Below are 49013 nucleotides of genomic sequence, written 5' to 3'. Positions count from 1 at the left end.
GATGGAACTCGATCAACCCCGACGGTTCCTTCAACGACGTGGGGATGAACTCGTTCAACCACTACGCGTGCCCCTCCTCCGCTTCGCGGGTGTCAGTGCCGGCGGGCGGCCTGACGGCGACGGGTCGCGATGACCACACCGCCACCGGCGGCCAGCAGCACGGCCGCGGCGGCCGAGAGCATGCCGACGTTGCCGCTGCCGGTCTCGGCGAGGTCGCCGGAGCCGCCGTTGGGGGACTCGGAGGTCGCGGCCTCCACGGACTCGGACGCGGACGCCGACGCGGACGCCGAGGCCGGGGCGGTGGCCGAGGGGGTCTCGGCCGCGGCGGGGGTGGTCTCCTCGCCCGCCGGGGTGGTCTCGTCACCGGCCGGGGTGGTCTCGTCGCCCGAGGGGGTGGTCGGGGTCGAGGTGACGGGAGGGGTCGGGACGGTCTGCGTGGTGCAGTCCTTCGTGCCGCCGTTCCACCAGGCGATCTTCCTGTCGCCGATGACCGCGTGGTTCGGGCCCTCGGGCAGGTCGCCGTGCTCGTAGCCGTCCTTGGCGTCCAGGACGCCGTCGTACTTCTTGTTGCCGTAGTAGAGGTCGACCTGCGCGAAGCAGGTGACGTCCGGCACGGCCACGTCGAGCGTGTCCGTGCCGGAGGTGATCTTCACGGTGTCCCAGTCGTGGAAGACCTGCTTGCCGGAGGTCTCCCAAGTGGCGCCGTGGGTGCGGTAGGAGGCGAGGGAGACGGTGCAGGACTCCGAACCGTCCGCGACCCGGACGTTGAGGTGGACCTTGCCGTCGTCACCGGGCTTCAGGTTCACGTCGTCGACCTTGACCGACGCGTACCAGGCCGTGCCGTCGAGGGAGAACTCGCAGCGGTCGGTGCTGGTCTTGGTGCCGCCGCCCTGGCCGGGCTTGTATCCGTGGTGGCCGCCCCGGTCCCAGCCCTTGCCGCCCGGGCAGTCGCCGGCCCAGGCGGAGGTGGCCCCCACGGCGGAGAGGGCGACGGCCGCGGCGCTCACGCCCAGCAGCCGTCCGACGGTGACACGTCGCGATATGGACATGCAGAACCCAATCTTGGCGTTACGTAGCCCGGTCAGCGCGAATTACGGCAGCCCTCCCCGTGTGTGAGCAGGCCGAGGCGTCACCGGGCGAGTGGTCGAATGCACACGGGACTCATCGGCCCCAGTGGCACCACGCATCGTCGTGGCTCTGTCAATGGGCTGTCAACCTGGGGCGACGCAAAGACTGGTGAATCGGGGTTTCGATTCGGCACACGGCGGTCATGGCCCCGAAGGCGAGCACCCGGACCAGATCGGCGTCGTACGGGTCGGGGTCGGCGGTGCGCCACGCCCCGGCGTCCGCCTCCGTGATGCGGTACGGGGCGAGCGCGGCGAGCAACGCCAGGCGGGCGCCGGGGCGTTCGGCGGCGGGGACGACGGCCAGCGGCGCGGCGGTCCAGTCGCCGCCGAGCGGTGGATGCGCGCCGTCCCACGCGTCGACGGCGGTCACGACCGCCTCCCGGGCCGCCTCGCCGAGTCGCTGCCCGCCCGCGGCGGCCGCCCGGCGCAGTGCGGCGAAGGCGGTGCCCACCGGCGCGTCGGCGGCCCACTCCGGCGGCGGCCCGGCCGGTCCGCCGCGCAGCAGGGGCAGGCTCGCCCCGGCCGGCAGCGGCCGGCGGACGGTGCGGGCCAGGACCCGGCCGCCGAGGCTGCTCACCAGCCGCAGCCGCTGCAGCCCGCCGGGGAGCATGTCCTCGGTCAACAGGGCGGACACCATGCGGTTGATGAAGTGGAAGGCGAGCGCGGTGCCGACGAACTCCGGGGCGTCCACGGGGTCGAAGGGGTGTGCCGCGGCCTCCGGCGCACCGGGAATCCGCGTCGCCCTGCCCCAGGCGACCAGCGCGGCCTGCCCGGGGTCGGCGGGTGTGCCGCCGCGGGCGACCGTCTCGGCGAGGCGGTGGTCGCCGGTGGCGTGCAGCAGGACGGTGTGCGCGTCCACGCAGAAGGGACAGCGGTTCGCCGCGGACACCCCCAGCGCGACGAGTTCCTTGTCGGTGCGCGACGCGCGGCCGGCGAGCAGCGACTCGCGCAGCACCGCCCAGGTCGCCGCGAGCAGGTCGGGTGCGGCGGACAGCGCCACGAAGGTGGGGGCGCGGCCGATGCCGAAGTCGGCGGCCAGCTGGGCGTAGACCTCGGCGGTCCGGCCCGTGGCGTCGCCGGGCGGCGCGGGAGTGGTGAGACGGAAGGGCGTGGCCATGGCCGGGCCTCCTCGCTGACGGCTGTGGACGACGGCGTTCTCGACGGGTCGATCGTGACCGCCGCGGGGCGGCCGGGTCGTCGTCCGGGGGAAGTGGGATGCCCCTGCTCCGGGGGCCGGGGCCGCGGGCGGGACTACTCCGCCGGTAGTAGTCCCGGAGCCGTCTTCCGGGAGGACGTGCGGCCCGGCACCCCGGCGTAAGGTGCGGGCATGGGTGGCACGCTGATCGGGCGTCAGGGGTGGGCCGGGCTGCGGGGGTGGCGGGGCGTCGCCTTCGACGGGGTGCTGGGCGCCGCGCTGGTCGCCGACGTCCTGCTGCTGCCCGGGGTGCCGCGCCCCTCCGACGCCCTCGATCTCGCCCTCGCCCTGGTGGGGGCGCTGGCGGTGGCCGGGAGCCGCCGCCGGCCCGCGGCGGCCCTGCTGCTGTGCACCGGCTGCATGCTGGCGTACGCGCTGCGGGTGCACCCGGGTCCCTCGGCGGCGTTCCCCGTGCTGGTCGCGGTCCACGTGGCCGTCAGGGCCGGCGGGAAGCGGCTGCCGGTGCAGCTGTCGGCGCTGGCCTTCCTGACCGGCTATCTGGCCTCCGGGCAGCCCTCGCCGACGGCCGCGCAATCCACCGCCCTGCTGCTCGGCTGGTTCCTGGCCTCGGTCGCCATGGCAGTGGTGAGCAGGCACCGCCGGGCGTACCTGGAGCAGCTGGAACGTCGGGCGCTGGATGCCGAACGCACCCGCGAGGAGGCGGCGTTGCGCCGGGCCGGCGAGGAGCGGCTGCGGATCGCCCGGGAGCTGCACGACTCCCTCACCCACAGCATCTCGATCATCAAACTGCAGGCCGGGGTCGCCGTCCACCTGGCCCGCAAGCGCGGCGAGGACGTGCCCGAGGCGCTGCTGGCCATCCAGGAGGCGAGCGGCGAGGCCATGCGGGAACTGCGCGCGACCCTGGAGGTGCTGCGCGGCACCGGCGGCGGCCACGGCCTGGACCGGATCGAGGACCTGGTGGAGCGCTCGCGCACGGCCGGGCTGCCGACCAGCGTCACGGTCGGCGGGCGGGAACGGCCGCTGACCGACGGCGTCGACCGGGCCGCGTACCGCATCGTGCAGGAGGCGCTCACCAACGTCACCCGGCACGCCGGTCCGGAACCCCGCGCCACGGTCCGGATCGAGTACGGCGACCGGGAACTGGTCGTCCAGGTCGACGACGACGGCACCGCGGTCCCCGGGGACGGCGCCGTCCCGGGGGTCGGGCTGACCGGGATGCGGGAGCGGGTGACCGCGCTCGGCGGGCGGCTGCGGGCCGGGCCGCGGCCCGAGGGTGGCTTCACCGTACGGGCCGAACTCCCGCTGGACGCGCTGCCGGCGGACGGGCTGCCGGTGGACGGGCTGCCCGGGGCCGGAGCCCGGCCGGCCGCGCTGCCGGTGGAGGAGGCGTCGTGATCCGCGTGCTGATCGTCGACGACCAGGCGCTGATGCGGGCCGGCTTCCGCGCCCTCCTCGACGCCGAGGAGGGCATCGAAGTCGTCGCAGAGGCGGGCGACGGCCAGCAGGGCGTCGAGCTCGCCCGGCGGCACGTGCCCGATGTCGTACTCCTGGACGTCCAGATGCCGGTGCTCGACGGTATCGGGGCGACCCGGCTGATCGCCGCCGATCCGCGGCTGGCCGGGGTGCACGTGGTCATCCTCACCAACTACGGCCTGGACGAGTACGTCTTCGACGCGCTGCGCGCGGGCGCCAGCGGATTCCTGCTGAAGGACACCGAGCCCGCCGACCTCGTCCAGGCCATCCATGTCGCCGAACGCGGCGACGCCCTGCTCTCCCCCGCCATCACCCGCCGTCTGATCAGCGAGTTCGTCTCCCGCCCGCCCGACGCCACGCACGCGGCGGGCCTGGAGGCGCTGACCAACCGGGAGCGCGAGGTGCTCGCGCTCGTCGCCCGCGGGCTCAGCAACGACGAGGTCGCCGGGCGGATGGTCATCAGCCCGCTGACCGCCAAGACCCACGTCAGCCGGGCGATGACGAAGCTGGGCGCCCGGGACCGCGCCCAACTCGTCGTCTACGCCTACGAGTCCGGGCTGATCACACCGAAGGGTTCGCCGCCGCGTACGACGTGGCCAGCCCCAGCGCCTCACGTGCCCTGACCGCCTCTTCGTGGCCCATGCGGGACTCCGCGGCCGTGTAGTGCTCGTAGTAGGCGTCCGCGTCCTTCGCCGCGGCGGCCTTCGCCCACTGCGAGCGCGCCGCCTTGGTCTCCTTCACGAGCGCGGCGACCGGTTCCTCGGCGTCGGCCGGCCACTCGTGGGCGGCGAGCGCACGGGACTCCACGGCGAGGGCGACCGTCACCTCGCCGGCCCATTTCCGGTATCCCTTGAGGTCGTCCTCGACGTTCTTCGCCTCCGGTGCCGCGGACATGACCTCGTTGAGGCCGTTGGCGGCCTTCAGATAGGCGACCTGGTGCGCGTCGAGCGTGCTCGCGTCCTGCCGCAGCGAGCCCTTGAGCGTGCCGTGCTCCTTGCTGAACACACAGGTCACCTCGCGGTCGCCGAGCTTCCAGCTCTGCCGGTCCGGGGCGTAGTAGTAGACCTCGACGTCCTCCGGCACCGCCCAGGAGTCCATGGCGTAGGTGTCGGCGAGCCTGCGGCAGCGGTCCTCCACGAGGACCCCGAAAGCCGCGTCGCCCGGGAAGCCGTCGCGTCCGGCGAGCCGGAAGACTCCGAGCACCTCCCCGTCGTGCGCGCCCGCGCAGGGCACGGTGTCGGCGTCGTCGCTCGCGCGCTCCAGACCGCCGCCGGAGGTGTCGAAGCAGTCGCCCCGGTGGAGCGAGAAGGCGCCGCCGTCGCGCGCGCCGTCGCTGACGCCCTCCTTGAAGCCCTGAACGAAGGCGGCGGCTCCCCCGGCGAGCACGAGGGCGAAGATCAGCGTGCCGACGGCCGACAGCACCAGACCGGTCACGGCCATGCCCTTGCCGCGCGCGCCCGTCCGCTTGATCTGCACCAGTGCGATCGTCCCCAGGACGACGCCGACCACCGGCACCATGCACAGCAGGCCGAACACCAGGGCCGCGACGGCGGGCCCGTTCAGCGGCGGCCGCTGCGGCGCGGTCGGCAGCGCCGGGGCGTGGGGGTACGACGGATACGGCGGCGGCTGCTGCACGGGACGGCTCCTCGTGAACGGGTGGCGTGGCGAACGGCCGCGCGAATATATCCCGGCCCCGGCCGCGCGCCGTCAGCGGCTGCCGCGGTACGAGCCGCCGGGCGAACCGTGCCGCTGCTCACCCGCCCCCGCCGGGAACCGGCGACGGCCTCTGCGCCATGCCGGACAACCCCGCGACGGGTGGGGCGGTCGGGCGGGAGGACACGCACGTGATGTCACGACGGGCGGCGCCGGCCGCGGGCGCCGCGGCACTGGTGACCGCCTGCACATCCACCCGGCCGCAGGCCGGGCCGTCCAAGGTGGCCGAGGGTCCGGTGCGGACGGACACCGCTCCCCTGGAGCGGCGCTTCCCGGTGCTGGGACCGCTCCGGGACGCCCACTGGCTGGGCTGCGACCTCGTCGGCGGCGATGACGGGAGACCGGTCCCCCGCCCGTCGGACATCCGCGTGGTCGGCGTCGCGGGCCTCGCGGACGGCGCGCCTTCCGCCCGGCGTCCCTCACCGGGGTCCCGGACCGGCTCTCCGGCTTCCTCCCCGGGGGTGCGGGGTGGCTGCACGGCGACTCCTTCGACACCGAGGTCACCGCGGACGTCTACAGCGGCTCGTTCTTCCTGTCGAAGGCGCGGGGGCCGGTCCTCTTCGACGGCGTCGATCCGGTGGCCGCCACATCGTCCCCGTAGCCGGCCGCGGCCCCGGACCGCGAGGTCCGGGGCCGCATCACGGCGGGCTTCGGGGACGGCGCCGGCTCGGCGGATCAGGACGTGCAGAGCGTCTTCTTCAGCACCTCGTTGATGGCCTTGGCCTGCGCCTCGGTGATCCGGTGGTCACCGCTGCCGAAGCGCGACTGCGCGCCGGCCACGGCGTTGCCGCCGCCCTTGATGGTGGCGCACTGGTTGCGCGCGTTGCCGACCGCCTTGTCGGCATCGGCGGCCAGGGCCGGGTCGACGGCCTTGAGCGCCGCGAGAAGCGCGGCCCGCTCGGCCCCCGTCGGCTCCGCCGGAATGCCCTCGCTGATGTCCGGCACCTTCGAACCGGACGCCGCGACGGACGGCGTGGCGCCGCCGCCGGGCTTGCTGCTGGAGTCGTCGGTGCCGGAGCTGCAGGCGGTGACCACGAGGAGGGCGGCCACGAGGAGCACTCCGGCGCTGAGGCGTGTACGCATGCCCGCCATGGTGGCTCGCGGCATCCCCGGCGCCCGCCGATACGCGGTTTCCGTCGCCGTGCTGTGACCCAGGTGTTGTGTCCGGGGAGGTTGTGGACGGGTGATGCAGGTCTCGGTCGAGGGATCTCGAAATGGGTGAGGCCCTTCCGGCCTGGCGTGGATCGCGACATCTACGACCGGCGACCGGAAAGGCCCTCGTGCCACACCGCAATGCACCCCTGACCGAGACCGGACGGCTGCGCCTGGCCCGCTGCGTCGTCGAGGACGGCCGGCCCCTGCGCCGGGCCGCAGAACGCTTCCAGGTCTCGCCCACCACAGCCCAGCGCTGGGCCGACCGCTACCGCGCCCTGGGCGAGACCGGCATGACCGACCGTTCCTCACGCCCGCACCACAGCCCGCCCCGCACCCCGAGCCGCACACCGGGCGGCCGTCGCCCCCGCCATGCGGGCCGCCCGAGCCGTCGGCACGCGGGCAGCACAAAGGAAGCGGAAAACGCCGGAACCAGCCGGGCGAAACAGGAAGGGGCCGGATCCGAGATCCGGCCCCTGTCCCGGGGTTTCACGCCGTGACCCGCACATCGGCGCATCACGGGGCAACCGCTACACGTTGAAGCGGAACTCCACCACGTCGCCGTCCTGCATGACGTAGTCCTTGCCCTCCATGCGGGCCTTGCCCTTGGCGCGGGCCTCGGGGACGGAGCCGCACTCGACGAGGTCGCCGAAGGAGACGATCTCCGCCTTGATGAAGCCCTTCTGGAAGTCGGTGTGGATGACACCGGCGGCCTCGGGGGCGGTGGCGCCCTTCTTGATCGTCCAGGCGCGGGCCTCCTTGGGGCCCGCGGTCAGGTACGTCTGCAGGCCGAGGGTGTCGAAGCCGACCCGGGCGAGCGTGGCGAGGCCCGGCTCGTCCTGGCCCATGGACTGCAGCAGCTCCAGGGCCTCGTCGTCGTCGAGCTCGATCAGCTCGGACTCGATCTTGGCGTTGAGGAAGATCGCCTCGGCGGGGGCGACCAGGGCGCGCTGCTCGGCCTTGAAGGCCTCGTCGCTCAGCTCGTCCTCGTCGACGTTGAAGACGTAGAGGAAGGGCTTGGTGGTCAGCAGGTGCAGCTCGTGCAGGAGGCGGCCCTTCTCCGTGCCGGCGGTGATGCCGGCGGAGAACAGGGTGCGGCCGTCCTCGAGGATCTGCTGGGCCTCCTGGACGGCGGCGAGCACCGGCGCCTTGTCCTTCTGGAGCCGGGCTTCCTTGGTCAGCCGGGGCAGGACCTTCTCGATGGTCTGCAGGTCGGCGAGGATCAGCTCGGTGTTGATCGTCTCGATGTCGTCCTTGGGGGACACCTTGCCGTCGACGTGGACCACGTCCGGGTCGACGAAGGCCCGGATGACCTGGCAGATCGCGTCGGACTCGCGGATGTTCGCGAGGAACTTGTTGCCCAGGCCCGCGCCCTCGCTGGCGCCGCGGACGATGCCGGCGATGTCGACGAAGTCGACGGTCGCCGGGAGCTTGCGCTGGGATTCGAAGATCTCGGCGAGCTTGTCCAGGCGGGGGTCGGGGACGCCGACGACACCGACGTTCGGCTCGATCGTGGCGAACGGGTAGTTGGCCGCCAGCACGTCGTTCTTGGTCAGGGCGTTGAACAGGGTCGACTTGCCGACATTCGGCAGGCCGACGATTCCGATCGTGAGCGACACGTGACGACTTCCCGTAGCAGGAGGTGGGTGGAAGGCCGCCGCGCCCGGGCGGGACGACCGGCGGACCGATCCACCAGTCTACGGAACCGGCGGCCCCCGGGTCGGGCCGCGGCCCGACCCGCCCCCTGTGCCGGTGAAAAGTCGTGTCCTGCCCCTGTTTTCCCCCTCCTCGGCGCCTACGTTGGGTGCGTGGAGCAACACAGTGCGCGCACACCCCACAAGAACGGCGGTTCCCCCACCGCCGCGTCCCGGCTGCCGCGGCCCGGGCGGCCGCGGCGCCGCCCGCAGGGCGCGACAGCCGTCCGGGGCGGCCTGCCCCGGGGTCCGCTGCTGCTACGGGTGGCGCGGTTGCGCCGGACGGAGTCGCGGCTGACCGGGCTGGGCACGGGCGTCTTCATCACGCTGGCCGCGCTCGGCGGAGGCGCCGCGGACTCCCTGATCACGGGTGAGCCGGGGACCCTCTTCGGGGTGGTCTTCCTGCTGTCCTGCATCGCCGCCGGGGTGTTCGTACGGCCGTACGACCTGTCGGCGGCGCCGGTCAGCGCGCCCATCGCCTTCACCATCGCGCTGGCCGTGACGGCCGACGCCGACAGCGGGGGCTTCACCGGCCATCTGATGGGCCTGCTGACCGGGCTCGCCACCCAGACCGGCTGGCTCTACGGGGGCACGGTCTGCGCCGCCGTGATCGCGGCCGTACGGAAGGTGGCCTATGTGACGCGCGAACGGCGCCGCTGAGTGCCGCCCGCGCCGGGCCCCCTTCCGCCGGCCGCCGTGGTCAGGACCGCACCGCGGCGGCGGCCATGCCCGCGCCCACGATGCCCGCGTTGTTCTGCAGCGCGGCCGGCACGATCTCGGCCCTGATCCCGGTCAGGAGCGGCAGGAACTTGTCGGCCTTGCGGCTGACCCCGCCTCCGAGGATGAACAGCTCCGGCGAGAAGAGCATCTCGACGTGGGTGAGGTACTTGTGCAGGCGCTTGGCCCAGTGCTCCCAGGTGAGGCCCTCGTCGTCCTTGGCCTTGGTCGAGGCTTTCTTCTCGGCGTCGTGGCCGTGCAGCTCCAGGTGGCCCAGTTCGGTGTTGGGCAGCAGGTTGCCGTCGACGAAGACGGCGCTGCCGATGCCGGTGCCGAGAGTGAGCACGATGACCGTGCCCTTGCGGCCGCGGCCCGCCCCGTACTCCATCTCGGCCATGCCCGCGGCGTCCGCGTCGTTGAGCAGCGTCACCGCGCAGCCGACCTTCTGGGACAGCAGTCCGGCGGCGTCCATGTCGATCCAGCCCTTGTCGACATTGGCCGCCGTGCGCGTCATGCCGTGCGTCACCACTCCGGGGAACGTGGCCCCCACCGGGCCCGTCCAGCCGAAGTGGTCGACGACCTGTTTCACACACTCCGCGACGGCGTCAGGGGTCGAGGGCTGCGGAGTGAGCACTTTGAAGCGCTCCTCCGCCAGGTCGCCGCGACCGAGGTCGACCGGGGCGCCCTTGATGCCCGATCCGCCGATGTCCACACCGAAAACGCTCATGCCCCAACGCTACGACGTGGCACGGGCGGTCACCCCTCGGAGGTGTCGCCCCGCATCAGCCCGGCGGCCTCGGCGCGCAGATCCCGGCGCAGCTCCTTCGGCAGCGAGAAGGTGATCGACTCCTCGGCGGCCTTGACGATCTCCACGTCCTCGAACCCGCGTGCGGAGAGCCATTCCAGCACCTGCTCGACGAGCACCTCGGGCACGGAGGCTCCGGAGGTGACGCCGACCGTGGTGACGCCGTCCAGCCAGGCCTCGTCGATCTCCTCGGCGAAGTCCACCAGGTACGCCGCGCGGGCGCCGGCCAGCTTGGCGACCTCCACGAGGCGCACGGAGTTGGAGGAGTTGCGCGAGCCGACCACGATGACGAGGTCCGCCTCCGCGCCCATCTGCTTCACGGCGAGCTGGCGGTTCTGCGTGGCGTAGCAGATGTCGTCGCTCGGCGGCGAGATGAGCAGCGGGAACTTCTCCTTGAGCGCGTCGACCGTCTCCATGGTCTCGTCGACGGAGAGCGTGGTCTGGGAGAGCCAGACGACCTTGGACGGGTCGCGGACCTCGACCTTCTCGACGTCACCGGGGCCGTCGACCAGGGTGATGTGGTCGGGCGCCTCGCCGGAGGTGCCGATGACCTCCTCGTGGCCCTCGTGGCCGATCAGAAGGATGTCGAAGTCCTCCTTGGCGAACCGCACGGCCTCCTTGTGGACCTTGGTGACCAGCGGGCAGGTCGCGTCGATCGTGGCGAGCCGGCCCTTGGCGGCCTCCTCGTGGACGACCGGTGCGACGCCGTGGGCGGAGAACATGACGATCGACCCCGGGGGCACCTCTTCGGTCTGCTCGACGAAGATCGCGCCCTTCCGCTCCAGGGTCTGCACGACGTACTTGTTGTGGACGATCTCGTGGCGGACATAGATCGGGGCCCCGTACTGCTCCAGGGCCTTCTCGACGGCGATCACGGCACGGTCCACACCCGCGCAGTAGCCTCGCGGGGCGGCGAGCAGGACGCGGCGGGAAGTCGTTGCGGTCATGCGCCCATCGTACGGGGCCCGGCCCGGGCCGGATCGCTGCCCCGGGCGGTCCGCCCGGGGGTGCGGAGGCGGTGCCGGAGAGCCGCGGGCGCGCGGGACGGCGGCCCCGGACACCCCGGCCGCACGGCCGGTCGGGGTCTCAGCGGCAGCGCCGCGGACCCCGTGCGGCCCGGCGCGCGGCGAACACCCATCCGGTGGCGAGCGCGGCGCCCGCCAGGGACAGGCAGCTGAAGCAGCCGCAGCCGGGGCCGTAGCGGCCCACGCGGAAACCGGCGTTGACGCGCGGCGGGCGTTCGGGCGGCGGACAGCCGTACCGGCCGGGTCGGCGCATGGGGACCTCCCAGGACCTTCCGGTGACACCACCGGTGACAGCGGTGGTGTCACCGGAGAGATCGAGGACATCGGGGAGCCTCCAGCGTGCGCGGCGGCGCGGCGAGGGGACAGCGGGGTGCGCCATTCGGGTCCGGCGGCGGCCGCGCCCGGACCCGGCACGAGGGGCGTCACTGTCCGTGGCGGGGGCTAGTCTCGGCGTATGGCTGTGAACACGTCCGCGGAGGCGCCGATCCCGGTCGGCGAGGTGTCCCGGCTGATCGGCGGCTGGATCGACCGGCTCGGCCCGGTGTGGGTCGAGGGGCAGATCACCCAGTTGTCACGGCGCCCGGGCGCGGGCGTGGTGTTCCTGACGCTGCGCGATCCGTCGTACGACATCTCGCTGAGCGTGACCTGCCGTCGCGCCGTCTTCGACGCGTTCGACGGTGCCGTCGGCGAGGGCGCGCGGGTCGTGGTGAACGCCAAACCGGAGTGGTACGCGCCGCGCGGGCAGCTGTCGCTGCGCGCGGCGGAGATCCGCCCGATAGGCGTCGGCGACCTGCTGCTGCGGCTGGAGCAGCTGAAGAAGCGGCTGGCGGCCGAGGGGCTGTTCGCGCCGGCGCGCAAGCGGCCGCTGCCGTTCCTGCCGCAGCTGATCGGCCTGGTCTGCGGCCGGGCCTCGGCCGCCGAGCGGGACGTGCTGGAGAACGCGCGGCTGCGCTGGCCCGCGGTCCGCTTCGAGGTGCGCAACGTACCGGTGCAGGGCGCGTACGCGGTGCCGCAGGTGATCGAGGCGGTGCGCGGGCTGGACGCGCATCCCGAGGTCGACGTGATCATCGTGGCGCGGGGCGGTGGCAGCGTGGAGGATCTGCTGCCGTTCTCGGACGAGCGGCTGGTGCGGGCGGTCGCGGAGTGCCGCACGCCCGTGGTGTCCGCGATCGGACACGAGCCGGACACCCCGCTGCTGGATCTGGTGGCCGATCTGCGCGCCTCGACGCCGACGGACGCGGCCAAGCGGGTCGTGCCGGACGTGGGCGAGGAGCTGGCCCGGGTCGAGCAGCTGCGGCAGCGCTCGCTGCGGGTGATGCGCGGCCTGCTGGACCGGGAGGAGCGGGGCCTGGCCGCCGCGGTGAGCCGGCCGTGCATGGCGCGGCCCCACCTGATGGTGGACGAGCGCGAGGAGCAGGTCGTGGCGCTGCTGGAGCGGTCGCACCGGCACCTGCGGCACCGCCTGGACCGCGCGGACGACGAGCTGGCGCACACCCGGGCACGGGTCCTGGCGCTCTCCCCCGCCGCGACACTGCAGCGCGGGTACGCGGTGCTGCAGCGCGAGGACGGCCAGGTCGTCCGCGCCGCGGACGAGGTGGCCGAGGAGGAGAAGCTGCGGGCCCGGGTCGCCGACGGCGAGTTCACGGTCCGGGTCACGCGCTGACCGGGTCGCACGGACCGCCTCGTCACCCGGACCCTGAACGTCATGCGCCGGACCCCGGGATCCGGTGCCGCGCGCCCGGCCGTCGTGTCGGAGGGCGGCCCTAGGCTTGTGCCATGGCAGATCAGGACACCCTGGGGTACGAGCAGGCCCGGGACGAGCTCGTCGACGTCGTCCGCCGCCTCGAGGCCGGCGGCTCCACGCTGGAGGAGTCCCTCGCCCTGTGGGAACGCGGGGAGCAGCTCGCCAAGGTGTGCCGCGACTGGCTGGAGGGCGCCCGCACCCGTCTGGACGCGGCCCTGGCGGAGGAGTCCGGCGACGGCGCGGACGACGGACCGGAGGCGCCGGACGGGGAGTGAGCGGACCCCGGGGGATGTGACGTGCGCCACGGGACACGCAGGGAATGGTTGAAAATTCACCTATGTTGGAGCGGGTGTCCCCAGCGCCGCCCAGGCGTGATCACCGATCCCCCCAGAGGTACCCGATGAGCCTCCAGCTCGACACCGCCGCCCAGAACCTCCTCTTCCGCGACGCACGCACCGCGAACGCCTTCACCGACGAGCCGGTGACCGACGAGCAGGTCCAGGCCGTGTACGACCTGGTGAAGTACGCCCCCACCGCCTACAACCAGCAGCCGCTGCGCATCGTCCTGGTGCGCTCCGCCGAGGGTCGCGAGCGCCTCGTGCGGCACATGAACGAGGGCAACCGCGCCAAGACCTCCGCGGCGCCGCTGGTCGCGATCCTGGCCGCCGACAACGAGTTCCACGAGGAGCTGCCGGCCCAGTTCCCGGCCTTCCCCCAGGCCAAGGAGCTGCTCTTCAGCGAGCGTCCGGCGCGTGAGCGGTCCGCGTCCTTCAACGCCGCGCTGCAGGTCGGCTACTTCATCGTGGGCGTGCGGGCAGCGGGCCTGGCCGCCGGCCCGATGACCGGCTTCGACGCCGAGGCGATCAACAAGGAGTTCTTCGCCGACGGCGAGCACTCCGTCCTGGCCGTGGTCAACATCGGCAAGCCGGGCGAGAACGCCTGGCGCGCGCGGGGCCCGCGCCTGGCGTACGACGAGGTCGTCACCACCGTCTGACGACGCCGGTCCGCGCCGCCGCCCCGGCCCTCGCCGGAGGCGGCGGTGCCGCGTTGTGGCGGCTCAGCTCCGCGGCGGCTCAGCCCTGCCGGCCGCCCCGCTCCTCGAGCGCGGCGGCCAGTTCGGCGAGGCGGGCCATCGGGGCCGTGCCGGTGACCATCGTGGTCACCCCGCCCTCCTCGCGCACCAGCGCGTCGTACTTGGGGCCCTCGTAGCGCTGCCAGGTCGCGCCCTCCACGGTACGGGTGCCCACCCGCTCGGCCTCGTGGCTCTTCTCCGCGACGAACTTCTCCGCGGCCTCGTTGCTCTGCTCGACGGCCGCGTACTCGTTGGCGGGGTCAACGAAGCCGAGGTGCCACCGCACCGCCTTCGGGTCGGTGGCCTCGTAGGTCACCGAGGTCGCCCGCCAGTCCTTGCCGAGCCCCTCCGGGGCCGCCACCCCGTACGGGGCGTCGCGCCGCGCCTGGTCGAGCTCGACCCGGTAGCCGACCACCTTCACCGGGTCGTGGTTCTCGTCGTGCGGGATGAAGAACCAGATGACCCCGGCGACGACACCGATCGCCGCCATCGAGAGCACCATGTCCCGCACTGTTTCCGTGCCGCGCTTCTTTGCCACGCCCCCTATGGTCCACCATGCCCCGGACCGTCCGGCCGCCCGGGTCGCACCCCGCGGAAAATCCGCTCATGTGACGGGTGCCCTGCTCATCCTGGCGGGGGCCGGATAAGGTCGTACCACCCTCTTTTACCGGCCGTCCTCGTACAGAAAGGTGCGCTGTGATGACCGAGCAGCACGAAAACCACAATCTGCCGCCGCAGCTCGAGGTGAATCCCGAGGCTCCGGACCGCAACCTCGCCCTGGAACTGGTACGGGTCACCGAGGCCGCCGCGATGGCCGCCGGCCGCTGGGTCGGGCGCGGCGACAAGAACGGTGCGGACGGCGCGGCCGTCAAGGCCATGCGCACCCTCGTCTCGACCGTGTCGATGAACGGCGTCGTCGTCATCGGCGAGGGCGAGAAGGACGAAGCCCCGATGCTCTTCAACGGTGAGCGCATCGGCGACGGCAACGGCGCGGAGTGCGACATCGCCGTGGACCCGATCGACGGCACCACCCTGACCGCCAAGGGCATGCCCAACGCCATCGCGGTGCTCGCCGCAGCCGACCGCGGCACGATGTACGACCCCTCGGCCGTCTTCTACATGGACAAGCTGGTCACCGGCCCCGAGGCCGCCGACTACGTCGACATCACCGCGCCGCCCTCGGTCAACATCCGCCGGGTCGCCAAGGCCAAGGGCAGCGCCCCGGAGGACGTCACCGTCGTCATCCTCGACCGCCCGCGCCACGAGGGCATCGTCAAGGAGATCCGGGAGACCGGCGCACGGATCAAGTTCATCTCCGACGGCGACGTGGCCGGCGCGATCATGGCCGTCCGCGAGGGCACCGGAGTCGACATGCTGATGGGCATCGGCGGCACACCGGAGGGCATCATCGCGGCCTGCGCGATCAAGTGCCTCGGCGGCACCATCCAGGGCAAGCTGTGGCCGAAGGACGACGACGAGCGGCAGCGGGCCCTCGACGCGGGCCACGACCTGGACCGGATCCTGCACACCGACGACCTGGTCAAGGGTGACAACGTCTTCTTCGTCGCCACCGGGATCACCGACGGCGAGCTCCTGCGCGGGGTGCGGTACCGCGCCGAGACGGCGATCACCCAGTCGCTGGTCATGCGCTCCAAGTCCGGGACGATCCGCCAGATCGACTCCACGCACCGGCTGTCGAAGCTGCGCGCCTACAGCACCATCGACTTCGACCGCGCACGCTGATCGGCCGCCGCGGCGAGCGCGCCGCGCAACGAGAACCGGGACCCCGCCGTATCGGCGGGGTCCCGGCCCCTTGCGTCCCTCAGCCCGCCGCCGCGATCTGGGTCCCGGGCCGCTGCAGCTCCGCCTCCCTGCGGCGCCGCCTGGCCAGCACCACCCTGCGCTCCGCGGCGGTCATCCCGCCCCACACGCCGTAGGGCTCCGGCTGGAGCAGCGCGTGCTCGCGGCACTCCAGCATGACCGGGCAGCGTGCGCACACCCGCTTGGCGGCCTCCTCCCGGGACAGCCGCGCCGCGGTCGGTTCCTTGGACGGCGCGAAGAACAGACCCGCCTCGTCACTGCGGCACGCCGCCTCCGAGTGCCATGGGCCGCCCAGATCCCGGGGGTGACTCAGGGAGGACCTGGATGCTGCCGGGGGCTCGATCGGTTGAAGCACGGGATACTCCTGACGACGGCTCGGCTTGGTGTCACCCTTGCCCGTCGCTGCGGTGCCGGTGTGCCTCCACGGGATCCGTCGGCGTGAGGAGGGCTGCGGCGAGCGACGTGTCTCCTTGCCCTACCCGCTGTGCGCGGGTTCATGCGCACCGTGGCGGGTGCGCCCCCGCGCAGCGGCGCCGCCCCGCGGGCTCCGCGCCCCGTCGACCGCCGTGCGGAGCACGGGAGTTGATCGGCACCGCCCGCGCCGTGGACGCCCACCGCGCGGCCCCGGCCCGGCAGTACGGCAACTGGCGGCCCGTCACTCATGGAGGGGAGAGGCGGCACCCCGCCGCGCCCCCGGAGAACGCGCGCGCCGGGGCCGGGAAGCCCGGGCGCTCGGCGAAGTCGCGGCCGTGTCCGTGACGTACTCAGGACGGCGCGGTCCGGGGCGGGGACGTCACCGGGTGACGGCCCCGCCGCAGGGGGGCCGCGCCGCGGTCAGCCGTCGAGTTCTGCGGGGCCGAGCCCCTTCTTCTTCACGCGCTTGCCGCGTCGCGGCTTGGCCTCGACACCGCCCCAGAAGGCGAAGCCCTGCACCTTGATGACGGGAGCGTGCGGGTCGGGCGCCTCGTACGCCTTGACGTCGGAGCCGCCCATGATGCCGACGACGCCGCCGCCGCGGAGGGTGACGTTCTCGGGGACCCTGATCTCGATGCCGCCCATGATGGCGGTGCAGTTGATCACGACCTCGGGGCTGGTGAAGGTGGCCTCGGTCAGGTCGATGACGACACCGCCCATGATCGCGACGGCGTTGATCTTCGATCCGACCCGCCAGCGCCCCTTGCGCTCGGCGCCGCCCAGGATGCCGATCAGGTTGGGGTTCTCCCCGGAGCCGTCCGGCACCCAGTGGTGCGCGGCGGGCGACGGCGAGGGGGCGGTCGTGGCGCGTCCCGCGGGGAGGTCGCGGACGAAGGGCTCCAGTTCGCCGACGGTCTTGGCCGCGTAGACCCCGTCGAGCCGCTCGGAGTGCTCCTCGGTGGTCAGGCGGCCCTCCGCGAGGGCATCGCGAAGGATGTCGGCCACCCGGTCGCGGTCCGCGTCGGACGCGCGGATATCGGCTTCGGCCACGGGGCGCACGGGGTGCTGTTCACGCTTCTGGAGCGACGACTCATCCACCGGACTACCGTACACAAACGCGATAGATCGCGACTAGGGCCGGTGAGGGTCACCTCACACTCTCAATGCCCCGCGCACGCTCTACGCTTGTTGGGCTTCTATGACGCAGCGCAGTGAGGACTGTCCATCATGCCCGAGTTCGCCTATACGGATCTGCTCCCCCTCGGTGAGGACACCACTCCGTACCGCCTGATCACCTCCGAAGGCGTCAGCACCTTCGAGGCCGACGGCAGGACCTTCCTCAAGGTGGAGCCGGAGGCGCTGCGCAAGCTCGCCGCCGAGGCGATGCACGACATCTCCCACTACCTGCGCCCCGCCCACCTCGCGCAGCTGCGCCGCATCCTCGACGACCCCGAGGCGTCCCCGAACGACCGCTTCGTCGCCCTGGACCTGCTGAAGAACGCGAACATCGCGGCCGCGGGCGTCCTGCCGATGTGCCAGGACACCGGCACCGCGATCGTCATGGGCAAGCGCGGCCAGAACGTCCTCACCTCCGGTGGCGACGAGGAGGCCCTGTCGCACGGCATCTTCGACGCGTACACCAAGCTCAACCTGCGCTACTCCCAGATGGCGCCGATCACCATGTGGGAGGAGAAGAACACCGGCTCCAACCTCCCCGCGCAGATCGAGCTCTACGCGACCGACGGCGGCGCCTACAAGTTCCTCTTCATGGCCAAGGGCGGCGGCTCGGCCAACAAGTCCTTCCTCTACCAGGAGACCAAGGCGGTCCTGAACGAGGCCTCCATGATGAAGTTCCTGGAGGAGAAGATCCGTTCGCTCGGCACGGCCGCCTGCCCGCCGTACCACCTGGCGATCGTGGTCGGCGGCACCTCCGCCGAGTACGCGCTGAAGACCGCCAAGTACGCCTCCGCGCACTACCTCGACGAGCTGCCGGCCGAGGGTTCGCCGACCGGTCACGGCTTCCGGGACAAGGACCTGGAGGAGAAGGTCTTCGAGCTGACGCAGAAGATCGGCATCGGTGCGCAGTTCGGCGGCAAGTACTTCTGCCACGACGTCCGCGTGGTGCGGCTGCCCCGGCACGGCGCCTCCCTGCCGGTCGCCATCGCCGTCTCCTGCTCGGCCGACCGCCAGGCCGTCGCGAAGATCACCGCCGAGGGCGTCTTCCTGGAGCAGTTGGAGACCGACCCGGCCAAGTACCTGCCGGAGACCACCGACGAGCACCTGTCGGACGAGGACGTCGTGCGCGTCGACCTCAACCGGCCGATGGACGAGGTCCTCGCGGAGCTGTCCAAGTACCCGGTCAAGACCCGCCTGTCGCTGACCGGCCCGCTGGTCGTCGCCCGCGACATCGCGCACGCGAAGATCAAGGAACGGCTGGACGCGGGCGAGGAGATGCCGCAGTACCTGCGCGACCACCCGGTCTACTACGCGGGCCCGGCCAAGACCCCCGAGGGCTACGCCTCCGGCTCCTTCGGCCCGACCACGGCCGGCCGTATGGACTCCTACGTAGAGCAGTTCCAGGCCGCGGGCGGCTCCAAGGTCATGCTCGCCAAGGGCAACCGCTCCAAGCAGGTCACCGACGCGTGCGCCGCGCACGGCGGCTTCTACCTCGGCTCGATCGGCGGGCCCGCGGCGCGCCTGGCCCAGGACTGCATCAAGAAGGTCGAGGTCGTGGAGTACGCGGAGCTCGGCATGGAGGCGGTCTGGAAGATCGAGGTCGAGGACTTCCCGGCCTTCATCGTCGTCGACGACAAGGGCAACGACTTCTTCAGCGACCCCGCGCCCGCACCGACGTTCACCAGCATCCCGGTGCGCCCGGGGGCCTGACCCGTCTGCAGGGCCCGGACGGCCCGGCACCGCGCTGCGCGGTGCCGGGCCGTGCTGTTTCCCGGTCCGCGCGGGGCGCTTTCCGGGGCGGCTCCCGGGGGAATGAAACGTGCCGCGCCACTGTCCTACCGAGGGGTTCTACTGGGAAGTACCAGGACGCCCGACGATGTCCGCGACGGAAGGATTTCCGGCCATGCCCGATCAGGACGCAGGGGACCAGCGGGAGTACCGCACCGAGCACGACTCGATGGGCGAGGTGCGCGTCCCGGCCCACGCCAAGTGGCGCGCGCAGACCCAGCGCGCGGTGGAGAACTTCCCCGTCAGCGGCCGCGGGCTGGAGCGCGCCCACATCGAGGCGCTCGCCCGGATCAAGGCCGCCGCGGCCAAGGTCAACGCGGAGCTGGGCGTCCTGGACAAGGACGTGTCGGAGGCGATCCAGGAGGCGGCCGCCGAGGTGGCCGAGGGGCGCTGGGACGAGCACTTCCCGATCGACGTCTTCCAGACCGGGTCCGGCACCTCGTCCAACATGAACGCCAACGAGGTCATCGCGACCCTGGCGAGCGAGCGGCTGGGCCGCGACGTGCACCCCAACGACCACGTCAACGCCAGCCAGTCCTCCAACGACGTCTTCCCGTCCTCCCTCCACATCGCGGCGACCGCCGCGGTGACCGGTGACCTGATCCCGGCGCTGGAGCACCTGGCGGCGTCGCTGGAGCGCAAGTCCGCCGAGTTCGCGGACGTCGTGAAGTCCGGCCGTACGCATCTGATGGACGCCACGCCGGTCACCCTGGGACAGGAGTTCGGCGGCTACGCGGCCCAGGTGCGGTACGGGGTGGAGCGGCTGCGCGCCTCCCTGCCGCGGCTGGCCGAGCTGCCGCTGGGCGGCACTGCGGTCGGCACGGGCATCAACACCCCGCCGGGCTTCTCGGCCGCGGTGATCGCCGAGGTGGCGCGGGCGACCGGGCTGCCGCTGACCGAGGCGCGGGACCACTTCGAGGCGCAGGGGGCCCGCGACGGCGTGGTGGAGACCTCCGGGCAGCTGCGCACGATCGCGGTGGGGCTCACCAAGATCGCCAACGATCTGCGCTGGATGGGCTCCGGCCCGCGCACCGGCCTCGCCGAGATCGCCCTGCCCGACCTCCAGCCCGGCTCGTCGATCATGCCGGGCAAGGTGAACCCGGTGATCCCGGAGGCCGTGCTGATGGTGTCCGCTCAGGTCATCGGTAATGACCTGACGATCACCACGGCGGGCGCCGCGGGCAACTTCGAGCTGAACGTGATGCTCCCGGTGATCGCCAGGAACGTCCTGGAGTCGGTACGCCTGCTCGCCAACGTCTCCCGGCTGCTGGCGGACCGCACGGTCGACGGGATCACGGCGAACGCGGAGCGGGCCCGCGAGTACGCGGAGTCCTCGCCGTCCGTCGTCACCCCCCTCAACAAGTACATCGGCTACGAGGAGGCGGCCAAGGTCGCCAAGCGGTCGCTGGCCGAGCGGAAGACCATCCGCGAGGTGGTGCTGGAGTCGGGCTACGTGGAGCGCGGGCTGCTCACCCTGGAGCAGCTGGACGAGGCGCTGGATGTGCTGCGGATGACCCGGCCGTGACGGCCCGCCGCACCGCCGGTGTGATCATCGGCGCGCCCTGCCGTGACGAACGCTCGGCTCAAGGGTGACGCCTCCGTAACACGCGGTCCGTAAGATCCGTTCATGACAGCGGACATCCTTCTTCCCCCGGAGACGGAGCACGGCGACGGCGCGGGCCACTGGGCCCCCGGCGAGCAGGTGCTGTGGCGCTATCGCGGCAACGCCGGCGACGCGCTGCACATCTGCCGCCCGGTGACCGTGGTGCGGGACGATCCGGAGCTGCTCGCCGTGTGGATGGCGCCGGGCACCGAGTGCGTCAAGCCGGTGCTCGCGGACGGCTCGCCGATCCACCGGGAACCGCTGGAGACCCGCTACCTCAAGCCGCGCACGACGTCCGTCGACCGCTGGTGGGGGGCGGGCGTGCTCAAGCTGGCACGCCCGGACGAGCCCTGGTCGGTGTGGCTGTTCTGGGAACAGGGCTGGCGCTTCAAGAACTGGTACGTGAATCTCGAGGAGCCGCGGCACCGCTGGTCGGGCGGGGTCGACTCGGAGGACCACTTCCTCGACATCCACGTCACGCCGGACCGCAGCTGGCACTGGCGGGACGAGGACGAGTTCGCGCAGGCACAGGCGGCCGGCCTGATGCCGGCCGCGACGGCGGAGCGGGTGCGGGAGGCCGGGCTGCGCGCGGTCGAGGTGATCGGCGCCTGGGGGCACCCGTTCCGGGACGGCTGGGAGCACTGGCGTCCGGATCCGGCGTGGCCGGTACCGGCCCTTCCGGTTGACTGGGATCGTCCGGCAAGGTGACCGCGTGAGCGGCTTGCCGGGCCCCCCTGCCCCAATCGTAAGATCGTGGCCCATAGTGCTGCACAAATCACAGGCTCACACTAGAGTTTGACGCTATGTCACCAAGGTCATACGGGAGGCCCGGGCTGTGGGAGTCGGCGGCTACGAGGACATACGGCTGGACCGCACCGGCCAGGCCGAGGGCTTCGACGCCATAGGTGACCGGTACGACGAGGCCTTCCCGCACAAGGAGGGCCAGGTCGCCGCGGGCGAATGGCTCCTCGCGCACCTCCCCGCGGGCTCGCGCGTCCTGGACCTCGGTTGCGGCACGGGCCTGCCGACCTGCCGTCAGCTCAGCGACGCCGGGCACAAGGTGACGGGCGTGGACCTCTCCGCGGGGATGCTCTCGCTCGCACGCCAGTACGTACCCGAGGCGACCTTCCATCAGGCCGACATCGCCGACCTGCGGACCGGCGGCCGCTACGGACCGCACGGCGCGAACGACCTGGGCCGCTTCGACGCCGTCGTGGCCTTCTTCTCGCTGCTGATGCTGCCTCGGGCGGAGATCCCGCTGGCCCTGGCAAGCGTCCACGACCTGCTCCTCCCGGGCGGAATGTTCACCCTTTCGATGGTGGAAGCCGACGTGGATGACTTCGCGATTCCGTTCCTTGGTAACACCATCCGGGTATCGGGTTATCTACGGGACGAATTGCGCCAGGTGGTGGCCGACGCGGGATTCGCGGTCCTTAAGGAGGATTCGTACGCGTACGCGCCGCACACCACCGAAGTGCCGCCGGAGGAGCAGCTCTTCCTGCACTGCCGACGACCCGCCTGACGCGGCCGCCCCGCCACGTGCCCGGCACGTGCCCGGCATGTGACGCACCCGACCGGATGGAACGACCAGCGTGAGCACGGAGCGCATTTCTGAGCAGGCCGCTGTCCAGGCGACAGCGGCCGGCCCGGCACGTCCGGGCGACACCGAACCGGTCCCGGATCCGCGGACCGGTTTCCGGCTGCCCCCGGACCCCGCGCCGGGCGGCGAGGCAGACGTGTCCACGGCCGGGACGCAGGCACCCGGGCAGTCCCCGGCTCCGTCCCCGGCGGGCGACCGCCCGCGCCGGGGTCGCCGGGGCGGCAGCGGCGGCACCGCCAAGCGCGGTACGGCAGGGGCCGGCCCGGCCGCCGATCCGGGTGGCACGGCCACACCGCCGGCACAGCGTCAGAACCCGGCCGACGCCCCCGCCCCCGGCAAGTCCGGCCGCGGCGGCCGGCGCACCGCGCGCGGCGGACGCGCCGCGCGGCAGCCCTCCGAGGTGCGGGACCGTCAGGCCGCGCGGGTCGTCTCCGGCGAGGGAGCCGCCGCCGTCCAGCACATGACCGCCGGATCCGGCACGGACGGCGCCCGCGGACGGCAGACGGTACGGCTGCGCACCCCCGACACCCCCGCCGCCCCGGCGGCCGGTCAGCCCTGGAATCGCTCCGCCGGCCGGGACCGGCGGGCGGCCACCGCCATGGCCGCCCCCGTGGAGCCGGGCCGCCGGGCCACCGCCGGTGGCGGGACGCCCGGCGTCCCCGGCGTCCCCGGCGTCCCCGGGCCGACCCAGCCGGAGGGCGGCGAGCCGCGCACCCGGCAGCGGATGCCGGACGCGGCGCTGCCCCCGTCCCGGGCGGCGGGCCGGCACGGCGGCCGCGGGGGCCAGCCGGGCGGGCACCCCGTCGACGAGGACTCCACCGGCGGACAGCCGCTGAAGAAGATCGGTCCGCAGAACCGCGGCCGTGCCGGGCAGGCGGAGACCGAGCGGCTGCGCTACGTCGGCGCGGCCACCCGCCGCATCGCCCGCGGCCTGGACCTGGACGAGATCGTGCTGGGGCTGTGCCGCTCGGCGGTACCCGCCTTCGCCGACGCGATCCTGGTCTATCTGCGCGATCCGCTGCCGGTGGGCGACGAGCGCCCCTCCGGACCGCTGGTCCTGCGGCTGCGGCGTACCGACCGGGTACCGGACGAGAACACCCCGGAGCCGGTGGAGGGCCTGCTCATGCCGGTCGTCCCCTCCACGGAGGGCGCGTACGGGGCGGCCGCCGAGGTCGTGACCGTCCCCATGGACGGGCCGCTGGCGGAGATGCTGCGCGGGGTGCGCCCGGTGTTCTCCGACAACCCGCAGGCCACGGCGGCCCTCCACGAGCTGGTCGGAGGCTGCCGGGAGGCGGAGTTCGGCGACACCTTAGACCTGCCGACCGGACGCCGGGCCATCCTCGCCCCACTGCGCGGCCGCCGCCGGGTGATCGGCGCGACCGTGCTGCTGCGCCGTCCCGAGCGCGCGCCGTTCGACCCGGACGACCTGCTGATCGCGGCCCAGCTGGCCACCCACACCGCGCTCGGCGTGGACAAGGCGGTGCTGTACGACCGCGAGGCCTCCATCGCCGACTCCCTGCAGCGCGAGATGCTGCCCGACTCCCTGCCGGAGCCCACCGGGGTCCGGCTGGCCAGCCGCTATCTGCCGGCCGCGGAGTCGGCCCGGGTCGGCGGCGACTGGTACGACGCGATCCCGCTCCCCGGCAGCCGGGTGGCCCTGGTGGTCGGCGACGTCATGGGGCACTCCATGACCTCGGCGGCGATCATGGGCCAGCTGCGGACGACCGTGCAGACCCTGGCGGGCCTGGACCTGTCGCCGCAGGAGGTGCTCTACCACCTGGACGAGCAGGCCCAGCGGCTCGGCCAGGACCGCATGGCCACCTGCATCTACGCCGTCTACGACCCGATAGCCCACCGGGTGACCATCGCCAACGCCGGCCACCCGCCGCCGGTGCTGCTGCACGCCAGCGGTCTGGCCGAGGTGTTGCGCGTGCCGCCGGGCGCGCCGATCGGCGTGGGCGGCGTGCCCTTCGAGGCGGTCGAGCTGCCCGCCCCGGCCGGGGCGACCCTGCTGCTGTACACCGACGGACTGGTGGAGTCCCGCACCCGCGACGTGTGGGGCGGCATCGAGATGCTGCGCGAACGGCTGCACACGGCCTCGGCCGTGCTGTGCCCGCCGCCGCTGGAGCCGCTGTGCGACGAGGTGCTGGAGATCGTCGGCCCGGGTGACAGGGACGACGACATCGCGCTGCTCGCCGCCCGCTTCGACGGCATCGCGCCGCGCGACGTCGCGTACTGGTTCCTGGAGCCGAGGGCGCAGACGGCCGGCCGGGCCCGGCGGCTGGTGCGCCAGGCCCTCAGCCGCTGGAACCTGGAGCCGCTGGCCGAGGCGACCGAACTGCTGGTCAGCGAGGTCGTCACCAACGCGGTGCGGTACGCCGAACGGCCCATCACCCTGCGGCTGCTCCGCACCGATGTGCTGCGCTGCGAGGTGGGCGACGACGCCCCGACGCTGCCGCGGATGCGCCACGCCCAGCCGCAGGACGAGGGCGGGCGCGGGCTGTACCTCGTCAACCGGATGGCGCAGCGCTGGGGAGCGACCCGGCTGAGCGCCGGAAAGGTGGTCTGGTTCGAGATGGGCCTTCCGGGCGGTGCCGACCGGTAGACACTCCGTGTCCGTACGGGTTTCATCTTTGGACTTTGTCCAGAACCCGTGGCGGGACGTCATTGCCCGGCGTGCCGAGCCGGTGATTCAGTGTTTGTGTGGTCGTTAGCGACCAGAGCCCCCGACGGACTCTTCCGAAGATCGACGGGAGGACACATTCACATGAGCACCCCCTACACCACCAACAACGCCGGGATTCCGGTGGAGAGCGACGCCCATTCGCTCACGGTGGGCTCGGACGGCCCCATTCTCCTCCAGGACCACTACCTGATCGAGAAGATGGCGCAGTTCAACCGCGAACGCGTCCCGGAGCGCGTGGTGCACGCCAAGGGTTCGGGCGCGTACGGCGTCTTCGAGGTGACGAACGACGTCAGCCAGTTCACCAAGGCCGACCTCTTCCAGCCGGGACGGCGGACGGAGATGCTGGCCCGCTTCTCGACGGTCGCCGGCGAGATGGGCAGCCCCGACACATGGCGCGACCCCCGCGGCTTCGCCCTGAAGTTCTACACCGAGTACGGCAACTACGACATGGTCGGCAACAACACGCCGATCTTCTTCGTGCGCGACCCGATGAAGTTCCAGGACTTCATCCGCAGCCAGAAGCGCCGCCGTGACAGCTCGCTGCGCGACAACAACATGCAGTGGGACTTCTGGACGCTCTCCCCGGAGTCGGCGCACATGGTCACGTGGCTGATGGGCGACCGAGGCGTACCCAGGTCGTACCGCCACATGAACGGCTACAGCTCCCACACCTACATGTGGGTCAACGGCGGCGGCGAGCGGTTCTGGGTCAAGTACCACTTCAAGACCGACCAGGGGGTCGACTTCCTCACCCAGGAGGAGGCCGACCACTACGCGGGCGCCGATGGCGATCTCCACCGCCGTGACCTCTACCAGGCGATCGAGCGCGGCGACCACCCCTCGTGGACGCTGTACATGCAGATCATGCCGTTCGAGGACGCGGCGGACTACCGGTTCAACCCCTTCGACCTCACCAAGGTGTGGCCGCACGGCGACTACCCGCTGATCGAGGTCGGCCGGATGACCCTCGACAAGAACCCCGAGGACTACTTCATCCACATCGAGCAGGCCGCGTTCGAGCCCAGCAACATGGTGCCCGGCATCGGCCCCTCCCCGGACAAGATGCTCCTCGGCCGGCTCTTCTCGTACGCAGACACCCACCGCTACCGGATCGGCCCCAACTACGCGCAACTGCCGCCGAACCGGGCCCACACCGAGGTGCGCTCGTACGCCAAGGACGGCCCCATGCGCTACGAGCCGTCGCGCACCGCCGCGCCGTACGCCCCGAACTCCCTCGGCGGGCCCGAGGCCGACATCCGGCGCTTCGGCGACCCGGCCGGCTGGGAGGTGGCGGGCAACATGGTGCACGAGCCGTACAAGCTGCACCGCGAGGACGACGACTTCGGGCAGGCCGGGACGATGGTGCGCCAGGTCCTGGACGACGCCGCCCGCGACCGGCTGGTCTCCAACGTCTCGGGCCACCTGAAGAACGGGGTCAGCGCCCCGGTCCTGGCCCGCGCGGTCGAGTACTGGCGCAACATCGACAAGGAGGTCGGCGACCGCATCGCCGCCAACGTCAACGGCCTGTGACGCGGGACCTCCCCACCGCCGCAGCCCCGGTGCACGTGATGTCCGTCCGTGCCCCGGGGCTGCATCGTGCGGGGCCCGCCCGGAACCGGGCGGGCCCCGCACGCATCCGGGTCGCGGTGCGCTTCACCGGCACTCCTGAGGGCGCCCGGGGGGGACCGTCACCAAACTCGCGGCGGACGAGCGCACCGGGGTCACGCTCAGGAAGCGGCAGCCGAAACGGCCGAGGCGCGAGCCCAACGTGTATCAGGCCCGTCTCGGATACGGAGCAGGAAACGGCCTGGTCAGGCAGGGTTAGGTCACCGGCTCGTCACTATGCACAAGATCTATACACTGCAGGTATACGCGTCATGTAGAGTCCTCGGTCATGAGCATCGGCCACACCCTGCTCGGACTTCTGGAGTCCGGCCCGCGCCATGGCTACGACCTGAAGCGGGAATTCGACGACAAGTTCGGTCACGACCGCCCGCTGCACTACGGCCAGGTGTACTCGACGATGGCGCGGCTGCTGAAGCACGGCCTGGTCGAGGTCGACGGCATCGAGCCCGGAGGCGGCCCTGAGCGGAAGCGGTACGCGATCACCGGCGCCGGGATCACCGACGTCGAGAAGTGGCTGGGGCAACCGGAGAAGCCCGAGCCCTACCTGCAGAGCACCCTCTACACCAAGGTCGTCCTCGCGCTGCTCACCGGGCGCAGCGCGGTCGGCCTTCTCGACACCCAGCGGTCCGAGCATCTGCGACTGATGCGGGAACTGACCGCGCGCAAACGGCACGGCGACTTCGCGGATCAGCTCATCTGCGACCACGCCCTGTTCCACCTGGAGGCGGACCTGCGGTGGCTGGAGCTCACCGCGGCACGCCTCGACCGACTCGCGGCGGAGGTAGCCAAGTGAGCAGCACGGAGATCCTGATGGAGGCCGTCGACCTGCACAAGGCGTACGGCCCGACCCCGGCCCTGGACGGCGCGGAGTTCGGGATACGCGCCGGGGAGGTGGTCGCCGTCATGGGGCCGTCCGGCTCGGGCAAGTCGACGCTGCTGCACTGCCTGGCCGGCATCGTCCGGCCGGACTCCGGCCGCGTGCTGTACCGGGGACGGGACCTGACCGCGATGAGCGACGCCGAGCGCAGCGCCCTGCGGCGCGGCGAGTTCGGATTCGTCTTCCAGTTCGGCCAGCTGGTACCGGAACTGACCTGTGTGGAGAACGTGGCGCTGCCGCTGCGGCTGAACGGCACGCGGCGCAAGGAGGCCGAGGTCCGCGCCGGGGAGTGGCTGGCCCGGCTCGAGGTCGACGACCTGGCGGGCAAGCGCCCCGGCGAGATCTCCGGCGGCCAGGGCCAGCGGGTCGCCGTGGCCCGCGCGCTGGTCACCGGCCCGCGGGTGGTCTTCGCCGACGAGCCGACCGGCGCCCTGGACTCGCTCAACGGCGAGCGCGTGATGCGCATGCTGACCGACGCCGCCCGGGACACCGACGCCGCCGTCGTCCTGGTCACGCACGAGGCACGGGTCGCCGCCTACTCCGACCGTGAGGTCGTCGTCCGCGACGGCAAGTCCCGCGACATGGAGAAGGTCGTATGAGCAGCACGAACCGGGCCCCGGGCGGCGGCACCCTCGCCACCTGGGTCCGCGACCTCGGCCTCGGCATCCGCTTCGCGGCGACCGGCGGCCGCGAGGGCTGGACCCGCACCCTGCTCACCGCGGTCGGCGTCGGGCTCGGCGTGACGCTGCTGCTCGTGGCCGCCGCCGTGCCCGCCATGATGGGCGCCCGCAACGACCGCGGGTACGACCGGGACTACAGCTGGTTCAAGGAGCCGCCGAAGCAGACCGCGAGCACGGTGCTGTACGCGGAGGCGAACACCACCTTCCACGACGAGGACATCCGCGGCCTGCTGCTCAAGGCGGACGGCGACCGGCCCGTACTGCCGCCCGGCGTCGACGCGATGCCGGCGCCCGGCGAGATGGTGGTCTCCCCCGCGCTGAAGAAGCTGCTCGCGCAGCCCGGCAGCAAGCTGCTGCGGGAACGCCTGGACTACCGGATCTCCGGCGTCGTCGGGAACAAGGGCCTGCTGGGACCGGGCGAACTGACCTTCTACGCGGGAAGCGCCAAGCTCGTCGCCCGCAGTGCGGACGGCGCCTCGGGCAACGCCACCCGCATCCCGTACTTCGGCCGCGGGGCCGTCAAGGGGGAGCCGCTGGGCGGGGTGCTGACCCTGCTGGTGCTCATCATCGTCGTGGTGCTGATGATGCCGGTGGCCGTCTTCATCGGCACCGCCGTGCGCTTCGGCGGTGAACGCCGCGACCGGCGGCTGGCCGCGCTGCGGCTGGTCGGCGCGGACAGCCGGATGACACGGCGGATCGCGGCGGGCGAGGCGCTGTTCGGCTCGCTGCTCGGCCTCGTGGTGGGCACCGGGATCTTCCTGTTCGTCCGACGGTTCGCGAACGACGTGACCCTGTACGACCTCACGGTCTTCCCCTCCGACATCACCCCGGGTGCCGGGCTCGCCGCCCTGGTGGCGGTGTGCGTCCCGGGGGCGGCGGTCGCGGTCACGCTGTTGGCGATGCGCGGCATCGCCGTGGAGCCGCTCGGAGTCGTGCGCAACGCCGTACCGCGCAAGCGGCGGCTGTGGTGGCGGCTGCTGATCCCGCTGGCCGGACTCGGCCTGCTGGCGCCGCTGTTCGGAGCCGTCGGCGAGCGGACGGAGGTCAACTCCTACCAGGTGGCCGGCGGCACCGTGCTGCTGCTCGTCGGGCTCACGGCCGTACTGCCCTGGCTGGTGGAGTCGGTGGTCGGCCGCTTCCGCGGCGGCCCGCTGCCCTGGCAGCTGGCCACCCGCCGGATCCAGCTCAACAGCAGCGCAGCGGCCCGGATGGTCAGCGGGGTCACGGTCGCCGTGGCCGGCGCGATCGCCCTGCAGATGCTCTTCACCGGGGTGCAGGGCGACTACGTCAGCTCCACCGGCAAGGACCCGCGCCGGGCCCAGATGCTCGCCTACACGGAGGTCAGCAGCGGAGCCGACGCCGACAGGGTGGTGCAGGCCTTCGCCGAGACCCCCGGGGTGCGCCGGGCGCTCGGCGTGGTCTCCTCCAGCGCCACCCAGGCGGACGCCGCCACCAAGTCCACCGACCGGCTGCAGACCGTACCGGTGCTGGTCGCCGACTGCGCCACGCTGCGCGAACTGATCACGGTCGGCGGCAGGTGCGCGGACGGCGACGTGTTCCTCGCCGACGACCCGGACGGCTGGGCCGACCTCGGGAGCGTCGCCAAGCCGGGCGGGAAGGTCGACCTCAACGTGCCGACGGGCGACTCCTACGTCGGCACCCCGCGGCTGTGGACCGTCCCGGCCGACGCCCGCAAGGCGACGCCCCGCACCGCGCCGGACGGCAACAAGCAGTGGGGTGTGCTGGCCACGCCCCGCGCCCTGGACGTGGCACTGCTGGGCTCGCCGGACGTGCAGGTCATGCTGCGGACCGACCCCGGCTCGCCGGACGCCTTCGAGCAGGCCCGCAACACGTCCGTGCGCGTCGATCCGTTGGGCGACATCTACCAGATCGAGGGCACCAGGGAGGACCGCAAGTTCACCACGATCAAGCGCGGTCTGCTCATCGGCGCCACCGCCACCCTGGCCCTGATCGGCGCGAGCCTGCTCGTCTCCACGCTGGAGCAACTGCGTGAGCGGCGGCGGCTGCTGGCCGTCCTGGTCGCCTTCGGCACCCGGCGCTCGGTGCTCGGCATGTCGGTGCTCTGGCAGACGGCGCTCCCGGTCGCCCTGGGTCTCGCCCTCGCCGTCGTCGGCGGTGTCGGCCTGGGCGCGGCCCTGCTGAAGATGGTGCGCACCCCGTTCCGCATCGACTGGGCGAGCGTGGGGACCATGACCGGAGTGGGCGCGGGGGTGGTCCTGGTGGTCACCGCCCTGACCCTGCCGCCGCTGTGGCGGATGATGCGCCCGGACGGTCTGCGGACGGAGTGACGCCGCGGCCGTGACGCCGGCGGCCGCAACCGTCAGCAGGCGAACCGGACCGGCAGCGGTTTCAGGGCACCGCGCAGCGCGGAGGCGAAGGCCTCGAACTCCTCCGCGCGCGCGGTGCCCGCGCGCATCGCCAGGGCGATCCGCCGGGACGGAGCCGGGTGGGCGAAGAAGCCCGTGGCGAGGTCCGCGCTGCGGCCGGTCTCCACCGGCACCGCCGTCCGCGGCAGCAGCGTCACCCCGAGACCGCCGGCCACCAGCTGCACGAGCGTGGACAGTCCCGCCGCGGTCGTGGTGGCGGTCGCCCCCTCGGTGCGGCCGGCCTCCCGGCACACGTCCAGCGCCTGGTCGCGGAGGCAGTGGCCCTCCTCAAGCAGCAGCAGATCCAGCTGCCGGAGCGCCTCGCGGGGGATGTCCATGCGTCCGGCCAGCCAGTGGTCCCGCGGGGTGACCAGTACGAAGTCCTCGTCGAAGAGCGGCAGTTCGGCCACGGACGGGACACCGAGCGGGACCGCGAGCAGCAGCAGGTCCAGCCGGCCCGCCGTCAGGCCCTCCAGCAGCGAGGACGTCTGCTCCTCGTGCACCTGCAGGTCGAGCCGCGGGTACGTTCCGTGCACCAGCCGCAGCACGGTCGGCAGCAGATACGGCGCCACCGTGGGGATCACCCCGAGCCTCAGCACGCCCGTGAACGGGGCGCGCGCCGCCTCCGCCTCGTCCAGCAGATCGCCGACCGCCTCCAGCACCGCCCGCGCCCGGGCCGCGACCCGCTCCCCCGCCGGGGTCAGCAGCACCTTGCGGGTGGTGCGCTCCACCAGGACGACCCCGAGCGTCTGCTCCAGCGCGGCGACCGCCCCGGACAGGGCCGGCTGGCTCGTGCCGATCGCGGCGGCCGCGTCGCGGAAGTGCAGGTGCTCGGCGACGGCCGCGAAGGCCCGCAGCTGGGACAGACTGGGCTGGCGCTGGCTCACGCGCTGGCTACTGATAACCGCCTCCGATCAACGATCATCAGTCTAGTCGCGCACTCGATCAATGACCTTCCCGCCCGGGCCGCCCCGCCCGACCGGGGCACCCACTGTGGCGTCCGTCACTCTCCGCAGCGGCCGGCGGCACCCTCCCTCGCCCACAACTCGCCGATAAGCACATGCGATCAATGCACCCCACTGGGGCGATTTCACTGATCAATGGGCTCATGGCAGGGTGATGGGGACCAGCTCATGGGACCGGTGCGGCCACCCCGCGTACGGCTCCCACCCCTTACAAGGAGTGCGCGTGCTCACCGTCGGTGACAAGTTCCCCACGTTCGAACTGACCGCCTGTGTGGACCTCGACCCCGAGAAGGCCTTCGCCCAGATCGACCACAAGTCGTACGAGGGCAAGTGGAAGGTCTACTTCGCGTGGCCGAAGGACTTCACCTTCGTCTGCCCGACGGAGATCGCGGCGTTCGGCAAGCTGAACGACGAGTTCGCCGACCGTGACGCGCAGATCCTCGGCTTCTCCGTGGACTCCGAGTTCGTGCACCACGCCTGGCGCAAGGACCACGACGACCTGCGCGACCTGCCGTTCCCGATGCTGTCGGACATCAAGCGCGAGCTCTGCACCGACCTCGGCATCCTCGGCGAGGACGGCGTCGCCCAGCGCGCCACCTTCATCGTGGACCCGAACAACGAGATCCAGTTCGTCATGGTGACCGCCGGCTCCGTCGGCCGTAACCCCAAGGAGGTCCTGCGGGTCCTCGACGCGCTGCAGACGGACGAGCTGTGCCCCTGCAACTGGAAGAAGGGCGACGAGACCCTCGACGTCGTCAAGCTCCTGGCCGGTGAGTGACCGTGGCGCTCGATGAGCTGAAGTCCGCGCTGCCGGACTACGCCAAGGACCTCAAGCTCAACCTGGGCTCCGTGATCGGCAACTCCGATCTCCCGCAGCAGCAGCTGTGGGGCACGGTGCTGGCGACCGCCGTCGCCTCCCGCTCCGCGATCGTGCTGCGCGCGCTGGAGCCCGAGGCCCGCGAGAACCTCACGCCGGAGGCGTACGAGGCCGCCAAGGCCGCCGCCGCCATCATGGCGATGAACAACGTCTACTACCGGACCCGGCACCTGCTGTCGGACCCGGAGTACGGCAACCTGCGGGCCGGCCTGCGGATGAACGTCATCGGCAACCCGGGCGTCGAGAAGACCGACTTCGAGCTCTGGTCGCTGGCGGTCTCGGCGATCAACGGCTGCGGGACGTGCCTCGACTCGCACGAGCAGGTGCTCCGCAAGGCGGGCGTCGAGCGCGAGACGGTCCAGGAGGCCTTCAAGATCGCCGCCGTCGTGCAGGCGGTCGCGGCGACCCTGGACGCCGAGGCGGTCCTCGCCGGCGCGTGACGCGTGCTCCCTCGGGCCCGGCCGCCCTTCGGGGGGCCGGGCCCTACGGCTGTCCCGCGCCAGGCCAGGCGTGTGAACTCCACCGTGACCTCCGGGGTCCGCTCGCGGCGCCGCGGTAGACGCCCTTGTGCGGTGTGACGTCGCCGTAGTCGCGGCCGCCCCGGGGGCGGCCGCGCGCGTCAGGCGGTCTCCTCCGGTGTGGCGTCGGCCAGCCCGGGGGCGCCGACCGGCGCCACCTCGGCGGCCGTCGCGCCGTGCGGCCCGGGCTCGCCGGCGACCGCCGCCTCCCGGGAGTGGGCCCGCAGATAGCCGACGACGGTGTTGGTCACCGCGACCAGGGGTACGGCCACGACCGCCCCGCCGATCCCGGCGATGAGCGAGCCCGCGGCCACCGACAGGACCACGCCGAGCGGGTGCACCCGCACCGCCCGGCCCAGGATGAACGGCTGCAGGACGTGGCCCTCGAGCTGCTGCACCAGCAGGACCACGACCAGCACCATCAGCGCCGAGAACGGACCCTCCGTCACCAGTGCCACCACCATGGCGACGGCGCCCGAGGCGACCGCGCCGACCAGCGGCACGAACGCGGCGAGGAAGATGATGACGGCGAGCGGCACAGCCATCGGCACCCCGAGGATGCCGAGCCCGATGCCGATGCCGATGGCGTCGATCAGGGCCACGATGACCGTGCCGCGCACATAGAGCGTGAGGGTGCGCCAGGCGCGCGGGCCGGCGCCGCCGAGCCCGTCGCGGGCGGCCACGGGGAAGAGCTTGAGGCACCAGTTCCAGATGTTGCGGCCGTCGTAGAGCAGGAAGAGCGTGCTGAACATCGCCAGCAGGATGCCGGTCAGCATCTCCACGACGACGGTGACGCCCTGCAGCCCGGCGTCGGTGAGCGCCTTGGAGTTGGTCCCGATCGCGTCCTGCAGGTTCTTGGCGATCTGGTTGATCTGGTCCTCGGTGACATGGAACGGGCTGTTGAGCAGCCAGCGCTTCAGTTCGGTGATGCCGTCCTGCAGGCTGCTGGAGAGGTTGTCGATGTTCTCCATGACCTGCCAGACCACGAACCAGCCCACCAGGCCCATGATCACGAAGCCGCCGATGAAGACCATGGCGGTGGCGAGCCCGCGGCGCACGCCCATCCGCTTCAGCCGGCCCACGAAGGGCTGCAGCAGCGCGGTGATCAGCAGCGCGGCGACGAAGGAGAGGACGACCAGCTGTATCGTGCCGATCACCCGCATCAGCACCCATACGGTGCCGGCCAGCACCAGCAGCCGCCAGGCGAGTTCGGCCGCGACGCGCATGCTGTACGGCACCTGGGCGACCGGGTCGCCGGGGCCGGTGCCGCGCGGCACCGGCCGGGCCGCGGCGGCGGTCCTCGCCTCCTCACGGCGGGCTTCCTCGCGGGCGCTCGCGGCCGCCGCCCGGCGCTGCTCCTCCAGCCTCCCGGCGAGCTTGGCGAGCTCCGAGGCCAGCCCGGAGCCCCATGGTCGCTTCTCCGACATCGCTTCCCCTGTCCCCCGCCCCCCGCCTGTCCGTCCGCACCACCGTACGCGCAACGAGCCCCTCACCCCGCAATCGGGGTCAGGGGCTCGTCGGAGGTCTGTGGCCGTGTGACCTAGTACCAGTGGTTGGCCTGCCAGAACGACCAGGCGCCGCAGGGGCTGCCGTAGCGGCTGTTCATGTAGTTGAGGCCCCACTTGATCTGGGTACCCGGGTTGGTGCGCCAGTCGGCGCCCGCGGAGGCCATCTTGGAGCCGGGCAGGGCCTGGACGAGCCCGTACGCGCCGGAAGAGGCGTTGGTCGCGGTGTAGTTCCAGCCACTCTCACGAGTGACGATGTTGGAGAAGCACTGGTACTGGGAGGCGTCGCCTATGATCCCCTGCGCCATGGACTGGACTTCGGCGACCGTGTACGAGGCCTTCACGACCAGTGCGGCGCGCTGCGCGGCACGGGAGGCGGCCTCGGCCTTGCGATCCGCCTCGGCCTTGTCCTCCGCCTTCTTGCGGGCGGATGCGTCCTTGGCGGCCTGCTTGCGGGCTGCCTCCTCCGCGGCCTTCTTGGCGCTGGCGTCGGCGGCGTCCGACTGGGCCTGCACCTGCTGCGTCAGGGAAGCCTGCTGAACCTGCTGTCCAGCGGGTATGTCCGCGAGAACGGTGGTCGCATCGGCGGCGGCGACGGGCTGTATCGCACCCTCGCTACCGGAGGCGACACCGACGACGGCGCCCACAGTGGTGACCGCAGTGGCCGAAGCCACCGCGAATCCCCGGACCGAGATCCGGCTCACACGGTTTCCTTCCAGCGTCGCCCGTTTGGTGACCTCACGGACGCGATCGTGCCCCATCGCACTGGCTTCCTACTGCACCGGTCACAGAAGCACTGGCCCGGTGGGGCTCCCCCAATGGGGCGGGAGTCCGCTGATTCAGCTCGGGCGGCCCACGGCGAACGCTGTTCAATTCTGAGGTTCCGTACGTTTGAGGGTACGGGTGTGCCGAGGGCGGGGCCTGACAGAACCGACAGCCTGCCCTAGCGGACGCGTCAACGCAATTCCCAGTTGCGTGTCAAAGCTCACACGCCACCTGGGCCACGGAATTTTCTCGTACGGATCCGTAGCGGCCGGGGACAGCGCTAGGCTGCTGCGCCCCTGCGGCGCAGCAGCCTAGCGGACCGTCAAACCCGCCTGTTACGCGTGCCCGTCCTCCAGCATCTCCGTCACGAGCGCGGCGATCGGCGAGCGCTCGGAGCGGGTCAGGGTGATGTGAGCGAAGAGCGGGTGGCCCTTGAGCTTCTCGACCACGGCCACCACGCCGTCGTACCGGCCCACCCTCAAGTTGTCGCGCTGCGCGACATCATGAGTCAGGACAACCCGGGAATTCTGTCCGATTCGGGACAATACGGTAAGCAGTACGTTGCGTTCGAGGGACTGCGCCTCGTCGACGATCACGAAGGCGTCGTGCAGGGAGCGGCCCCGGATGTGCGTGAGGGGAAGGACCTCCAGCATGCCGCGGGCCACGACCTCCTCGATGACCTCCTTCGACGTCACCGCGCCCAGGGTGTCGAAGACCGCCTGGGCCCACGGGCTCATCTTCTCCGCCTCGGTGCCCGGCAGGTAGCCGAGCTCCTGCCCGCCCACGGCGTACAGCGGCCGGAAGACCATGACCTTCTGGTGCTGCTGACGCTCCAGCACCGCCTCCAGCCCGGCGCACAGCGCCAGCGCCGACTTGCCGGTGCCGGCCCGGCCGCCCATCGACACGATGCCGACGTCCGGGTCGAGCAGCAGGTCCAGCGCGATCCGCTGCTCCGCGCTGCGGCCGTGGATGCCGAAGGCGTCCCGGTCGCCGCGCACCAGCCGGACCCGGCCGTCGGCCGTCACCCGGCCGAGCGCCTTGCCGCGCTCCGACTGCAGGACCAGGCCGGTGTGCACCGGCAGTCCGGCCACCTCGGGAAGGTCGACGGTCTCCGACTGGAAGAGCTCGTCCACCTCCTCGGCCGCGACCTGCAGCTCGTGCATCCCCGTCCACCCGGAGGTGATCGCCAGTTCGGCCCGGTACTCCTCGGCCAGCAGGCCGACGGAGGAGGCCTTGACCCGCAGCGGCAGGTCCTTGGAGACGACGGTGACGTCGTACCCCTCGGCCTGCAGGTTCCTGGCCACGGCCAGGATCCGCGAGTCGTTGTCGCCCAGCCGGAACCCCGCGGGCAGCACGCCCGGGTCCGAGTGGTTCAGTTCGACGCGCAGGGTGCCGCCCAGCTCGCCGATCGGGATGGGTGCGTCCAGCCGCCCGTACCGGATCCGGTACTCGTCGAGCAGCCGCAACGCCTGGCGGGCGAAGTAGCCGAGCTCGGGGTGGTGGCGCTTGGCTTCCAACTCGGTCACCACCACGACCGGCAGGACCACCTCGTGCTCATCGAAGCGGAGGAGGGCATGCGGGTCGGCAAGCAGCACGCTGGTGTCGAGTACGTAAGTGCGCCGGTCGTGCTCACGGCGATTCTTGCTGGTCACCACGTGTGGACGAACCCCCTCGGAAGAGGTCGGGGTGCGACGGCGTCGCGCGGGACAGGGCCGGGACCGACCACGAGGGCCGAACCACGACCCTTCGAGTCGACGCGGTCAATGCCGTCTGAGTCAAGTGTTGACAACGGCACGTCCGTGAGCAAAGGGCCTCCCGGGCGGACGGGCCAGGTGCCGTCCGCTTCTGTCCGACATCCATGGGCCGGATGTCGGTCTGACGGGTCTATTCCCTCGAAAGTGGGGGCCTATGCGACTGCATATGACAGGTGTTGGCCCGGGCCCTACCCTTGCCGCCCCGTAGCCGTCCGTTTCCGCCCCCGACGCCGGGACGCAATCCGGCCACCGCCGCTGCCGCCGTTCGCCGCAACCCCGGTGTGGTGTATCTCTCTCCGGTGCCCCCGCTCGCGCCGCGGGCGGCCGGCCTCAGACGCCGTACCGCCGGTGCCGCGCCGCGTAGTCGCGCAGCGCGCGCAGGAAGTCCACCCGGCGGAACGCCGGCCAGAACACCTCGCAGAAGTAGTACTCCGAATGCGCGCTCTGCCACAGCATGAAGCCCGACAGGCGCTGTTCGCCGGAGGTGCGGATGACGAGGTCGGGGTCGGGCTGACCGCGGGTGTACAGGTGCTCCGCGATGTGGTCGATGTCGAGGATCTCCGCGAGGTCCTCGATGGAGGTGCCGCGGTCGGCGTGCTCGTGGAGGAGGGAGCGGACCGCGTCGGCGATCTCCTGCCGTCCGCCGTAGCCCACAGCGACGTTGACGAGTATCCCCTCGACGCCCTCCGTGGCCTGCTCTGCCTCCTTGAGGACGGACTGGGTGCGGGCCGGCAGCAGATCCTTCGCGCCGACGTGGTGGACGCGCCAGCGGCCGGTCGCGGCGAGGCCGCTGACCGCGTCCTCGATGATGCCGAGCAGCGGGACGAGTTCCTCGGCCGGGCGGTCCAGGTTGTCCGTGGAGAGCAGCCAGAGCGTGACGACCTCGACGCCGGTCTCCTCGGACCAGCCGAGGACCTCGGTGATCTTGTCCGCGCCGGCCCGGTGGCCCTGCTCGGTCGTCCGGGCGGCCGCCTTGGCCCAGCGCCGGTTGCCGTCGAGGATGACGCCGATGTGCTTGGGGCCCTGGGACAGGTCGAGCCGGCGCTCCACACGATGGGCGTACAGGTCCGTCAACCTGAGACGTACCAGGTTGCGCAGATTCATTGGCGGGCCCCTCCTGCGGTCGTCACCCCCTCGCCACCCTACTGCGCCTCTCGGCGGGCCGCCGAACCGGGTGCCGGGCGGCGGACCGGCGTCGTGATAGGACCGTTTCTGTGGATATTCGTTCTCTCTACCGGGCCGCCGACGAGCGCTACGACTCGATGGCGTACCGCCGCTCCGGCCGCAGCGGCCTGAAGCTCCCCGAGATCTCGCTCGGGCTCTGGCACAACTTCGGCGACGACCGCACGCTCGACTCGCAGCGCGCGATCCTGCGCCGCGCCTTCGACCTCGGGGTCACCCACTTCGACCTCGCCAACAACTACGGCCCGCCCTACGGCTCCGCCGAGAGCAACTTCGGGACCATCCTCACCCAGGACTTCCGCCCCTACCGGGACGAACTGGTCATCTCCACCAAGGCGGGCTACGACATGTGGCCCGGCCCCTACGGCGAGTGGGGCAGCCGCAAGTACCTGCTGTCCTCCCTCGACCAGTCCCTGAAGCGGATGGGCCTGGAGTACGTCGACATCTTCTACTCCCACCGCTTCGACCCCGACACGCCGCTGGAGGAGACGATGGGCGCCCTCGCGTCCGCCGTCCACCAGGGCAAGGCGCTCTACGTCGGCATCTCCTCCTACGGTGCCCAGCGCACCCGCGAGGCCGCCGGGCTGCTGCGCCAGATGGGTGTGCCGGCGCTGATCCACCAGCCCTCGTACTCCATGATCAACCGCTGGATGGAGGACGACGGGCTGCTGGACGTCCTGGAGGAGGAGGGGATGGGCTGCATCCCCTTCGTCCCCCTGGCGCAGGGCCTGCTGACGGACAAGTACCTTGGCGGCATCCCCGAGGGCTCCCGGGCCGCGCAGGGCAAGTCCCTCGACCCCACCCTCATCACCGACGAGGTCGTACGGCGGCTGCGCGGCCTCAACGACATCGCCGCGGGGCGCGGCCAGTCCCTCGCTCAGCTCGCGCTCAGCTGGGTGCTGCGCGACCGGCGGATCACCTCGGCGCTCATCGGGGCGTCGAGCGTCGCCCAGCTGGAGGCCAACGTCGCGGCGGTGGGCGCCGCCCCGCTGACGCCTCAGGAGCTCGCCGAGATCGACGGGTTCGCCCTCGAATCGGGCGTCAACCTCTGGTCCCGCAGCAGCGAGGCGTGACCCCGGGCGGGCGCCCTGGTCAGGGAGGCAGCAGCATCCCGGCCAGGGCGCCGGCCAGGATGAACGGCCCGAAGGGCAGGGGCGTGCGACGGTCGGCGCGGCGGGCCGCGAGCAGCCCGAGGCCGGTGACCGCGCCCAGCACGAAGGCGGCGAAGGTGCCGACGGCGAACTCCCGCCACCCGTACCAGGCGAGGACCAGGCCCGCGGTGGGGGCGAGCTTGACGTCGCCGAAGCCCATGCCGCCCGGGTTGACCAGGTGCAGGACGAGATAGAACAGCCCCAGCGCCGGCGCCCCCAGCAGGGCGCGGGGCCACGAGCCCTCGTGGCCGGGGAGCAGCGCGGCCGCCCCCAGCAGCGCCGCCGTCCCCGCGGCGGCGGGCAGCGTCAGCACGTCCGGCAGCCGCAGCACCGTCAGGTCCACGCGTGCCAGCAGCACTCCGACCGGTACCAGCAGCAACCACACCGCCAGTTCGGGCCGCGCCCCGGTGCGCGCCGCCACCGCCGCGCAGACCGCCGCGGTGACCAGCGCGTACCGCCATCCGGCGGCCGGGCCGCCGATGGTCCGCTTCGGCCCCCACCAGCCGCGCCACCCGGCCGGATAGGCCCGGCCCGCCGGGCACCGCGTCAGCCAGGGGTCGTCCGGCGCGACGGACAGCCGGTACGCCGGGCGCGGCAGGGCGAGCCCCGCGACGGTTCCCCAGACGAGGGCCGCGGCGATCGGATAGACATGCATCGGGCCCGACCGTACACGGGCGCACCACGCGAGGGGACGGGACCGCCATGGGTGACCGCCGGCAGGACGGAAGCGGGCTGCTGCGCCGTGCCGACGGGGGCGGGAACGGGGACGGGGACGGGAACGGCACGGTGATACCGCTGGAGATCGCGGCCTCCTACCGGGCCCGCACCCGGGGGCTGCTGGGCCGCGACGGGATCACCGGGGCCCTGCTGCTGACGCCCGCCGCGAGCGTGCACACCCTGGGGATGCGCTTCGCGATCGACGTCGCCTACCTCGACCGCCGGCTGCGGGTCCTCGCGGTCCGCACCATGCCGCCCGGCCGCCTGGGCCGCCCGCGCCTGCGGGCCCGGCACGTACTGGAGGCGGAGGCGGGAGCGATGGCGGCGTGGGGCCTGGTGCCGGGGGTGACACTGAGCGTGGAGGCGGAGCCGCGGTGAGGCGGGGCGCGCGGTTCGGCGGGGCGTCAGGCACCGGCGCACGGCGGGCATCCGGCATGACGTCCCGCCGGAGCCGTACGGTCCGTGCGCCCGCCGTCCGCGAGATCCACGACCTCGGCGAGCCGGCCGTCCTGTGCGGCGGCGACGCGCTGTGCCGCTGGGCGGCACAGGACCTGGCCCGGGCGCGGGCCTTCGCCGGTGACGGCGGCGCGGTGGCGGTCGCGTCCCCAGGGCTGTCACTGCGGGACCGGCTCGCCGTGCACGGCCCCGCGGACGCGGTGATCCCCCTGGTGCGGGAGGTGCTGCGGGAGGTCGGTCCCTCCTACCGGCCGATCGGCGACCGGGCGCTGATCGGCGCCCTGATCGCGGCACTGCCCGGATCGGCCGCGAGCGGGCCCGGGTTCGGCTGGATGGAGCTGTCGGCGGGCGGGGCCGGCGTAACCCCGTCCGACCCGGCGGCCGGTACCGCGAACTGGCTGGACGCCGATGCGGAACCCGAGGTGGCCGCGCTGCTCGACGCGGCCTTCCCCGGCTCGTACGCGTACCCGGGCCGGGCGGGCGTCCACCGCTGGGCCGGGGCGCGCGATCCGCGCACCGGCCGGCTGGCGGCCGTCGCCGCGCACGCTGGGCGGCTCCGTCCGTCGGTCACATCGCGGGGGTGGCCACCTCCGCAGCCGCCCGGGGCCGCGGCCTCGGGCGCGCCGTCCGATGCGGGCGGCCGTGGTGGCGTTCTAGAACCCGCCGCCGCCGAAGTCCGCGGAGTCGGAGAAGCCGGGGAAGTCGGCGAACTGCACGCCCCCGACGACCAGCAGGATCCCCACGGCCAGGAAGATCCCCAGGAAGACCAGCGTCAGCGCCAGTTGCCCGTACGGCACCCGGTAGCCGGCCGGCACGACCAGCGCGCGCTCGGGCGCCTCGGGAACATAGGCCACCGTCAGGTGGTCGCCCTCGATCGTCGTGCCCGGCGCTCCCGGGTCCTCGAAGCGCACATCGCGCCCGTCGGCGGTCCGGAACTGGAAGACGAAGTGCTGCCGCGAGTGGGTCGGGCCCTCGCCCGTCGAGCCCACGGTGGTGTACACCCGCACGCAGCGCCCCTCGGCGCGGAGCCCGCCGTGCACGGCCCGCCGTATCCACAGCAGGCGGCGGCCGGCGCGCACCGCGATCACCAGCGGTACGAGCGTGATCAGTACGGCCATCGCGGTGAAGAGCACCGGTATCAAGGCTTCCATCGGCATCCCCCGTCACTGCGACGGGGGCGCGCGCCCCCGTCGTCGTACGGAGACACTCCGAGCGCCCGGCCGGTTCCCGCCGGGGCGGGTGCCGAAGCTCACCCAACCGGGCTCACGGAAGGGAGGGTTGGCGGTACCGAGCCGGCACTACGCTCCCGCCATGGGCCACACCGTGCTCGCCACCCCGCTGGGCGACGTCGCCCTGCACCGCCTCGGCACCCCGGCCACCGGTGCCCGGCACGCGCCCGTGCTGCTGCTGCACGCCAACCCCGGTGACAGCCGGGACTACGGCGCCGTCGCGGCCGGGCTCGCCGCGGACCGCGAGGTCTTCGCCCTCGACTGGCCCGGCTACGGCCGGTCCACCGCGCACGCCCCGGACTCCGTCACCCCCCAGGCACTGGTGGACGTCGCGGAGCGCGCGCTCGACGCCATCGTCCGGGGCGGCGCTCCCCGCGCGTACGTCATCGGGAACAGCGTCGGCGGCTGGGTCGCCGTGCGCCTCGCCGAGCGCCGCCCCGCGGCGGTCGCCGGGATCGTCCTGGTCGGCCCCGCGGGCTTCAGCCGGCTCACCGCGGTGACCCGCTGGTTCTGCCGCGCCGTGATGGGCCGCCCGTCCCGCGCCCGGCATCTCGTCGCCCCGCTGGCCCGCGCCTACCTGGGCCGGCTCCGCACGACGAGCGCCCGCGCGACGTACGCCCGCGCCCGCCGGGTCCGAGCGGAGCCCGTCCGGCTGGCGGTGCACTGCGCCCTGTGGTGCGCCTTCGCCGGGCCCGACTTCGACCTCGCCGCGACGCTGCCCCGGCTCACCCTGCCCGTCCTGCTGCTCTGGGGGCGCCGCGATCCGCTGCTCCCCGCGCTCACCGACGGCCGCCGGGCGCGCCGTTCGCTACCGCTCGACGCCGCGTACGCGACCCTGCCCGCGGCGCACGAGGCGTACAACGAGCGACCGGACCTCTTCCTGGCGCGCGTACGGCCGTTCCTGACGGATTGAGAGGCGGGGGGAAAGAAGACGGGCCGGTCCGCAGGGGGGAGAGCGGACCGGCCCGAGGGGGGGATTCCAAGGTACCGCGCCGGAACCGCTCTCCAGGTCCAAGGTCATGAGGGAGATGTGAAGGTTCCTCTGAGGAAACTTCGAACCCGCTGGCCGATTAGCCCGAATGGCCGGCAATAATGGGATTCTTCCGTCCGCGTCGCATCCGCACCGCACGCATTCCGTCACGCAGCGCACGGGTCGCTTGACGGGGATTTTAAGGGCCTTGTCGTCACGCCCCACCCGCGTGGGTGAACCGTTCCGTTGACCGCGATCCCTACCCGATTGACGCGTCGGAATTTTCCGACGTATCGTGCCGGCGTGGTCACCGACGTCTTCAGCGCCCTCGCCAATCCCGTGCGGCGCCGGCTGCTCGAATCCCTGCGGGACGGTCCGCGCGCGGTCAACGACCTCGCCGGCCGCTTCGAGCTGAGCCGGCCCGCGGTCTCGGAGCACCTGCAGGTGCTCCGCCAGGCCGGCCTCGTCCGCGAGGAGCCCCGCGGGCGGCAGCGGTTCTATCACCTGGAACCGGAGCCGCTCGCCGAGGTCGGCGAGTGGCTCCACCCCTTCGAGCACTACTGGCGCGCACGGCTGCGCTCGCTGCGCGACCTCCTCGACGAACGATCGAACAAGGAAGACCCGACATGACGACCCCCGAACCCGCCGAGATCCACCTCGACCAGTTCCTCCCGCACTCCCCCGCCACCGTCTGGCAGGCCCTCACCGACCCCGGCCTGCACGCGCGGTGGTGGGCGGCCGGCGACGTGCGCCCGGCGGTCGGCCACCGCTTCACCCTCGACATGGGCGACTGGGGCCTGCAGCGCTGCGAGGTCCTCGCCGTCGAGCCGGAACGCCTGCTGCGCTACAGCTTCGCCGAGGGCACCCTCGGCACGACCATCACCTGGCGCCTGGAACCGGAGGGCACCGGGACCCGCCTCTTCCTCACCCACGAGGGCTTCGACCTCGACTCCCCGCTCGGCAGGACCGCCCTCGAAGGCATGGGCGAGGGCTGGCCCCACGTCGTCGGCGGACTGGCGAAGCTGCTGGCCGGCGGCGCTACGACGGCCGGAACGTGATCTCCACGCGGCGGTTCTGCCTGCGGCCCGCCTCGGTGGAGTTGTCGGCGATCGGGTAGTCCTCGCTGTAGCCGCGCACCTGGAAGGAGTGGCTGTCGTTGCCGAGCGAGCCGAGCTCTTCGGCGAGGATCTTGTAGACGGCATCGGCCCGCTTCTTGGACAGCACCTTGCCGTGCTCGTACGAGCCGAGGTCGTCCGTGAAGCCGAAGACGCGGATCGGCTGCGTGACGTTCTTGGCATCGATGTCGGACGCGATGGCCTTGATGCGGGCGGTGGCCGCCGCGTTCAGCTTGGCGCTGTCCTTGCCGAACAGGACGTCCGCCTGCAGGGCGTACGTGACGGAGGAGTTCGACTCCTCGTGCCGCTCCTCGCCGTCGTCGGCGGAGGCGTCCTCGGAGGACGACGCGTCCGTCACGGACACGATGTCGAGCACCTTCGGCGGCGCCAGGGCGGCCCCTTCGGGCAACTCCAGGTCCGGGTCGGCCGGATCCACCCTCGTGGGCGCGGACGGGGTGGGCCGCGCGGTCGGGTCGTCGTCCGCCCGCGCGTTCGCGGCGGTGAGGGGCGTGAGCACGAGCGCGAGGCCGAGCGCGGCCGCGACACCGGGGCGGGGATATCGGCGGGGGCGGGGCATGACTCACCCCTCCGAGATCGTGATCTTTGCCGGGGGCATCGTCGGCAGCTGGAACTCCACCTCGGTGGTGGATTCCGGCGGGGCCGGGAACTGGGCGAAGATGGGCCGGGTCTCACCGGGCCGGATGCCGATCAGCTTGGTCGTGCAGAGGCAGATACCGTCCGTGTCGCGGAGTACGTAGTAGCGCTTCTTGCCGACCTCGTCCACCAGCGCGGCCCCCGCGACTGACGCCCCCGACTTGGCGAGCGCAAGTTCCTGGCCGATCCAGTTCGTGGCATTGAACGAGTCCGTCCCGTTGTTCGTGATGGCACCCTTCACCGTCACGAAGCCCCCCGAGTCGCGAGTGGCCTCATTGATCGTGACCGTGATGCCCTTCTCGCCCTTCATCTGGGCCAGGATCTGCGTCGGCGTATCAGAGGGTGCCGCACTCGTCTTGTTCGAACCACTAGGCACGCTTGTCTTCGTGGACGGCGTCGCCCCGGCCTTGTCGCCGTCATCGCCGCCACCGCAACCTGCCAGAGCCGCGGCGAGGACCATGCCGAGGGCGACTGCGGCCGGGCCCCGTCGACCCCTGCCCCGCTGCTGGATACCCATCGGTCCCCCGTTCCTCACTCGCTGAGATGGACGGAGTAGAACTCCGCCAGGTTCAGATCGAAGTCGTCGGCCGTCGGATCCACGGTCAACTCGTCCCCGTCGCAGACGAACGTGATCTTGTCGCCGTCCTTGCCGTCGACGGCGCAGTGGCTTTCGACGACCGCGGTGGCGGTGGCGCGCGCGTGCATCGACTCGGTGCCCGGTACTACGGAGTTGCCGACGGTGCCGACGGTGTGGAGGGCGATCGTGGCACTGCCCGGGCCGCCGACGTCGCACTCGTCGACGAGCGCGTTGTTCTGGTCCGCGTAATTCGTCGCAGCACCACACGCGTTGCCGGGCGTCATTCCGGTCAAGGCCAGCAGATCCCCGAGCTTGTCGAGGTCGCCCGCATCCAGGGCGTCCAAGAACTGCCCCCTGACGCTGTCGCGAACGTCCCGCGCGGCCGCGAGGGCAGCCGCGTCTGCCGCGGTCTGCGCTGTGTTGCGCACGGACGAGGCCTGACCGACGGCGAAGAACGCGAACGCCAGGAAGAACAGCGCTGCAACCGCGACGATGTACAGGCCGACGGTCTGTCCACCGTCGCCGCGGCCCCACCTGCTCAACCGGCGTCGATGATGTCCTGGATCTTGTCGAGTATGCCGTTGAGAACTGCCGTGCCGATGTCCGTCGTCCCGGCCAGCACACCGATGATGACCGCGATCACCACCGCGATGCCCAGGTACTCGAACGATGTCTGTCCGGCGTCGCCGCGAAGCGCGCCCAGCCGTTTCACAACCCACCTGCTCATCTTCCGTGCCCCAAACCGTAGTCACGTGACGTACGCCGGCCGCGCCCGTTGCGTCGGCCGGGCTCTGGCTATCGCGGCGGGAGAAGGTTGCGGCGGCGAGGTTCACGGTGCACCGCCTCCCATCGGGTCAACCCGCTGCGATCCGTGCCTGATTGCAGGTGCAAATATGGTTGCGACTGCAAATGTACACCGCAACCGGGGGCTTCGCACCCGATATGGCGGCTCCGGTCACTACCCACCACACCCCCCGGCCATGCGCTCATGTCCCTGTCACCCCCATCACCCCAGCAGGTCACCGAAGTTGATGCGCGACCCGAGGATCGTGCCCGTCATCAGCAGGATCATCGTCGCGGGCACCAGCAGCGTCGTGATGACGCCGGTCGCGCGCGGCACGGTGCGGGCCGCGCGGCGGCGGGCGTTCTGGGCCTCGGTGCGCCGCATGTCCGTGGCGATCTGGAGCAGCGTGCGGGCGATGGGCGCGCCCAGTTCCTCGCCCTGCTGCAGGGCCGTGACGAACTGCCCGACCTGCTCGCTGCGGTTGCGCCCGCGCAGTTGGTCGAAGGCGTCGCGACGGCTGACGCCGACGTCCATCTGGCGCAGGGCGATGCGGATCTCGTCGCTCCAGGGACCCTGGTAGACGGAGGCTACGCGTTCGAGGGCCTGGCGGAAGCCGAGGCCCGCGCTCACCACGACCGCCAGGACGTCGAGGAAGTCGGGGAGCGTCCGCTCGATCTCGTCGCGGCGCTTGCGGACGGCGAGCCAGATGCCGAGGTCCGTCCAGCCCAGGCCGTACGCGATCATCAGGAGGGCGGCGAACCAGTGGCCTGCCCGGAGGAGCACCAGGGCCGCGAGGCCGCCGAGGGCGCCGTAGACCGCGCGGCGGGCGGCGTAGCGGTCGACGGTGAGGCCGTAGGGGTGGCCCGCGTGGTCGATGCGGGCGCGGACCCGGTTGACCCGGGCGGGGCCCATGAGGCGCAGGACCAGCGGGGCCCAGCGCATGCCGAGCCGGTCGACGGCGTTGCCGACCTTCGTGGTGCGGGTCCGCCCGACCTCCAGGGCGAGTTGCAGGTCGCTCGGCAGCTTGACCTCGGAGCGGTAGATGCCGATGCCGTAGCAGACGCCCACCACTCCGAGGGCGACGACGGCGGCGAGGGCGATCGCGATCAACGGTGCGGCACTCCCTTCACACGTCGATCCGCGACATACGGCGGATGAGGGCGAAACCGACGATGTACAGGCCCAGCGCGACGAGCACGGCGATCCGCCCGGCCCCGGAGCCGGTCATCGCGCTGAGCGAGCCCGGCATGATCTGGTTGAGCAGCAGCAGCGAGCCGATGCCGATGAAGGGGACGGCGTACGCGGTGACCGTGACCTGGGACATCTGGGTGCGGATCTCGCGCCGGGTCTCCTTGCGCTCCTCCAGCGTCACCGTGAGGTTCCGCAGCGACTCCACGACCGAGCCGCCGGCCCGGGACGACAGGACGAGGGTGGAGACCAGCACCACCAGTTCCCGGCTGGGCAGCCGCTCCTGCAGCTCGGCCAGGGCGTCCTCGATCGAGTGCCCGAGGGCCATCGCGTCGGCGACCTTGCGCAGTTCCTCCCCGGCCGGCGCCTCCAGTTCCTCCGCGGCCATGCCGACGGCCGTGCGCAGGGCGAGCCCGGCCTGGGTGGCGTTGGCGAGGACGCGGGCGAGCTCGGGCAGCTGCGCGATGAAGCGCTCGGTGCGCACCCGCCGCCGCCACCCCAGGAAGGAGCTGACCGCCCAGGCCGCCAGCAGCGCCGCGATCGGCCCGAAGAACGGTGCCAGCACGACGTCGGCGACCAGCCAGGCGCCGCCGACGACCCCGACGGCGGCCGCCGTGAACTGCCCCGGCGTCAGGTTGGTCCCGGTGGCGGCGAGGCGGGCGGCCAGGCGGCGGCCCCACCTCGTGCCCCGGACCCGCCGGTCCAGGCCGGCGAAGGGAACCGCGCGCCGTTCCGCGGCCGGGATCTCGGCCAGCCGGTCGACGAGGGCGGCGCGGTCGGCGCGCCCGCCGCTCCAGGTGTGCAGGCCCCAGACGCCCAGCACCAGCGCGAGGCCGGTCACGCCGAGCACCGCCAGGGCCATCGTCCCCGTACTCACTTCGCCTCCCTGCTCGACAGCTCCAGCTCGGTCTCGCCGACCCCGAAGGCCGCCGGCACGGACTCGCCCGCCAGGTGGAAGCGTTCGGCCAGCTCGCGCGGCACGGGCTGGTGCTGGAACCAGCCCCGTACGATCCGGTCGGGCCCCATCGGCTCGGCCCGGAAGCGGGTGGCGGTGGTCAGCCGGAAGGTGTCGCGTCCGCGCGAGGAGAGCACCGCGATCTCCGCGATGCGGCGGGTGCCGTCGACGTCGCGGCGCAGCTGGACGATGACGTCGACGGCGCTGTTGATCTGGTCGCGCAGCGCCTCGAAGGGGATCTTCACCTCCGACATCGAGGCCAGCGTCTGGAGCCTGAGCACCGCGTCCTCGGCGGAGTTGGCGTGCACGGTCGCCAGCGAGCCGTCGTGCCCGGTCGACATGGCCTGCAGCATGTCCAGGGTCTCTCCCCCGCGGACCTCACCGACGATGATCCGGTCGGGGCGCATGCGCAGCGAGTTCCGCACGAGGTCCCGGATGGTGATCCTGCCCTGGCCCTCGACGTTCGGCGGCCGGCTCTCCAGGCGTACGACGTGCTCCTGCTGGAGCTGGAGTTCGGCCGCGTCCTCCACGGTGATGATGCGCTCGCCGTCCGGGATGAGTCCCGACAGGGAGTTGAGCAGCGTGGTCTTGCCCGAGCCGGTGCCACCGCTGACGATGATGTTGAACTTGGCCCGCACCAGCGCGGACAGCAGCATCAGCATGTGCTCGTCCAGCGTGCCGAGGCCGATCAGCTCGTGCAGCCTGTACGCGCGGGGGAAGCGGCGGATCGTCAGCACGGGGCCGGTCAGCGACAGCGGCGGGATGATGACGTTGACCCGCTCGCCGGAGGGCAGGCGGGCGTCGACCATCGGGTTCGACTCGTCGACCCGGCGGTTGACGGTCGACACGATCCGCTCGATGGTCTGCAGCAGCTGCTCGGAGCTGCTGAACCGGGCGGCGACGGGCTCCACCCGGCCGGCGCGTTCGATGTAGATGCGGTCGGGGCCGTTGACCATGATCTCGGTGATGGACGCGTCCTCCAGCAGCGGTTCGAGGATGCCGAGGCCCAGGGCCTCGTCCACGACCCGGCGGATGATGCCGGTGCGCTCCTTGGTGGAAAGCACCGGGCCCTCGCGGCTGATGATGTGGCCGAGGACGCGTTCGAGGCGCATCCGGCGCTCGGCGGCGGCGAGCGCCGACATCTCGGTGAGGTCGATCTCCTGGAGCAGCTTGGCCCGGTAGACCGCGACGAGGTGGCCCTCCTGGGTCTGCGGGGTGGCGTCCTCGTTCGCGGCGATGCGGTCGCGCAGGCTCATCCGTCGGCCCCTTCCTCGTCCTCCCTGGGCATCGTGGCGGCGCGCTGCACGGAACCGGG

At 72.4% G+C, this 49013-nt stretch carries 49 protein-coding genes and 2 pseudogenes (1 of these 51 only partly in view); 24 read left to right on the top strand and 27 right to left on the bottom strand.

From position 1 onward, the window contains the following. Nucleotides 1-92: 92 nt before the first annotated feature. Together ACWDAS_RS10720 and ACWDAS_RS10715 are read right to left on the bottom strand one after the other, a co-directional pair. Nucleotides 93-1049: a hypothetical protein gene (locus ACWDAS_RS10720; RefSeq protein WP_450388508.1), complete on the bottom strand. Its 957-nt coding sequence runs from the start codon at nt 1047-1049 to the stop codon at nt 93-95. Nucleotides 1050-1200: 151 nt separating this feature from the next. After that, the gene (locus ACWDAS_RS10715; protein ID WP_450388507.1) at nt 1201-2244 is read right to left on the bottom strand and encodes a carboxymuconolactone decarboxylase family protein; all 1044 of its coding nucleotides are present in this window, start codon (nt 2242-2244) and stop codon (nt 1201-1203) included. 210 nt (nt 2245-2454) lie between these two features. On the opposite strand from ACWDAS_RS10715, the gene ACWDAS_RS10710 reads away from it, so the two are divergent. Beyond that, nucleotides 2455-3678: a sensor histidine kinase gene (locus ACWDAS_RS10710; RefSeq protein ID WP_450388506.1), complete on the top strand. Its 1224-nt coding sequence runs from the start codon at nt 2455-2457 to the stop codon at nt 3676-3678. Then, a complete protein-coding gene (locus tag ACWDAS_RS10705) occupies nt 3675-4379 on the top strand; it encodes a response regulator (RefSeq protein WP_450388505.1) in 705 nt (234 codons plus the stop codon). The genes ACWDAS_RS10710 and ACWDAS_RS10705 overlap by 4 nt, the downstream gene beginning before the upstream one ends. Here ACWDAS_RS10705 and ACWDAS_RS10700 read toward each other — a convergent pair. Beyond that, on the bottom strand, nt 4318-5391 hold the full coding sequence (locus ACWDAS_RS10700) for a DUF4190 domain-containing protein (RefSeq protein ID WP_450388504.1): 1074 nt from the start codon (nt 5389-5391) through the stop codon (nt 4318-4320). The two genes, ACWDAS_RS10705 and ACWDAS_RS10700, sit on opposite strands and share 62 nt — an antisense overlap. A 753-nt stretch (nt 5392-6144) precedes the next feature. Continuing rightward, nucleotides 6145-6552 (bottom strand): hypothetical protein, encoded by a 408-nt coding sequence (locus ACWDAS_RS10695; RefSeq protein ID WP_450388503.1) that lies wholly within the window; start codon nt 6550-6552, stop codon nt 6145-6147. Nucleotides 6553-6749: 197 nt separating this feature from the next. Between ACWDAS_RS10695 and ACWDAS_RS10690 the strand changes: the two are divergent. Beyond that, nucleotides 6750-6971: pseudogene (locus ACWDAS_RS10690) on the top strand (helix-turn-helix domain-containing protein); the annotation flags it as partial. A 180-nt stretch (nt 6972-7151) separates the two neighbouring features. Here ACWDAS_RS10690 and ychF read toward each other — a convergent pair. Then, a complete protein-coding gene (gene ychF / locus ACWDAS_RS10685) occupies nt 7152-8240 on the bottom strand; it encodes a redox-regulated ATPase YchF (RefSeq protein ID WP_450388502.1) in 1089 nt (362 codons plus the stop codon). A gap of 189 nt (nt 8241-8429) precedes the next feature. On the opposite strand from ychF, the gene ACWDAS_RS10680 reads away from it, so the two are divergent. Next, complete coding sequence (locus tag ACWDAS_RS10680; protein WP_450388501.1) at nt 8430-8975, top strand: DUF6542 domain-containing protein; 546 nt, start codon at nt 8430-8432, stop codon at nt 8973-8975. A gap of 40 nt (nt 8976-9015) precedes the next feature. Here ACWDAS_RS10680 and ppgK read toward each other — a convergent pair whose 3' ends face one another. The 3 genes from ppgK to ACWDAS_RS10665 form a co-directional block, all read right to left on the bottom strand. After that, on the bottom strand, nt 9016-9759 hold the full coding sequence (ppgK, locus tag ACWDAS_RS10675; RefSeq protein ID WP_450388500.1) for a polyphosphate--glucose phosphotransferase: 744 nt from the start codon (nt 9757-9759) through the stop codon (nt 9016-9018). 29 nt (nt 9760-9788) lie between these two features. After that, entirely contained in the window at nt 9789-10784 is a 996-nt protein-coding gene (locus tag ACWDAS_RS10670; RefSeq protein ID WP_450388499.1) for a 4-hydroxy-3-methylbut-2-enyl diphosphate reductase, read from the bottom strand. A gap of 139 nt (nt 10785-10923) precedes the next feature. Continuing rightward, nucleotides 10924-11115 carry a hypothetical protein gene (locus ACWDAS_RS10665; protein ID WP_450388498.1) on the bottom strand — a complete coding sequence of 64 codons (192 nt, stop codon included), beginning with the start codon at nt 11113-11115 and terminating at the stop codon, nt 10924-10926. Between the two features lie 201 nt (nt 11116-11316). Between ACWDAS_RS10665 and xseA the strand changes: the two genes are divergently transcribed. The 3 genes from xseA (at nt 11317) to ACWDAS_RS10650 (ending at nt 13600) form a co-directional block, all read left to right on the top strand. Next, complete coding sequence (gene xseA, locus ACWDAS_RS10660) at nt 11317-12525, top strand: exodeoxyribonuclease VII large subunit (RefSeq protein ID WP_450388497.1); 1209 nt, start codon at nt 11317-11319, stop codon at nt 12523-12525. Nucleotides 12526-12638: 113 nt separating this feature from the next. Further along, entirely contained in the window at nt 12639-12881 is a 243-nt protein-coding gene (locus ACWDAS_RS10655) for an exodeoxyribonuclease VII small subunit (RefSeq protein ID WP_450388496.1), read from the top strand. A 125-nt stretch (nt 12882-13006) separates the two neighbouring features. After that, the gene (locus ACWDAS_RS10650; RefSeq protein ID WP_450388495.1) at nt 13007-13600 is read left to right on the top strand and encodes a malonic semialdehyde reductase; all 594 of its coding nucleotides are present in this window, start codon (nt 13007-13009) and stop codon (nt 13598-13600) included. 79 nt (nt 13601-13679) lie between these two features. Here the strand turns inward: ACWDAS_RS10650 and ACWDAS_RS10645 are convergent, their stop codons facing one another. After that, nucleotides 13680-14180: a DUF4245 domain-containing protein gene (locus ACWDAS_RS10645; RefSeq protein ID WP_450388526.1), complete on the bottom strand. Its 501-nt coding sequence runs from the start codon at nt 14178-14180 to the stop codon at nt 13680-13682. A gap of 197 nt (nt 14181-14377) precedes the next feature. Between ACWDAS_RS10645 and glpX the strand changes: the two genes are divergently transcribed. Further along, entirely contained in the window at nt 14378-15421 is a 1044-nt protein-coding gene (glpX, locus tag ACWDAS_RS10640; RefSeq protein WP_450388494.1) for a class II fructose-bisphosphatase, read from the top strand. A 79-nt stretch (nt 15422-15500) separates the two neighbouring features. On the opposite strand, the gene ACWDAS_RS10635 is transcribed toward glpX, so the two are convergent. Next, nucleotides 15501-15854, bottom strand: coding sequence for a WhiB family transcriptional regulator (locus ACWDAS_RS10635; RefSeq protein ID WP_450388493.1), 354 nt, complete (start codon nt 15852-15854; stop codon nt 15501-15503). A 479-nt stretch (nt 15855-16333) separates the two neighbouring features. Further along, nucleotides 16334-17011 (bottom strand): DUF1707 SHOCT-like domain-containing protein, encoded by a 678-nt coding sequence (locus ACWDAS_RS10630; protein WP_450388492.1) that lies wholly within the window; start codon nt 17009-17011, stop codon nt 16334-16336. Between the two features lie 129 nt (nt 17012-17140). Between ACWDAS_RS10630 and ACWDAS_RS10625 the strand changes: the two genes are divergently transcribed. The 9 genes from ACWDAS_RS10625 (at nt 17141) to ACWDAS_RS10585 (ending at nt 30258) form a co-directional block, all read left to right on the top strand. Next, nucleotides 17141-18799: a fumarate hydratase gene (locus tag ACWDAS_RS10625; RefSeq protein ID WP_450388491.1), complete on the top strand. Its 1659-nt coding sequence runs from the start codon at nt 17141-17143 to the stop codon at nt 18797-18799. Between the two features lie 193 nt (nt 18800-18992). After that, a complete protein-coding gene (locus tag ACWDAS_RS10620; RefSeq protein WP_450388490.1) occupies nt 18993-20402 on the top strand; it encodes a class II fumarate hydratase in 1410 nt (469 codons plus the stop codon). A 102-nt stretch (nt 20403-20504) separates the two neighbouring features. After that, nucleotides 20505-21188 (top strand): cytidylyl-2-hydroxypropylphosphonate hydrolase, encoded by a 684-nt coding sequence (gene fomD, locus ACWDAS_RS10615; RefSeq protein ID WP_450388489.1) that lies wholly within the window; start codon nt 20505-20507, stop codon nt 21186-21188. A 127-nt stretch (nt 21189-21315) separates the two neighbouring features. Further along, entirely contained in the window at nt 21316-22002 is a 687-nt protein-coding gene (locus ACWDAS_RS10610) for a class I SAM-dependent DNA methyltransferase (protein WP_450388488.1), read from the top strand. Between the two features lie 538 nt (nt 22003-22540). Next, nucleotides 22541-24685, top strand: coding sequence for a SpoIIE family protein phosphatase (locus ACWDAS_RS10605; RefSeq protein WP_450388525.1), 2145 nt, complete (start codon nt 22541-22543; stop codon nt 24683-24685). 162 nt (nt 24686-24847) lie between these two features. Continuing rightward, nucleotides 24848-26296 (top strand): catalase, encoded by a 1449-nt coding sequence (locus tag ACWDAS_RS10600; RefSeq protein ID WP_450388487.1) that lies wholly within the window; start codon nt 24848-24850, stop codon nt 26294-26296. A 364-nt stretch (nt 26297-26660) separates the two neighbouring features. Further along, a complete protein-coding gene (locus tag ACWDAS_RS10595) occupies nt 26661-27185 on the top strand; it encodes a PadR family transcriptional regulator (protein ID WP_450388486.1) in 525 nt (174 codons plus the stop codon). Between the two features lie 17 nt (nt 27186-27202). Next, nucleotides 27203-27868 carry an ABC transporter ATP-binding protein gene (locus ACWDAS_RS10590; protein WP_450388524.1) on the top strand — a complete coding sequence of 222 codons (666 nt, stop codon included), beginning with the start codon at nt 27203-27205 and terminating at the stop codon, nt 27866-27868. Beyond that, the gene (locus ACWDAS_RS10585) at nt 27865-30258 is read left to right on the top strand and encodes an FtsX-like permease family protein (RefSeq protein WP_450388485.1); all 2394 of its coding nucleotides are present in this window, start codon (nt 27865-27867) and stop codon (nt 30256-30258) included. Before ACWDAS_RS10590 ends, ACWDAS_RS10585 begins: the two co-directional genes overlap by 4 nt. Before the next feature lie 32 nt (nt 30259-30290). On the opposite strand, the gene ACWDAS_RS10580 is transcribed toward ACWDAS_RS10585, so the two are convergent. After that, on the bottom strand, nt 30291-31223 hold the full coding sequence (locus ACWDAS_RS10580; RefSeq protein ID WP_450388484.1) for a hydrogen peroxide-inducible genes activator: 933 nt from the start codon (nt 31221-31223) through the stop codon (nt 30291-30293). Between the two features lie 301 nt (nt 31224-31524). Between ACWDAS_RS10580 and ACWDAS_RS10575 the strand changes: the two genes are divergently transcribed. Both ACWDAS_RS10575 and ACWDAS_RS10570 read left to right on the top strand, forming a co-directional pair. After that, nucleotides 31525-32079 (top strand): peroxiredoxin, encoded by a 555-nt coding sequence (locus tag ACWDAS_RS10575; RefSeq protein ID WP_361809491.1) that lies wholly within the window; start codon nt 31525-31527, stop codon nt 32077-32079. 2 nt (nt 32080-32081) lie between these two features. Further along, entirely contained in the window at nt 32082-32618 is a 537-nt protein-coding gene (locus tag ACWDAS_RS10570) for an alkyl hydroperoxide reductase (RefSeq protein WP_450388483.1), read from the top strand. A gap of 62 nt (nt 32619-32680) precedes the next feature. On the opposite strand, the pseudogene ACWDAS_RS10565 reads toward ACWDAS_RS10570, so the two are convergent. The 5 genes and pseudogenes from ACWDAS_RS10565 to ACWDAS_RS10545 all read right to left on the bottom strand — a co-directional run. Continuing rightward, a pseudogene (locus ACWDAS_RS10565) lies at nt 32681-32778 on the bottom strand (transglutaminase family protein); the annotation flags it as partial. Between the two features lie 19 nt (nt 32779-32797). After that, complete coding sequence (locus tag ACWDAS_RS10560) at nt 32798-34123, bottom strand: AI-2E family transporter (protein WP_450388482.1); 1326 nt, start codon at nt 34121-34123, stop codon at nt 32798-32800. Between the two features lie 113 nt (nt 34124-34236). Continuing rightward, complete coding sequence (locus ACWDAS_RS10555) at nt 34237-34905, bottom strand: aggregation-promoting factor C-terminal-like domain-containing protein (protein WP_450388481.1); 669 nt, start codon at nt 34903-34905, stop codon at nt 34237-34239. Between the two features lie 396 nt (nt 34906-35301). Continuing rightward, on the bottom strand, nt 35302-36621 hold the full coding sequence (locus ACWDAS_RS10550) for a PhoH family protein (RefSeq protein WP_450388480.1): 1320 nt from the start codon (nt 36619-36621) through the stop codon (nt 35302-35304). Between the two features lie 429 nt (nt 36622-37050). After that, nucleotides 37051-37824 (bottom strand): isoprenyl transferase, encoded by a 774-nt coding sequence (locus ACWDAS_RS10545; protein ID WP_450388479.1) that lies wholly within the window; start codon nt 37822-37824, stop codon nt 37051-37053. 110 nt (nt 37825-37934) lie between these two features. Between ACWDAS_RS10545 and mgrA the strand changes: the two genes are divergently transcribed. Continuing rightward, nucleotides 37935-38975 carry an L-glyceraldehyde 3-phosphate reductase gene (gene mgrA / locus ACWDAS_RS10540; protein WP_450388478.1) on the top strand — a complete coding sequence of 347 codons (1041 nt, stop codon included), beginning with the start codon at nt 37935-37937 and terminating at the stop codon, nt 38973-38975. A 19-nt stretch (nt 38976-38994) separates the two neighbouring features. Here mgrA and ACWDAS_RS10535 read toward each other — a convergent pair whose 3' ends face one another. Further along, on the bottom strand, nt 38995-39708 hold the full coding sequence (locus tag ACWDAS_RS10535; protein ID WP_450388477.1) for a prepilin peptidase: 714 nt from the start codon (nt 39706-39708) through the stop codon (nt 38995-38997). Between the two features lie 47 nt (nt 39709-39755). Here ACWDAS_RS10535 and ACWDAS_RS10530 point away from each other — a divergent pair, with 47 nt between their 5' ends. Continuing rightward, a complete protein-coding gene (locus tag ACWDAS_RS10530) occupies nt 39756-40148 on the top strand; it encodes a DUF192 domain-containing protein (protein WP_450388476.1) in 393 nt (130 codons plus the stop codon). A 731-nt stretch (nt 40149-40879) separates the two neighbouring features. On the opposite strand, the gene ACWDAS_RS10525 is transcribed toward ACWDAS_RS10530, so the two are convergent. Next, nucleotides 40880-41377, bottom strand: coding sequence for a DUF3592 domain-containing protein (locus tag ACWDAS_RS10525; RefSeq protein ID WP_450388475.1), 498 nt, complete (start codon nt 41375-41377; stop codon nt 40880-40882). 160 nt (nt 41378-41537) lie between these two features. Here ACWDAS_RS10525 and ACWDAS_RS10520 point away from each other — a divergent pair, with 160 nt between their 5' ends. The 3 genes from ACWDAS_RS10520 to ACWDAS_RS10510 all read left to right on the top strand — a co-directional run bounded on the left by ACWDAS_RS10520 (nt 41538) and on the right by ACWDAS_RS10510 (nt 43483). Continuing rightward, nucleotides 41538-42368, top strand: coding sequence for an alpha/beta fold hydrolase (locus ACWDAS_RS10520; protein ID WP_450388474.1), 831 nt, complete (start codon nt 41538-41540; stop codon nt 42366-42368). A gap of 360 nt (nt 42369-42728) precedes the next feature. Further along, on the top strand, nt 42729-43055 hold the full coding sequence (locus tag ACWDAS_RS10515) for an ArsR/SmtB family transcription factor (RefSeq protein WP_450388473.1): 327 nt from the start codon (nt 42729-42731) through the stop codon (nt 43053-43055). Then, a complete protein-coding gene (locus tag ACWDAS_RS10510) occupies nt 43052-43483 on the top strand; it encodes an SRPBCC family protein (RefSeq protein WP_450388472.1) in 432 nt (143 codons plus the stop codon). Before ACWDAS_RS10515 ends, ACWDAS_RS10510 begins: the two co-directional genes overlap by 4 nt. Here ACWDAS_RS10510 and ACWDAS_RS10505 read toward each other — a convergent pair. From ACWDAS_RS10505 to ACWDAS_RS10470, 8 genes are all read right to left on the bottom strand, one after another. Next, a complete protein-coding gene (locus ACWDAS_RS10505) occupies nt 43464-44117 on the bottom strand; it encodes an OmpA family protein (protein WP_450388471.1) in 654 nt (217 codons plus the stop codon). The two genes, ACWDAS_RS10510 and ACWDAS_RS10505, sit on opposite strands and share 20 nt — an antisense overlap. Nucleotides 44118-44120: 3 nt before the next feature. Then, on the bottom strand, nt 44121-44711 hold the full coding sequence (locus ACWDAS_RS10500) for a hypothetical protein (RefSeq protein WP_450388470.1): 591 nt from the start codon (nt 44709-44711) through the stop codon (nt 44121-44123). 14 nt (nt 44712-44725) lie between these two features. Continuing rightward, on the bottom strand, nt 44726-45313 hold the full coding sequence (locus ACWDAS_RS10495) for a pilus assembly protein TadG-related protein (protein WP_450388469.1): 588 nt from the start codon (nt 45311-45313) through the stop codon (nt 44726-44728). After that, a complete protein-coding gene (locus ACWDAS_RS10490; RefSeq protein WP_450388468.1) occupies nt 45310-45498 on the bottom strand; it encodes a hypothetical protein in 189 nt (62 codons plus the stop codon). Before ACWDAS_RS10490 ends, ACWDAS_RS10495 begins: the two co-directional genes overlap by 4 nt. Before the next feature lie 279 nt (nt 45499-45777). Then, the gene (locus ACWDAS_RS10485) at nt 45778-46662 is read right to left on the bottom strand and encodes a DUF5936 domain-containing protein (RefSeq protein WP_450388523.1); all 885 of its coding nucleotides are present in this window, start codon (nt 46660-46662) and stop codon (nt 45778-45780) included. Nucleotides 46663-46681: 19 nt separating this feature from the next. Continuing rightward, nucleotides 46682-47620: a type II secretion system F family protein gene (locus ACWDAS_RS10480; protein ID WP_450388467.1), complete on the bottom strand. Its 939-nt coding sequence runs from the start codon at nt 47618-47620 to the stop codon at nt 46682-46684. Beyond that, nucleotides 47617-48954: a CpaF family protein gene (locus ACWDAS_RS10475; protein ID WP_450388466.1), complete on the bottom strand. Its 1338-nt coding sequence runs from the start codon at nt 48952-48954 to the stop codon at nt 47617-47619. The genes ACWDAS_RS10480 and ACWDAS_RS10475 overlap by 4 nt, the downstream gene beginning before the upstream one ends. After that, nucleotides 48951-49013 carry the final stretch of a TadE/TadG family type IV pilus assembly protein gene (locus ACWDAS_RS10470; RefSeq protein WP_450388465.1) on the bottom strand. The gene runs 321 nt beyond the window's last position, so the window shows 63 of its 384 coding nt (coding positions 322-384); its start codon lies beyond the right edge, outside the window — the gene reads right to left on this strand; the stop codon is at nt 48951-48953. Before ACWDAS_RS10470 ends, ACWDAS_RS10475 begins: the two co-directional genes overlap by 4 nt.

The sequence above is a fragment of the Streptomyces sp. NPDC001070 genome (genome assembly GCF_053598835.1).
Note: the sequence above shows the minus strand (reverse complement) of the source record. Positions and strands in the feature narration are given on the sequence as shown.

Coding starts and splice junctions, on each gene's coding strand:
- ACWDAS_RS10620 (WP_450388490.1), top strand. CDS start 18,993: ATGCCCGATCAGGACGCAGGGGACCAGCGGGAGTACCGCACCGAGCAC.
- ACWDAS_RS10595 (WP_450388486.1), top strand. CDS start 26,661: ATGAGCATCGGCCACACCCTGCTCGGACTTCTGGAGTCCGGCCCGCGC.
- ppgK (WP_450388500.1), bottom strand. CDS start 9,759: ATGAGCGTTTTCGGTGTGGACATCGGCGGATCGGGCATCAAGGGCGCC.
- ACWDAS_RS10655 (WP_450388496.1), top strand. CDS start 12,639: ATGGCAGATCAGGACACCCTGGGGTACGAGCAGGCCCGGGACGAGCTC.
- xseA (WP_450388497.1), top strand. CDS start 11,317: ATGGCTGTGAACACGTCCGCGGAGGCGCCGATCCCGGTCGGCGAGGTG.
- ACWDAS_RS10710 (WP_450388506.1), top strand. CDS start 2,455: ATGGGTGGCACGCTGATCGGGCGTCAGGGGTGGGCCGGGCTGCGGGGG.
- ACWDAS_RS10545 (WP_450388479.1), bottom strand. CDS start 37,824: ATGAATCTGCGCAACCTGGTACGTCTCAGGTTGACGGACCTGTACGCC.
- ACWDAS_RS10505 (WP_450388471.1), bottom strand. CDS start 44,117: ATGCCCCGCCCCCGCCGATATCCCCGCCCCGGTGTCGCGGCCGCGCTC.
- ACWDAS_RS10490 (WP_450388468.1), bottom strand. CDS start 45,498: ATGAGCAGGTGGGTTGTGAAACGGCTGGGCGCGCTTCGCGGCGACGCC.
- ACWDAS_RS10600 (WP_450388487.1), top strand. CDS start 24,848: ATGAGCACCCCCTACACCACCAACAACGCCGGGATTCCGGTGGAGAGC.
- ACWDAS_RS10500 (WP_450388470.1), bottom strand. CDS start 44,711: ATGGGTATCCAGCAGCGGGGCAGGGGTCGACGGGGCCCGGCCGCAGTC.
- ACWDAS_RS10520 (WP_450388474.1), top strand. CDS start 41,538: ATGGGCCACACCGTGCTCGCCACCCCGCTGGGCGACGTCGCCCTGCAC.
- ACWDAS_RS10670 (WP_450388499.1), bottom strand. CDS start 10,784: ATGACCGCAACGACTTCCCGCCGCGTCCTGCTCGCCGCCCCGCGAGGC.
- ACWDAS_RS10695 (WP_450388503.1), bottom strand. CDS start 6,552: ATGCGTACACGCCTCAGCGCCGGAGTGCTCCTCGTGGCCGCCCTCCTC.
- ACWDAS_RS10475 (WP_450388466.1), bottom strand. CDS start 48,954: ATGAGCCTGCGCGACCGCATCGCCGCGAACGAGGACGCCACCCCGCAG.
- glpX (WP_450388494.1), top strand. CDS start 14,378: ATGACCGAGCAGCACGAAAACCACAATCTGCCGCCGCAGCTCGAGGTG.
- ACWDAS_RS10525 (WP_450388475.1), bottom strand. CDS start 41,377: ATGGAAGCCTTGATACCGGTGCTCTTCACCGCGATGGCCGTACTGATC.
- ACWDAS_RS10605 (WP_450388525.1), top strand. CDS start 22,541: ATGACCGCCGGATCCGGCACGGACGGCGCCCGCGGACGGCAGACGGTA.
- ACWDAS_RS10665 (WP_450388498.1), bottom strand. CDS start 11,115: ATGCGCCGACCCGGCCGGTACGGCTGTCCGCCGCCCGAACGCCCGCCG.
- ACWDAS_RS10650 (WP_450388495.1), top strand. CDS start 13,007: ATGAGCCTCCAGCTCGACACCGCCGCCCAGAACCTCCTCTTCCGCGAC.
- ACWDAS_RS10530 (WP_450388476.1), top strand. CDS start 39,756: ATGGGTGACCGCCGGCAGGACGGAAGCGGGCTGCTGCGCCGTGCCGAC.
- ACWDAS_RS10715 (WP_450388507.1), bottom strand. CDS start 2,244: ATGGCCACGCCCTTCCGTCTCACCACTCCCGCGCCGCCCGGCGACGCC.
- ACWDAS_RS10560 (WP_450388482.1), bottom strand. CDS start 34,123: ATGTCGGAGAAGCGACCATGGGGCTCCGGGCTGGCCTCGGAGCTCGCC.
- ACWDAS_RS10585 (WP_450388485.1), top strand. CDS start 27,865: ATGAGCAGCACGAACCGGGCCCCGGGCGGCGGCACCCTCGCCACCTGG.
- ACWDAS_RS10590 (WP_450388524.1), top strand. CDS start 27,203: ATGGAGGCCGTCGACCTGCACAAGGCGTACGGCCCGACCCCGGCCCTG.
- ACWDAS_RS10510 (WP_450388472.1), top strand. CDS start 43,052: ATGACGACCCCCGAACCCGCCGAGATCCACCTCGACCAGTTCCTCCCG.
- fomD (WP_450388489.1), top strand. CDS start 20,505: ATGACAGCGGACATCCTTCTTCCCCCGGAGACGGAGCACGGCGACGGC.
- ACWDAS_RS10720 (WP_450388508.1), bottom strand. CDS start 1,049: ATGTCCATATCGCGACGTGTCACCGTCGGACGGCTGCTGGGCGTGAGC.
- ACWDAS_RS10625 (WP_450388491.1), top strand. CDS start 17,141: ATGCCCGAGTTCGCCTATACGGATCTGCTCCCCCTCGGTGAGGACACC.
- ACWDAS_RS10645 (WP_450388526.1), bottom strand. CDS start 14,180: ATGGTGCTCTCGATGGCGGCGATCGGTGTCGTCGCCGGGGTCATCTGG.
- ACWDAS_RS10535 (WP_450388477.1), bottom strand. CDS start 39,708: ATGCATGTCTATCCGATCGCCGCGGCCCTCGTCTGGGGAACCGTCGCG.